At 69.6% G+C, this 57,671-nt stretch carries 47 protein-coding genes, 2 tRNA genes and 1 rRNA gene (1 of these 50 running past the window's edge); 32 read left to right on the forward strand and 18 right to left on the reverse strand.

From position 1 onward, the window contains the following. The first annotated feature begins 138 nt into the window (after window positions 1-138). The 7 genes from rrf to G406_RS0142330 all read left to right on the forward strand — a co-directional run bounded on the left by rrf (window position 139) and on the right by G406_RS0142330 (window position 11,969). Window positions 139-255 (forward strand): 5S ribosomal RNA (rrf, locus tag G406_RS0142300). Window positions 256-416: 161 nt separating this feature from the next. After that, window positions 417-1,004, forward strand: coding sequence for a single-stranded DNA-binding protein (gene ssb / locus G406_RS53210; RefSeq protein ID WP_156935459.1), 588 nt, complete (start codon window positions 417-419; stop codon window positions 1,002-1,004). Window positions 1,005-1,064: 60 nt separating this feature from the next. Beyond that, the gene (ettA, locus tag G406_RS0142310; protein ID WP_028938582.1) at window positions 1,065-2,741 is read left to right on the forward strand and encodes an energy-dependent translational throttle protein EttA; all 1,677 of its coding nucleotides are present in this window, start codon (window positions 1,065-1,067) and stop codon (window positions 2,739-2,741) included. 134 nt (window positions 2,742-2,875) lie between these two features. Beyond that, window positions 2,876-5,842 (forward strand): hypothetical protein, encoded by a 2,967-nt coding sequence (locus tag G406_RS0142315; protein ID WP_028938583.1) that lies wholly within the window; start codon window positions 2,876-2,878, stop codon window positions 5,840-5,842. Window positions 5,843-5,950: 108 nt separating this feature from the next. Further along, on the forward strand, window positions 5,951-10,858 hold the full coding sequence (locus G406_RS0142320; RefSeq protein ID WP_028938584.1) for an NAD-glutamate dehydrogenase: 4,908 nt from the start codon (window positions 5,951-5,953) through the stop codon (window positions 10,856-10,858). Then, complete coding sequence (locus G406_RS0142325; RefSeq protein ID WP_028938585.1) at window positions 10,855-11,298, forward strand: acyl-CoA thioesterase; 444 nt, start codon at window positions 10,855-10,857, stop codon at window positions 11,296-11,298. The genes G406_RS0142320 and G406_RS0142325 overlap by 4 nt, the downstream gene beginning before the upstream one ends. Next, window positions 11,295-11,969 carry a DUF8010 domain-containing protein gene (locus tag G406_RS0142330; RefSeq protein WP_425414687.1) on the forward strand — a complete coding sequence of 225 codons (675 nt, stop codon included), beginning with the start codon at window positions 11,295-11,297 and terminating at the stop codon, window positions 11,967-11,969. The genes G406_RS0142325 and G406_RS0142330 overlap by 4 nt, the downstream gene beginning before the upstream one ends. Before the next feature lie 46 nt (window positions 11,970-12,015). On the opposite strand, the gene G406_RS0142335 is transcribed toward G406_RS0142330, so the two are convergent. The 4 genes from G406_RS0142335 to G406_RS0142350 form a co-directional block, all read right to left on the reverse strand. Further along, window positions 12,016-13,617 (reverse strand): glycoside hydrolase family 13 protein, encoded by a 1,602-nt coding sequence (locus G406_RS0142335; protein WP_028938587.1) that lies wholly within the window; start codon window positions 13,615-13,617, stop codon window positions 12,016-12,018. A gap of 66 nt (window positions 13,618-13,683) precedes the next feature. After that, window positions 13,684-14,067 (reverse strand): globin, encoded by a 384-nt coding sequence (locus G406_RS0142340; protein ID WP_028938588.1) that lies wholly within the window; start codon window positions 14,065-14,067, stop codon window positions 13,684-13,686. Then, complete coding sequence (locus G406_RS53215) at window positions 14,064-15,080, reverse strand: mechanosensitive ion channel family protein (protein ID WP_156935460.1); 1,017 nt, start codon at window positions 15,078-15,080, stop codon at window positions 14,064-14,066. Before G406_RS53215 ends, G406_RS0142340 begins: the two co-directional genes overlap by 4 nt. Further along, window positions 15,077-17,209 (reverse strand): prolyl oligopeptidase family serine peptidase, encoded by a 2,133-nt coding sequence (locus G406_RS0142350; protein ID WP_028938589.1) that lies wholly within the window; start codon window positions 17,207-17,209, stop codon window positions 15,077-15,079. Before G406_RS0142350 ends, G406_RS53215 begins: the two co-directional genes overlap by 4 nt. Before the next feature lie 462 nt (window positions 17,210-17,671). On the opposite strand from G406_RS0142350, the gene G406_RS53220 reads away from it, so the two are divergent. From G406_RS53220 to G406_RS0142365, 3 genes are all read left to right on the forward strand, one after another. Then, window positions 17,672-18,175, forward strand: a complete 504-nt coding sequence (locus G406_RS53220; protein ID WP_156935461.1) for an HNH endonuclease — start codon at window positions 17,672-17,674, stop codon at window positions 18,173-18,175. A gap of 469 nt (window positions 18,176-18,644) precedes the next feature. Beyond that, a complete protein-coding gene (locus G406_RS0142360) occupies window positions 18,645-19,784 on the forward strand; it encodes a sensor histidine kinase (protein WP_028938590.1) in 1,140 nt (379 codons plus the stop codon). After that, window positions 19,781-20,485, forward strand: coding sequence for a LuxR C-terminal-related transcriptional regulator (locus G406_RS0142365; RefSeq protein WP_051343427.1), 705 nt, complete (start codon window positions 19,781-19,783; stop codon window positions 20,483-20,485). The genes G406_RS0142360 and G406_RS0142365 overlap by 4 nt, the downstream gene beginning before the upstream one ends. 53 nt (window positions 20,486-20,538) lie before the next feature. On the opposite strand, the gene G406_RS53225 is transcribed toward G406_RS0142365, so the two are convergent. Then, window positions 20,539-22,962 (reverse strand): polysaccharide lyase 8 family protein, encoded by a 2,424-nt coding sequence (locus G406_RS53225; RefSeq protein ID WP_051343428.1) that lies wholly within the window; start codon window positions 22,960-22,962, stop codon window positions 20,539-20,541. A 108-nt stretch (window positions 22,963-23,070) separates the two neighbouring features. On the opposite strand from G406_RS53225, the gene ctaJ reads away from it, so the two are divergent. Next, window positions 23,071-23,307: an aa3-type cytochrome oxidase subunit CtaJ gene (gene ctaJ, locus G406_RS0142375; RefSeq protein WP_028938592.1), complete on the forward strand. Its 237-nt coding sequence runs from the start codon at window positions 23,071-23,073 to the stop codon at window positions 23,305-23,307. After that, a complete protein-coding gene (locus G406_RS0142380) occupies window positions 23,294-23,785 on the forward strand; it encodes a DUF5130 family protein (RefSeq protein ID WP_028938593.1) in 492 nt (163 codons plus the stop codon). Before ctaJ ends, G406_RS0142380 begins: the two co-directional genes overlap by 14 nt. 154 nt (window positions 23,786-23,939) lie before the next feature. Here the strand turns inward: G406_RS0142380 and pepN are convergent, their stop codons facing one another. Continuing rightward, a complete protein-coding gene (gene pepN / locus G406_RS0142385) occupies window positions 23,940-26,495 on the reverse strand; it encodes an aminopeptidase N (protein WP_028938594.1) in 2,556 nt (851 codons plus the stop codon). 204 nt (window positions 26,496-26,699) lie between these two features. On the opposite strand from pepN, the gene G406_RS0142390 reads away from it, so the two are divergent. Then, window positions 26,700-27,317, forward strand: coding sequence for a mycothiol-dependent nitroreductase Rv2466c family protein (locus G406_RS0142390; protein ID WP_028938595.1), 618 nt, complete (start codon window positions 26,700-26,702; stop codon window positions 27,315-27,317). 192 nt (window positions 27,318-27,509) lie between these two features. Further along, complete coding sequence (locus G406_RS53230; RefSeq protein WP_245607433.1) at window positions 27,510-29,048, forward strand: serine/threonine-protein kinase; 1,539 nt, start codon at window positions 27,510-27,512, stop codon at window positions 29,046-29,048. A gap of 157 nt (window positions 29,049-29,205) precedes the next feature. Here G406_RS53230 and G406_RS53235 read toward each other — a convergent pair whose 3' ends face one another. The 3 genes from G406_RS53235 to G406_RS0142410 form a co-directional block, all read right to left on the reverse strand. Further along, entirely contained in the window at window positions 29,206-30,891 is a 1,686-nt protein-coding gene (locus G406_RS53235) for a S9 family peptidase (protein WP_051343430.1), read from the reverse strand. Between the two features lie 218 nt (window positions 30,892-31,109). Then, window positions 31,110-33,671, reverse strand: coding sequence for a carboxylate--amine ligase/circularly permuted type 2 ATP-grasp protein (locus G406_RS0142405; RefSeq protein ID WP_028938596.1), 2,562 nt, complete (start codon window positions 33,669-33,671; stop codon window positions 31,110-31,112). 77 nt (window positions 33,672-33,748) lie between these two features. Beyond that, window positions 33,749-34,549 carry an MBL fold metallo-hydrolase gene (locus tag G406_RS0142410; RefSeq protein ID WP_028938597.1) on the reverse strand — a complete coding sequence of 267 codons (801 nt, stop codon included), beginning with the start codon at window positions 34,547-34,549 and terminating at the stop codon, window positions 33,749-33,751. A 36-nt stretch (window positions 34,550-34,585) separates the two neighbouring features. On the opposite strand from G406_RS0142410, the gene G406_RS0142415 reads away from it, so the two are divergent. Together G406_RS0142415 and G406_RS0142420 are read left to right on the forward strand one after the other, a co-directional pair. Further along, window positions 34,586-35,059 carry a ribose-5-phosphate isomerase gene (locus G406_RS0142415; RefSeq protein ID WP_028938598.1) on the forward strand — a complete coding sequence of 158 codons (474 nt, stop codon included), beginning with the start codon at window positions 34,586-34,588 and terminating at the stop codon, window positions 35,057-35,059. After that, on the forward strand, window positions 35,060-35,872 hold the full coding sequence (locus G406_RS0142420) for an Fpg/Nei family DNA glycosylase (protein ID WP_028938599.1): 813 nt from the start codon (window positions 35,060-35,062) through the stop codon (window positions 35,870-35,872). It begins immediately after the preceding gene. Window positions 35,873-35,885: 13 nt separating this feature from the next. On the opposite strand, the gene G406_RS0142425 is transcribed toward G406_RS0142420, so the two are convergent. The 3 genes from G406_RS0142425 to G406_RS0142435 are packed head-to-tail and all read right to left on the reverse strand — an operon-like array spanning window position 35,886 to window position 38,124. Continuing rightward, window positions 35,886-36,653, reverse strand: a complete 768-nt coding sequence (locus G406_RS0142425; RefSeq protein ID WP_028938600.1) for a hypothetical protein — start codon at window positions 36,651-36,653, stop codon at window positions 35,886-35,888. 53 nt (window positions 36,654-36,706) lie between these two features. After that, window positions 36,707-37,483, reverse strand: coding sequence for a molybdenum cofactor guanylyltransferase (mobA, locus tag G406_RS55110; RefSeq protein WP_051343431.1), 777 nt, complete (start codon window positions 37,481-37,483; stop codon window positions 36,707-36,709). Continuing rightward, window positions 37,483-38,124, reverse strand: a complete 642-nt coding sequence (locus G406_RS0142435; protein ID WP_028938601.1) for a TetR/AcrR family transcriptional regulator — start codon at window positions 38,122-38,124, stop codon at window positions 37,483-37,485. Before G406_RS0142435 ends, mobA begins: the two co-directional genes overlap by 1 nt. A 126-nt stretch (window positions 38,125-38,250) precedes the next feature. Here G406_RS0142435 and G406_RS0142440 point away from each other — a divergent pair, with 126 nt between their 5' ends. From G406_RS0142440 to G406_RS0142450, 3 genes are all read left to right on the forward strand, one after another. Beyond that, on the forward strand, window positions 38,251-38,994 hold the full coding sequence (locus tag G406_RS0142440; protein ID WP_028938602.1) for a DUF899 domain-containing protein: 744 nt from the start codon (window positions 38,251-38,253) through the stop codon (window positions 38,992-38,994). 726 nt (window positions 38,995-39,720) lie between these two features. Continuing rightward, window positions 39,721-41,112 (forward strand): tyrosine--tRNA ligase, encoded by a 1,392-nt coding sequence (tyrS, locus tag G406_RS0142445; RefSeq protein ID WP_028938603.1) that lies wholly within the window; start codon window positions 39,721-39,723, stop codon window positions 41,110-41,112. A gap of 3 nt (window positions 41,113-41,115) precedes the next feature. Next, a complete protein-coding gene (locus tag G406_RS0142450; protein ID WP_028938604.1) occupies window positions 41,116-41,949 on the forward strand; it encodes an aminoglycoside phosphotransferase family protein in 834 nt (277 codons plus the stop codon). 52 nt (window positions 41,950-42,001) lie between these two features. Here G406_RS0142450 and G406_RS0142455 read toward each other — a convergent pair. Together G406_RS0142455 and G406_RS53245 are read right to left on the reverse strand one after the other, a co-directional pair. After that, window positions 42,002-42,078, reverse strand: a tRNA-Pro gene (locus G406_RS0142455). A gap of 44 nt (window positions 42,079-42,122) precedes the next feature. Beyond that, window positions 42,123-42,653, reverse strand: coding sequence for a carboxymuconolactone decarboxylase family protein (locus G406_RS53245; protein ID WP_084216864.1), 531 nt, complete (start codon window positions 42,651-42,653; stop codon window positions 42,123-42,125). Window positions 42,654-42,713: 60 nt separating this feature from the next. On the opposite strand from G406_RS53245, the gene G406_RS0142465 reads away from it, so the two are divergent. Further along, a tRNA-Gly gene (locus G406_RS0142465) sits at window positions 42,714-42,784 on the forward strand. 101 nt (window positions 42,785-42,885) lie between these two features. On the opposite strand, the gene G406_RS0142470 is transcribed toward G406_RS0142465, so the two are convergent. Both G406_RS0142470 and G406_RS0142475 read right to left on the reverse strand, forming a co-directional pair. Further along, window positions 42,886-43,455: an isochorismatase family protein gene (locus tag G406_RS0142470; protein ID WP_028938605.1), complete on the reverse strand. Its 570-nt coding sequence runs from the start codon at window positions 43,453-43,455 to the stop codon at window positions 42,886-42,888. A gap of 22 nt (window positions 43,456-43,477) precedes the next feature. Continuing rightward, a complete protein-coding gene (locus G406_RS0142475; protein ID WP_028938606.1) occupies window positions 43,478-44,170 on the reverse strand; it encodes a GntR family transcriptional regulator in 693 nt (230 codons plus the stop codon). A gap of 266 nt (window positions 44,171-44,436) precedes the next feature. Between G406_RS0142475 and G406_RS0142480 the strand changes: the two genes are divergently transcribed. Beyond that, window positions 44,437-44,763: a putative quinol monooxygenase gene (locus G406_RS0142480; protein WP_028938607.1), complete on the forward strand. Its 327-nt coding sequence runs from the start codon at window positions 44,437-44,439 to the stop codon at window positions 44,761-44,763. A gap of 10 nt (window positions 44,764-44,773) precedes the next feature. On the opposite strand, the gene G406_RS0142485 is transcribed toward G406_RS0142480, so the two are convergent. Next, window positions 44,774-44,989 (reverse strand): hypothetical protein, encoded by a 216-nt coding sequence (locus tag G406_RS0142485; RefSeq protein WP_028938608.1) that lies wholly within the window; start codon window positions 44,987-44,989, stop codon window positions 44,774-44,776. Window positions 44,990-45,113: 124 nt separating this feature from the next. On the opposite strand from G406_RS0142485, the gene G406_RS0142490 reads away from it, so the two are divergent. The 7 genes from G406_RS0142490 (at window position 45,114) to argJ (ending at window position 52,929) form a co-directional block, all read left to right on the forward strand. After that, the gene (locus tag G406_RS0142490) at window positions 45,114-46,226 is read left to right on the forward strand and encodes a copper resistance D family protein (RefSeq protein WP_028938609.1); all 1,113 of its coding nucleotides are present in this window, start codon (window positions 45,114-45,116) and stop codon (window positions 46,224-46,226) included. A gap of 94 nt (window positions 46,227-46,320) precedes the next feature. Next, complete coding sequence (locus tag G406_RS0142495; RefSeq protein WP_084216868.1) at window positions 46,321-47,064, forward strand: (2Fe-2S)-binding protein; 744 nt, start codon at window positions 46,321-46,323, stop codon at window positions 47,062-47,064. A 227-nt stretch (window positions 47,065-47,291) separates the two neighbouring features. Continuing rightward, window positions 47,292-48,701: a trigger factor gene (tig, locus tag G406_RS0142500; protein WP_028938611.1), complete on the forward strand. Its 1,410-nt coding sequence runs from the start codon at window positions 47,292-47,294 to the stop codon at window positions 48,699-48,701. A gap of 128 nt (window positions 48,702-48,829) precedes the next feature. Continuing rightward, the gene (locus G406_RS0142505; RefSeq protein ID WP_084216870.1) at window positions 48,830-49,450 is read left to right on the forward strand and encodes a ClpP family protease; all 621 of its coding nucleotides are present in this window, start codon (window positions 48,830-48,832) and stop codon (window positions 49,448-49,450) included. Between the two features lie 12 nt (window positions 49,451-49,462). Continuing rightward, complete coding sequence (locus G406_RS0142510) at window positions 49,463-50,095, forward strand: ATP-dependent Clp protease proteolytic subunit (protein ID WP_028938613.1); 633 nt, start codon at window positions 49,463-49,465, stop codon at window positions 50,093-50,095. A 181-nt stretch (window positions 50,096-50,276) separates the two neighbouring features. After that, window positions 50,277-51,554: an ATP-dependent Clp protease ATP-binding subunit ClpX gene (clpX, locus tag G406_RS0142515; protein ID WP_028938614.1), complete on the forward strand. Its 1,278-nt coding sequence runs from the start codon at window positions 50,277-50,279 to the stop codon at window positions 51,552-51,554. Between the two features lie 220 nt (window positions 51,555-51,774). Beyond that, complete coding sequence (gene argJ, locus G406_RS0142520; RefSeq protein WP_028938615.1) at window positions 51,775-52,929, forward strand: bifunctional glutamate N-acetyltransferase/amino-acid acetyltransferase ArgJ; 1,155 nt, start codon at window positions 51,775-51,777, stop codon at window positions 52,927-52,929. Window positions 52,930-52,971: 42 nt separating this feature from the next. Here argJ and fdhD read toward each other — a convergent pair whose 3' ends face one another. Further along, complete coding sequence (fdhD, locus tag G406_RS0142525) at window positions 52,972-53,799, reverse strand: formate dehydrogenase accessory sulfurtransferase FdhD (protein ID WP_028938616.1); 828 nt, start codon at window positions 53,797-53,799, stop codon at window positions 52,972-52,974. Between the two features lie 132 nt (window positions 53,800-53,931). On the opposite strand from fdhD, the gene G406_RS0142530 reads away from it, so the two are divergent. From G406_RS0142530 to G406_RS0142545, 4 genes are all read left to right on the forward strand, one after another. Then, on the forward strand, window positions 53,932-55,323 hold the full coding sequence (locus G406_RS0142530; protein WP_028938617.1) for an OFA family MFS transporter: 1,392 nt from the start codon (window positions 53,932-53,934) through the stop codon (window positions 55,321-55,323). 2 nt (window positions 55,324-55,325) lie between these two features. Continuing rightward, on the forward strand, window positions 55,326-55,463 hold the full coding sequence (locus G406_RS57670; RefSeq protein WP_156935463.1) for an MFS transporter small subunit: 138 nt from the start codon (window positions 55,326-55,328) through the stop codon (window positions 55,461-55,463). Between the two features lie 194 nt (window positions 55,464-55,657). Next, window positions 55,658-55,912, forward strand: coding sequence for a DUF6457 domain-containing protein (locus G406_RS0142540; protein WP_028938618.1), 255 nt, complete (start codon window positions 55,658-55,660; stop codon window positions 55,910-55,912). A gap of 31 nt (window positions 55,913-55,943) precedes the next feature. Then, window positions 55,944-57,671, forward strand: the 5' portion of a protein-coding gene (locus G406_RS0142545) for a valine--tRNA ligase (RefSeq protein WP_028938619.1). The gene runs 930 nt beyond the window's last position; the window shows 1,728 of its 2,658 coding nt (coding positions 1-1,728); its start codon is at window positions 55,944-55,946; its stop codon lies beyond the right edge, outside the window.

Below are 57,671 nucleotides of genomic sequence, written 5' to 3' on the forward strand. Positions count from 1 at the left end.
CCTGTGAGGGGTGGAGTTGACTGGTACTAATAGGCCGAGGGCTTCACCTCAACATTTTGTTCGCATCCACTGTGTGACCCTGAGCAAACAACCCGTGTGGTTGGGTGTTCAAGTAGGGTTTTATATTTGAATATTGTTGTCGGTGGTTTTAGCGTTGGGGAAACGCCCGGTCCCATTCCGAACCCGGAAGCTAAGCCCTTCAGCGCCGATGGTACTGCACTCGGTAGGGTGTGGGAGAGTAGGACACCGCCGACATACAAACCCCATAGAAGGCGGGCCCGGTTTCCGGGCCCGCCTTTTTGCGTGCGCTGCGCCCCCGGTGCGAATTATCCGGTATGGGGCCGACAAAGCCGTGGTTCCTGGCCGTCTGAGGGCCTTGTTGTCCACAGGGGGCTTGGTTGTCCACAGCTGACGACATGCCGGTGGAAATCGAGGTCGAACCCCGCCAAGCTCGAGTTGTCCGGCAAACGTCGGAAGCTACGGCGAGAGGCAGCGAGATGAACGAGACCTGGACGACCATCGTCGGCACGGTGATGACCGATGTGCAGCACAAGCAGACGAGCACAGGCCTGGATGTGGCGAACTTCCGGCTGGTCTGCAACGAGCGGCGCTTTCACAAGGCGACCGGGGAATGGGTCGACGGCGACCGTTTGTACGTGCATGTGACGTGTTGGCGAAGGCTGGCGACCAACGTCGCGGTGAGCCTGAACAAGGGCGATCCGGTGATCGTCCGAGGCAGGTTGTACTCGAGGCAGTACGAGCATGACGGTCAGCGGCGCTCGGACACCGAGCTGGATGCCATAGCCATCGGTCCGGACCTGAATCGCTGTTCGGTTCAGATGCTGGGTGCTCGCGGCGCGGGGCCGGTTCCCGTGTCCGGTGCGCCGGCGGCCGAAGTCCCGGCGGGGCGAGTGATCCCACGACAGTCCGTCGGCACGAGGATGGAGGAGCTGAACGAGACCGCGCGGCCGGTGTTGCAGGCGACGGGCACCACCTCGGACTGAGAACCGGTCCTAACGGGTGCGCCGGTCGGTCAGTAGGTTGACGCCTCTACGATCGTAGGTGTGGCTGAGTTCATCTACACCATGCGTAAGGTCCGGAAGGCCCACGGCGACAAGGTCATCCTCGATGACGTGAGTCTGTCGTTCCTCCCAGGGGCGAAGATCGGAGTCGTCGGTCCCAACGGTGCCGGTAAGTCCACGGTGCTGCGGATCATGGCGGGTCTGGAGCACTCCAACAACGGAGACGCCTTCCTTGCGCCGGGCGCGAGCGTGGGGATGCTTCAGCAGGAGCCTCCGCTCAACGAGTCCAAGACGGTCCTCGGCAACGTCGAGGAGGGTGTCGGTCCCATCAAGCAGAAGTTGGACCGGTTCAACGAGGTCGCCGAGAAGATGGCGACCGACTACACCGACGAGCTGATGGAAGAGATGGGGCAGCTCCAGGAGGAGCTGGACCACGCCGACGCCTGGGACCTCGACTCGCAGCTGGAACAGGCCATGGACGCACTTCGCTGCCCCCCACCGGACGCTGAGGTCACTCAGCTGTCCGGTGGGGAACGCAGGCGGGTCGCGCTGTGCAAGCTGCTGCTGAGCAAGCCCGATCTGCTGCTCCTGGACGAGCCGACCAACCACCTGGACGCGGAGAGCGTGCTGTGGCTGGAGCAGTACCTTGCCGGGTACCCCGGTGCCGTACTCGCCGTCACCCACGACCGGTACTTCCTGGACAACGTCGCCGAGTGGATCCTCGAGCTCGACCGGGGACGCGCCTACCCGTACGAGGGCAACTACTCGACCTACCTGGAGAAGAAGGCCGAGCGTCTGGCCGTCCAGGGCAAGAAGGACCAGAAGCTGCAGAAGCGGCTCACCGAGGAACTGGCGTGGGTTCGCTCCGGCGCCAAGGCGCGCCAGGCGAAGAGCCGGTCGCGGCTGCAGCGCTACGAGGAGATGGCCGCCGAGGCGGAGAAGACCCGCAAGCTCGACTTCGAGGAGATCCAGATTCCGCCGGGCCCGCGTCTGGGCAACGTCGTGGTCGAGGTCGCCAACCTGGACAAGGGCTTCGACGGCCGGGTCCTGATCAAGGACCTGTCCTTCACCCTGCCGCGCAACGGCATCGTCGGCGTGATCGGACCGAACGGTGTCGGTAAGACGACCCTGTTCAAGACCATCGTCGGGTTGGAGAACCCGGACTCGGGTTCGGTGAAGGTCGGCGAGACCGTCCAGCTGTCCTACGTCGACCAGGGCCGTGGCGGTATCGACCCCAAGAAGACCGTCTGGCAGGTCGTCTCGGACGAGCTGGACTACATCAAGGTCGGCCAGGTCGAGATGCCGTCCAGGGCGTACGTCGCGGCGTTCGGTTTCAAGGGCCCGGAGCAGCAGAAGCCCGCCGGTGTGTTGTCCGGTGGTGAGCGCAACCGGCTGAACCTGGCACTGACGCTCAAGGAGGGCGGCAACCTCATCCTGCTGGACGAGCCGACGAACGACCTGGACGTCGAGACCCTCTCGTCGCTGGAGAACGCGCTGCAGCAGTTCCCCGGCTGCGCCGTGGTGATCTCCCACGACCGGTGGTTCCTGGACCGGGTCGTCACGCACATCCTCGCCTGGGAAGGCGATGACGATCAGCCGGCATCGTGGTTCTGGTTCGAGGGCAACTTCGAGGCGTACGAGAAGAACAAGGTAGAGCGGCTGGGGGCAGAGGCAGCACGACCGCACCGGGTGACACACCGTAAGCTGACACGCGACTGAGTGTCGTGCCGGGCCCCGAGCCCGGGTCGAACCACCAGCCGGCTGTTCTCAGCCTCCATATAGACGCCGAAACACTGGGAGGAGCTGTGCAGCCGACGGGGTCGAGCACCACTCCCGTATCAGGCACTGCCGCTGTGGTCGGGGACGCGAAGGCGATCCTCGATCTGGCGGAGTCCTTCCGGTGGCGGGCGCCGGACGTCACGGCGGCGCTCGCAGAGCATGCCTCGCGAGTGGCCGGATCGGTAGGCGACGCGCCGAGTGCGCGTCGGGCCGAGGCGTGGTTGGCCCACGGACTGGTGATCATCGGGCACGGTGTGAGCGCGGTGCCGCGTGCGGTCGAGGCGCTCGCCGAGGCCGTCAGGGCCGGCGACCTGGCGGCCGAGGCCCGGTTACGGGTGGAGCTGGCTTCCGTCGCCCGCGAGCTGGGCGACCTGACGACCGCCTCGGCCCTGCTCGCTCCGGTCCGCGACAGGCTGGAGGTCGACCCGGCTCTTCGCGCGGACGTGTGCATCGAGGCGCTCCTGCAGGTGCCCGAACCGGGTGGCCAGGCCCAGGAACTGACCGACGCCGCCGCAAACGCTCTGCAGGGCATCGGCGGCGAGGCCGCCGCGCTGGGCCTCGGCAGGCTGGACACCGTGCTCGCCCGCCAGCTGCGTCAACGCGGCCAGCCGCAGGCCTCGCTCGAGCGAGCGAGGGAAGGGCTGCGCAAGGTACTGGGGGATCGGCTGGCGGGCGGCGCGTTGGAGCCCGTGTCACCGCACCTGGCGCTGGAACTGTGTCTCGAGCTGTGCCTGGCACTCGCCGATGCGGGTCACGCCGACCCGATCCGTGAGATCTCGCGCCCGATGCTGCGCTGGCAGACCCGGCCCGCCTCGCTCGTGCCCGCCGCTCGGCTTCGGCTCGCGCTGGCCACGCTGGTCCACCTCCCGGTGGGCGAACGAGACGCCGCCTTGTCCGAGGCGATCTGGGTCGCCGAGGCGGTCGAGTCGCAGGAGCTGCCCGGACTCGAGAGCGACGGTCAGGGGATCCTCGCGGAGCTCCGGGAGAGCAACGGCGAGCTGTCCGCCGCTCTCGCCGCGAGCAAGAAGGCACGCGCCGCAGAGCGGCGACACGCGGCGGCCGTCGAGCAGGCCCTCACCCTGCTGGCTCGCGCCTCCGGGGCCGCGATGTCCCGCTCGGGGGCCGGCGAGGCGGCAGCGCGGTCGACGCTCGGGTCCGGCACGGGCTCGTTCCCGGCCGGGGCGTCATCCCAGGCTTCGGGCTCCCGATCGATCAGGCACGCCTCCGGACCCAACGGGACAGGGGCGTTCGACCTCGCCTCGATCGGTGGCGGGAGTACCGAGCACACCAGCTTGTTGCGTCCGGTGTTCGCCAAGCCGGGTGAGCCGGAGCAGAGCGACCCGCTGAACGGCCACGCGCGCACCAACGGGACATCGGTGAAGCCCCGGTGGATCGAACCGTTGCCGGGACCCTCGGATCAGGTCGCCTCGACGGACAACGGCCCCCGGACGGGACGGCGTCGCGCGCCGGACATCGATGCCGGCACTCAGCGCATCGACCTCGGCTCGGTCATGGACGGTGATGCCGACCCGGCGAGCAGTCCGCTGGGCGGCCACAACCCGATCGCGGACACCTCGGTCGTCTGGCTGCCGGCGGGCGCCGAGCCCAGCGTGGAACCGCTCGGGCCGGGCGGCTCGGCGGACCGACGGCACGGCGCCCCGGACAGCCCGCCCGAGCCGGTGCGGCAGCGCCCGTCGTGGCTCCGCCACCGCGATCCCACACCGAGTGCCGACGCCACCTACAACGGTGCGTCGAGCGCGGGATCCGGCTGGTTGAGCGTGCCCGAGCTCGCCGCGCGACTCACCGGGCTGGCCTCCACCGGTACGTCCCGGCCGTCGCACCTGGTCGTGGTCGACGTGGCGACGCCCGACGGCCTCGGCGGAGGGGCGAGTTCCACCGAACTGGCCCTGCGCATCGCCGACCGGCTGCGCGACCAGATGACGGGTGAGGCGCGGCTGTTCCTGCTGAAGCCCGACGCCGTCACGATCGCGGTCTCCGAGCCCGACGCCCAGGGTGTCACGCGGTGGGTTCGCTCGGTGTCGAGCGGGCTCTCGCAACGGTGGTCGGAACTGTCCTCCGCCCTGCCGGGGGCGACGTTCCGCATCGCGGTGCGTCCGTTGGATCCGCAATGGTCGATGGAACAGCACGTCGAGGCTGTGCACTCGAGGCTGCACAGCGCCGGCAGCCGGCCGGACACCGTGTCCCCCGAACCCCCCGTGGCCGATTCCGCACCGACCTCCGCCGACACCGGTCCGGACTGGCTGCAGGCACGACCCGGCAGCGGAGGCCGCCGCCGGCGTCCGGAGGCGGAGACCGCCGAAGCCGCCCGCAACGGCCTGGACAGCGGATTCGGCGCCTCGGACCCGCTGGGTACGCCGCTGTCCGGAAACTCGCCGAGCTGGCTGGACCCGGCTCCGGCCACGACCGATCCGTTGACCGCGCAGACCTCGTGGCCGAATCCGCTCGCGGGGCCCGAACCAGGTACCTCGTCGCACCGGTCCGGAGAAGGCTCGGCGTCGCCCGAGTTCGGCGCGGCGGGTACCGATCTGGGCGCACTGCGGCACAAGGTGGAGCAGTTGCGTGCCCAGCTGGAACGGGAGGCCCCGCCTGCCGCCGAGGTGGCGGCGCCGTCATTCGGTACGGGTGGGCTCGACCAGGGCACGGTGGGCATCGCCCAGGTGGGTGGCAGCTCGTGGCGCCACTCGGCGGATGACGAGGCGGAGTCGCGGCCGCGTGCCGGCTCGCACCGGGCCGGCGGTGACAGCCCCGATACGGGCAGACACGGCGCGTCCGGGCAGGGGCGACACACCCCGCCCTCGGAATCGTCGAACGGTAGCCATGCCGAGGCCTCTCGCACCAACGGCGCCCGCACCAACGGCAGCCGGACCAACGGCGCCACGCCCCGCGACGAACGGCCCGACGAACGGCCGGCCGAGCAGGAGAAGCCCCAGCCGCGTCCCAGCTCCTGGGACAAACCTGTGTCGGAGCTGAGCTTCGCGGAGCTCATCGACGGTGCGCTCGCCGCTTACCGAGAAGCCTGATGCGGATCTGCTCAAGATCTGCTCAAGTGAGGATGACCTCAGCGGCGTAATCGATAGGGTTGCCTCGGGCCGGGTCTTGCGTACGGACTCGCTCGGAGGGAAGCAGGAATGAGCTCGACCGGCACTCGGGCGGCACAGCCCGGGCAGCACCACGACGGTGACCAGGGCGGGGGCCGGCGTCGATCGGACGCGCCCGCCACGCGAGGCGAGCAGGTGCTTGCCGAGGCGCGAGCCGCCGACCCGGGACTCGCCGACCTGTGTGAGCTCTACTTCCGGCACACACCGCCCGAGGACCTGGAAGCCGCCGAACCGGAGCAGCTGCTCGACTCGGTGCGTTCGCACCGGCTCCTGGCCGGACAGCGCACTCCCGGGCGTCCGGTGCTCCGGCTGCGCGACGCCACCGGTGACCACGGACGGCAGCACACCGTCGTCGAGATCGTCACCGACGACATGCCGTTCCTCGTGGAGTCCGTGCTGGCCGGGATCGGTCGCGCCGGCGCCTTCGTGCAGGGCATGGTGCACCCGATCGTCGTGGTGCGCAGGGGACCCACCGGCGAACTGCTCGAGGTGCTCGCCGAAGCCGATCCGGACGCCCCGCCGAAGGGCGCCCAGGTCGAGTCGTGGATGAACATCAAGATCGACCTCCTCGGCGAGGACTCGGCGAAGGAACGGCTCGCCGACGAGGTCACCCAGGTGCTCGACGACGTGCGCGAGGTCGTCGAGGACAGCGACCGCATGCAGCGCGCCGCGCTCGAGCTGGCCGCCCGGCTGCGCTCGGACCCCCCGCCGTTGGACGGCACCGAGGTCGAGGACGGTGCCCGGCTGCTCGAATGGCTCGGCGACAACCATTTCACCTTCCTCGGCTACCGCCGCTACGAGCTGGACACCTCGACCGAACAGCCCGTGCTCAGCGCGGTGCTCGCCTCCGGGCTCGGAGTGCTGCGCGGCGACCAGGTGTCGAGCACCTCGTTCGCCCCCGGCTCCGACGCCGTCGAGCGGGCCACCGCGCGTGAGCTGCTGCTGTTCAGCCAGGCGAGCTCGGTCAGCAGGGTCTCCCGGCCGGTCTACCCGAGCTACCTGAGCGTCAAGACGTTCGACGTCGACGGCCACGTGTCGGGCGAGCACCGGTTCCTCGGCATGCTCACCGTGCCCGCCCTGTACGAGAGCGTGCTCGACATCCCGGTGGTGGAACGGCGGGTGCGTGCCGCGATCCACCGGGCCGGATTCCCGCTGCGTTCCTACTCCGGTCAGCGGATGCTCGAGGTCATCTCCGGATACCCGCGTGACGAGCTGTTCCGGGCCAGCGCCGACGAGCTCTACAACATCGCGCTCGGAGTGCTGTCGCTCGCGGAGCGGCGCCAGCTGCGGCTGTTCCTGCGCCGCGACCCGTACCGGCGCTTCTTCACCTGCCTCATCTACCTGCCCCGCGACCGCTACACGACGAAGGCCCGGCTGGCGGTCCAGGAGTCGCTGCGCCGCGAGCTGGGCGGGCACCGCGTCGACTACACGGCGCGAGTGACCGAGTCCAGCGTCGCGTTGTTGCACGTCACCGTGCACACCGACCCCGAGCAGCCGATCGAGCCGGACACCGAGCGGCTGCAGGACCAGCTCGCCGAGGCGGTGCAGACCTGGGAGGACCGGGTCATGGCGCGCTGCGCCGGCAGCCCCGCGCTCACCGAGTCGGTGCGCGCCTACCTTCCTCTGGTCCCGGCCGCCTACCAGGAGGACTTCGACGCCGAGGACGCCGTGCGCGATCTCGCCCGGCTGGACGCGTTGACCGACCAGCCGGACATGACGTTCTACACCCCGCCCAACGGCCGTCCCGGTGAGCGACGCTTCAAGCTCTACCTGGCCGGCGAGGAGGTCGCGCTGACCCAGCTGCTGCCCGTGCTGCAGCAGATGGGCGTCGAGGTCGTCGAGGAACGGCCCTACCAGTTCACCCGCCCCGACGGCAGGCGCTGCTGGATCTACGACTTCGGTCTGCGTGTGGACGAGTCGGTCCTGGAGATCACCGGCGCCCGAGGCGCGGAGAACGTGCGGGTCGCGTTCTGCTCGGCGTTCGCGGCGGCGTGGCGCGGGGACATCGACGTCGACCGGTTCAACGCGCTGGTGCTGCGCGCGGGCCTGAACTGGCAGCAGGCGGCGCTGCTGCGCGCCTACGCGCGTTACCTGCGCCAGATCGGCACCCCGTACGGCCAGTACTACCTCGCGGACACCCTGATCGCACAGGCCCCGGTCGCCGCCGCGCTCGTGCGGCTGTTCGAGGCCCGGTTCGACCCGGCGCTCGGCGAGGCCGACGACCCTCGGCGCGTCGAGCAGATCGAGCGGCGGCTCACCGAGGTCACCGCGATGATCGACGAGGTCACCGGTCTCGACGCGGACCGGATTCTGCGCGGCTACCTCAACCTGATCACCTCGACGTTGCGGACCAACTACTTCACCGACCGGTCCTACCTGGCCCTGAAGTTCGATCCCAGCAAGATTCGTGAGCTGCCGGCGCCCGCGCCCCGGTTCGAGATCTTCGTGTACTCGCCCCGGGTGGAGGGCGTGCACCTGCGGTTCGGGCCGGTCGCCCGAGGCGGGCTGCGCTGGTCGGACCGGCCCGCCGACTTCCGGACCGAGGTGCTCGGGCTGGTCAAGGCACAGGCCGTCAAGAACGCCGTGATCGTGCCGGTCGGCGCCAAGGGCGGGTTCGTGGTGAAGAACCCGCCGGCGCCCACCGGAGACCCGACAGCGGACCGCGAGGCCACCCAGGCCGAAGGCATCGCCTGCTACAAGATGCTCATCTCCGGGCTGCTGGACCTGACCGACAACCGCGTCGACGGTCAGTCGGTCCCGCCCGAGGACGTGGTCCGCCACGACAGCGAGGACAGCTACCTGGTGGTCGCCGCGGACAAGGGCACCGCCACCTTCTCCGACATCGCGAACTCGCTCGCGGTGAAGCGTGGGTTCTGGCTGGGCGATGCGTTCGCCTCGGGTGGATCCGCCGGGTACGACCACAAGGCCATGGGCATCACCGCCAAGGGCGCCTGGGAGAGCGTGAAGCGCTCGTTCCGGGAGCTGGGCGTCGACACCCAGAGCCAGGAGTTCACCGTGGTCGGCGTCGGGGACATGTCGGGTGACGTGTTCGGCAACGGGATGCTGCTGTCCGAGCACATCCGGCTGCTCGCCGCGTTCGACCACCGGCACGTCTTCGTCGACCCGAACCCGGACTCGGCGACGTCCTTCGCCGAGCGCACCCGGATGTTCGCGCTGCCCCGATCGTCATGGGCCGACTACGACCGGTCGAAGATCAGCACCGGCGGTGGCGTGTGGTCGCGGACCGCGAAGGCGATCCCGGTGTCCTCCGAGATGCGCGCCGCGCTCGGCCTCGAGGAGACGGTGCGCAGCCTGACCCCGCCGGAGCTGATCCACGCGATCCTGCTCGCGCCAGCCGACCTGCTGTGGAACGGCGGTGTCGGCACCTACGTCAAGGCCTCGACCGAGGCGAACAGCGAGGTCGGTGACAAGGCCAACGACCCGGTCCGGGTCAACGGCTCGCAGCTGCGGGTCAAGGTCGTCGGCGAGGGCGGCAACCTCGGGCTGACCCAGCGCGGCCGGATCGAGTTCGCCCGCGCCGGTGGCCGGATCAACACGGACGCGTTGGACAACTCCGCCGGAGTGGACTGCTCCGACCACGAGGTCAACATCAAGATCCCGCTGCAGCGGGTCATCGCGGCCGGAGGGCTCACCGAGTCCGACCGCAACGAGCTGCTGCTGGAGATGACCGACGACGTGTCCCGGCTGGTGCTCGCGGACAACTTCAGCCAGAACGCGGTGCTGGGGGTGTCCCGCTCGCACTCCCGAGGCATGGCGTCGCTGCACGGCAGGCTCGTCAGCGATCTGGAGTCGCGCGCGGGGCTGGACCGGACGCTGGACGTGCTGCCGGAACCGGCGGGCTTCACCGCACTGGTCCGCAACCAGCAGGGCCTGACCTCACCGGAGCTGGCGACCCTGCTGGCGCACGTCAAACTGGACCTCAAGGCGCAGCTGCTGGACTCGGACCTGCCCGATGCCGCGGTGTTCGCCGACCGGTTGCGTGACTACTTCCCGCTCGCGCTGCGGGAACGTTTCCCCGAGGCCGTGGCGGCGCACCCGCTGCGCAGGGAGATCGTGACGACCCAGCTGGTCAACGAGATGGTCGACGGCGGCGGGATCACCTTCGCGTTCCGGCTCGCCGAGGAGCTGTCCACCGGCGCGGCCGACGCGGTCCGTGCCTACGCGATCACCACCGAGGTGTTCGGCCTGAAGAAGATGTGGGCCGAGATCGAGGACCTGGACACCGGCGGCGGGCGCGGGCTCAACACCGAGCTGGCCGACGAGCTGGTCCTGGAGTCGCGCCGGCTGCTGGACCGGGCCGCGCGGTGGTTCCTCACCAACCGGCCGCAGCCGCTCGCCGTCGGCGCGGAGATCGCGCGGTTCGGCCCGACCGTGCTGGCGTTGCGTGACCAGGTCACCGGGATGCTGATCGGCGAGGAAGCCGACGCGATCCACACGAAGGTCGACGACCTGGTCAAGCGTGGTGTGCCGCTCGAGATGGCCGAACGATTCGCGTCGCTGCTCAACGCCTACGGGCTGCTGGACATCGTCGAGGTGACCGAGCTGGGCGAGCGCGAGCACGAGGAACGTGACCCGCGCGAGGTCGCCCTGCTCTACTTCGCGCTGTCCCAGCACCTCAGCATCGACACCGCGCTGAACTCGGTCAGCAGCCTCGAACGCGGAAACCGTTGGCACTCGCTGGCCCGCCAGGCGCTGCGTGACGACCTGTACGGCTCGCTGCGGTCGGTCACCCTGGATGCGCTGCGGGAAAGCTCTCCCGGCGACACGGTCGAGGAGAAGATCGTGCAGTGGGAGCGGCTGTACTCGCACAAGCTGGGCAGGGCCAGGGCCGCGCTGCAGGCGGTCGGCCAGACCGGCAAGCTCGACCTGGCCACGCTCTCGGTGGTGTCACGACAGCTGCGCGGGCTGTCCCGGTGAGTCGGTTCCACGTCGAGATTCCGCTGCGCTGGGCGGACCTCGACGCGTTCCGGCACGTCAACCACGCGCGCACGGTGACGCTGCTGGAAGAGGCCCGGGTGGAGCTGGTCTTCCACCGGGCCAAGGCGCAGGGCGGCGGCGAATGGTCCGCCGGGCTGCTCGTCGCGAGCCTGCAGGTGGACTACAAGCAGCAGATTTCCTACAACGGCCAGGCGGTCCGGGTCAGCATGTGGGTCCACCAGGTGCGGGCCGCCTCGTTCCTGATCGACTACGAGCTGCGCACCGGGCCGAAGGAATCCGACCCGATCGCGGTCACCGCGCAGACCAAGATGGTGCCGTTCGACCTGTCGGCCGGCCGGCCGAGGCGGCTCACCGACCCTGAGCGTGAGTTCCTGGCGAGCTGGGCCGACACCGAATCCGATCCTCGGGGCGCGGCGTGAGCCGGCCGGTGCACGGCGGAGCGGTCGAGGGGGCGGTCCGACGGCTCCTGGTGGCCGATCGGGACGAGCGCGATGGTCTCGGTGACTTCGTCGCCAGGGTGGTCCGGCTCGACCAGGCCGCGTCCGTCCGGTTGCGTGCGAGCGGGGACCGGGTGGTGGCCTGGGCTTCGACCCCGTTCGAGGTGCTGGTCAGCCGGTCCGTGCCCGGTGAGGTCCAGCCCCGGGACGTCGTGGTGCCGGCCAACGGGTTGCTCGCGGCGCTCGCGGTGGTCCGGGATGCCGAGATCGATCCGGGCGGACCCGTTGATCAGCAGTGGCTGATCGAGGTTCCGTTGGACGACTCGGCGTGGCCGCTCGTTCAGGAGATACCCGCCGCCGAGGTGGAGGCGTTGGCGGACAAGGGGATCGCGCAGGCTCGCGAGCTGGCCGGACCGCACGGCACCGCACCCGACGAGCTTCTCGATCGGACCGTGCTCACCGCGGTCGGCGGGGACGCTCGGGTCGCTGTGCCGCTGCGGTGCCTGTTCGCGTTGTCGGGGATGGGTTTCATCGGGGGGAGCCTGGCAGGGGAGGCCGTGCGGGTCTCGGCCACGCCGTCGTGGTTGCGGATCGATACGTCGCACGGGGCTGTGGTCCGGCGGCGGCACGCTTTGCTGCCTCTGTTGGTGTGAGTTCGGGTTGTGGCTGGGGCCACGGCATCTCGGCTTCGCCGTCCACTCACGAGAGCCAGACTGCTGTGTCTGGGGGGAGTAGGCCCTCTTCCGTCAGGGGGGTGCTGTAGATCAGGGGGTCTCCCGGGGGGAGGGGCACGTCCACCGGGGACGTGTTCAGGACGCAGACCAGGGTTCCGCCAGGGCGGCGGAAGGCGAAGCAGCCCTCCGGGGCGCCGTACCACTCCAGCTCGTCGCCCTCGAAGCCCGGATGCGCTCTGCGGATCTCCAGCGCGTGCCGGTACAGCGACAGCACGGAGTCGGCGTCCTCCAGCTGGGCCTCGACCGTGAGCTCGTCCCAGCCCTCCGGCATCGGCAGCCAGCTGCTCTCACCCTCGGTGAAGCCGTAGCACGGCGAGGTGCCCTGCCAGGGCACCGGAATGCGGTGCGCGTCCCGGCCTCGCCGGGTGTGACCGGAGCGCTCCCACACCGGGTCCCGCAACGCCGAGTCGGGCAGCTCGACGCTGGGCAGGCCGAGCTCCTCACCGTTGTAGAGGAACACCGCGCCCGGCAACGCCAGCTCGACCAGCGCGAGCGCCCTGGCCCGGCGCAACCCCAGCTTCCCGCCGCCGAGCCTGGTCACCGTCCTGGGCACGTCGTGGTTGCACAGCGTCCAGGTCGGTGTCGCGTTGACCGCGGCCACCGCGCTCATCGAATGCTCGATCGCCGTCCGCAGCTCGGCCGCGTCGAAATCGGTCGTGGTCAGCCGGAAGTTGAATCCCAGGTGCAGCTCGTCGGGCCGCAGGTACCGGCCGAAACGTTCGTCGTCGGACACCCAGATCTCGCCGACCAGCACGCGGTCCGGGTACTCGTCGACGACCGAGCGGATCATCCGATGGACCTCGTGCACACCGTCGTGGTCGAACCGGGCGTCCGGTCCCGTCCCGTTGTCGATCAAGCCGAACCCGGCGGGGTCGGCATCGGGTAGGCCGTGCGGCTTGGCCATGCCGTGCGCCACGTCGATGCGGAACCCGTCCACCCCGCGATCCAGCCAGAACCGCAACGTGGTCTCCAGGTCGGCCCACACGTCCGGGTTCGACCAGTTCAGGTCCGGCTGCTCGGGTGCGAACAGGTGCAGATACCACTGGCCCTTCCGGCCGTGGGTCTCGGTGATCCGGGTCCAGGCCGGCCCGCCGAACTGGCTCGGCCAGTTGTTCGGCGGCATCGTCCCGTCACCGCCCCTGCCGTAGCGGAACAGGTACCGGTCCCGCTCGGGGCTGCCCGGCGGCGAGCTGAGCGCAAGCTTGAACCATTCGTGCTGGTCGGAGGTGTGATTGGGCACCAGATCGATGATCACCCGGATGCCGTGCTCGTGGCTGGCCGCGATCAGCGCGTCGAATGCGGCCAGGTCACCGAACAGCGGGTCGATGTCGCGGGGATCGGCGACGTCGTAGCCGTGGTCCGCCATCGGCGAGCGGTAGCACGGCGTCAGCCACAGCGCGTCGACACCCAGTAACTCCAGGTAGCCCAGCCTGCTGCGCACACCGTCCAGGTCTCCGACGCCGTCAGCGTTCGAGTCGGCGAAGGACCGTAAATAGACCTGATAACAGACAGTGTTGCGCCACCACGGTGTGACCGTTCCGCCGTCCGAGCCGCTGCTGGCTTGCACGAAGGATCATCCTGCCAAGAAACCGCACGACTCGCCCGGGTCTTCGGCCGATTCGAATGATCCGGTTCAGAAACCGCTGTTGACCATGCTGGCGGCGGCCATCTCCAGGTAGCGCCACAACATGGCGCGGTGCGGCTCGTCCAGCTTGACCTCATCGACCGCGATCCGCATGCAGCGCAGCCACGCGTCGTGTTCGATCGGGCCGACCTTGAACGGTGCGTGACGCATCCGCAGACGGGGGTGCCCGCGCTGGTCGGAATAGGTGCGGGGGCCGCCCCAGTACTGTTCGAGGAACATCCGCAGCCGGTCCTCGGCCGGGCCGAGGTCCTCCTCGGGGTACAGCGGGCGGAGCACCGGATCCTCGGCGACCTCCTCGTAGAACCGCGCGACGAGTGCCTTGAAGGTGGCCGCGCCACCGACCTCGTCGTAGAACTTCTCGGGACTGCTCACGTCTGACTCCGGCTGTTGCTCGGTGACTTGTTCGGGGAACTGGTCGGGTTGGTGACCGGCCGGGGCAGCCCGGCCTTGTCGAACGCCGTGTTGATCGCCGCGTTGAGCGCCCGCTGCACCGCGAACTGCTCACCCGGCTGCACCTTCGCGGTGAGCCGCAGCGTGACCCCTTCGATCGACACGGCCTCCACTCCCAGAACCTGCGGCGGCTCCAGCATGACCGGAGCCACGTCGTCGCGCGCGGCCACCTCGTCGGCCACCCGGCCGGCGATCTCGCTGGCCTCGGTGATGTTCGCCTGGTAACCCAGCGGTACGTCCACCACCGCGACCGCGTAGCCCTGGCTCTTGTTGCCGACCCGCTGGATCGCGCCGTTGCGCACGTGCCACACCGTTCCGCGCACGTCACGAAGTGTGGTGATGCGCAGACCGACGGCCTCCACGGTACCGCTCGCCTCGCCAAGGTCGACGACGTCGCCGACGCCGTACTGGTCCTCCAGCATCATGAACATGCCGGACAGGAAGTCGCGCACCAGGTTCTGCGCGCCGAAGCCGATCGCCACGCCGACGATGCCCGCCGACGCGAGTACCGGCGCCAGGTTCAGCCCGAACTCGGCCATCACCATGATCGACGCGACGACCAGGACGACCGCCGAGGTCAGCGAGCGCAGGACCGAGCCGACCGTGTTGGCGCGCTGCACCCGCCGCTCGGACACCAGCGGCGCCGCGATGTCCTTCAGACCGGACGGTGCCCGTCGGCGCAGCGCGGACGGGATACGGACCTGTCCGTTCGTCGCGCCGCGCACCACCCTGCGGATCGCCCGGTGCAGCAGTGCGCGCGCCACCAGCGCGAGCACCACGATGAGCAGGATGTCCAGCGCCCGGTCGACCAGCACGTCCGCCGACCGCGACAACACGTCGTTATGGGTCCAGCCGTAGACCCGCGCGCACCAGGAACCCTGGTCCCGCACACAGGCCGGGGTGGTGCTGAAGATGTCCGACGCCCACTCGGTCACGGCAGCTCCAGCCCGGTGTGCGCGGCGAGGAACGCGAGCTGGTCGACGGCGAGCGACCGGGCGCGTGACACCGAGCGGGTGCTGTGGCCGACGTCGGTCTCCCTGCGCAGCAGGATCGGCCGGGTGACCGGGTCACCGCTGGTGGCGTGCTGCAACGCCGCGCACATCTTCCTGGCGTGCGCCGGGTCCACCCTGCTGTCCGAGTCGAACACGGTGAACAGGACCGCCGGGTACTCGGTCTCGTCGTGAACGTGGTGGTAGGGCGAGTAGGACAACAGCCAGTCCAGTTCTTCCGGCAGCTCGGCTGTGCCGTACTCGTCGTTCCAGGTCGGGCCGAGCGAGAACTTCTCGTAGCGCACCATGTCGAGCAGCGGCGCGGAACAGACCACCGCCCGATAGGTGTGCGGACGTTGCGTGAGCGCGGCGCCGACCAGCAGACCGCCGTTCGACCCACCCATGATCGCGAGCTGGTCGTGGCTCGTGGTCCCCGACGTGACCAGGGCGTCGGCGGCGGCGTGAAAGTCGTCGAAGACCCGCTGTTTGCTCTCCCGCATACCGGCCCGGTGCCAGGCCTCGCCCTCCTCACCGCCACCGCGCAACGACGCCAGCGCATACACCCCACCGGCGGCGACCCAGGTCAACGCCGTGGCCGTGTAGGTCGGCTCACGCGTGAGCCCGAAACCGCCGTAGCCGGTCAGCAGCGCCGGGCGGGGGCCTTCGGCGTGGTCGGCGGGGGAGACGACGAACATGCGCACCGTCGTGCCGTCGGCCGAACGGAACTCGCGCTGTTCGGTGAGCACGGAGGGGACGGTCGCCCGTCCGGGGGCGGACCGCTCCAGCGTCGTGGACTCCGTCGCCAGCTCGAAGCGGTGCACCTCGGGAGGAGTGACCAGGTCGGTCCAGCCGATCCAGAGCCTGCCGAACTGCTCCGGGGTGCTCAGATCGGACACCGACAGTCCGGTGAGCGAGCCCGTCCCGGGCAGCGCAACGATGCCGGACGGCGCACCGTCGGTCGCCCGGTGCAGCGCCAGCTCGGCCACCGCGTGCCGTGAACGAGCCAGCACCAGCACACCCTCGCCAGGGTCCGACGTCCCGGAGGGCTGCAGCCACCGCACGGCGTTCAGGACCGAGCCGGGATCCTCGGCGACCAGCTCGCGCCAGTGTTCGCGTTCCGGCGAGGTCGGTTCGGTCACCATCAGACGCCAGCGCGGTGCGCCGTCGCTGGTGAGGACGTACAGCCTGCCGTCGCGCTCCACCCACGGGTGGGCCCGGATGTCGTCGGACTGGTCGATGACCGGCCGCAGTCGCGGGATCGCGGCGTCGGCGCTCAGCTCCGCGATCCAGATGCTGTCCCTCGGCGCGGTGCCCACGCTGCCGGACACGATCAACCAGCGACCGTCTCTGGAGACCTGCACGCTGTAGTAGTTGTGGTCCTGGTAGAGCCCCGGCCCGTCGATGAGCTGGTCCGCGGCCGGGTCGTCGCCGACCTGGTGCAACCACACTCGCCGGTGGAAGGCCCGTTCGCCGGGCGGCGCCTCGTCCGGATCGAGCAGCCGGACGTAACAGAACCGCTTGCCACCGGGCAGCCAGGCGAGCGACGAATGCCGGCACCGGTCGATCGGCGCCTCGACCAGCTCGAGGGTCGTCACATCGAGTACGTGCAGCACCGACTCCTCGTCGCCACCGCGCGACACCCGGTAGGCGAGCCGTCGTCCCTCCAGGTCCGGAAGCCAGGAGTCGAGCGTCGTCAGGCCGCTCGGATCCAGCGCCGACGGATCGAGCAGTACCCGTTCCGTGCCGTCGGGTTCGGTCACGTAGAGCACCGTGTGTTCCTGGCCCGGTTCGCGGCGCGTGTGGAACCGGCGCCCGGCACGCCACAACGGCGCGGACACCGACCCGGCGCCGAGCAGCTCACCGAGCTGCTCCGACAGCCAGTCCCTGCCGGGCAGCTCGCCCAGCGAGGACCGGGTCAACCGGTCCTGAGCGGAAGACCACTCGACGGTGGCATCGTCGTCGGCGTCCTCCAGCCACCGGTACGGATCGGTGACGGGACGGCCGTGCAGGTGTTCGACGATCTCGCCGCGCTGTGCGGGCGGGTACTTCTTCGGTGTGTCCGGGCGGTAGACCACGACCACCGAGATTACGGGGTGTGCGGAACCGGGGGAGCGGTCGGGCGCAACACGAGGGGTTTCGCAGGTGCCGTGTGGTGCTGGGTGCAGGAGCTCGACTGTGGGCTTGGGGGCTTGGGTGCAACACGAGGGGTTTCGCAGGTGCTGTTTGGTGCTGGGTGCAGGAGCTCGACTGTGGGCTTGGGGGCTTGGGTGCAACACGAGGGGTTTCGCAGGTGCTGTTTGGCGCTGGGTGCAGGAGCTCGACTGTGGGCTTGGGGGCTTGGGCGCAACACGAGGAGTTTCACAGATGCCATTTGGCGCCGAATGTGGTCGACTATGGCCGTGGTGGCCTGACGTGGCCACAGCTGGAGGTGGTCGCGTGCCGGAACGACAACCTGGTTGCTGTGGTGCCGCTCTGTTCGCCGGGGCGGCATCTCGGTTCTTAGTGCGCGCCGGCGCCGTCCGCTAAGGGGGGCCACGGTGACTTCCCGAGTGCTCCTGCTCAATGCCACATTTGAGCCGCTCGCGGTCGTCACCGCGAAGCGCGCCGTACTGCTGATGCTCAGTGGCAAGGCCGAGCTGGTCCAGGCGGCGCTGGAAGGTGGCGCCTTCCACTCCGAGAACCTGACGATCACCGCGCCGTCGGTGATGCGGCTGTCGCGCTACGTGCGCGTGCCGTACCGGCCGAGTGTGCCCATGACCCGCGCCGGTGTCCTGCGCCGCGACAGCCGCACGTGTGCCTACTGCGGCAAACGGGCCGACACGATCGACCATGTGGTGCCCCGCAGCCGAGGCGGCGCGCACAGCTGGGAGAACTGTGTGGCGGCGTGCCGGGCCTGCAACTCACGCAAGGCCGACAAGCTGCTGTCCGAGCTCGGCTGGGTGATGCAGGTGATCCCCGGCCCGCCTCGCAGGGGCCAGGGCGGGGTCCTGGTCCTGACGGTCGAACCCCACCCCACCTGGCAGCCCTGGCTCGCCGCCTGAGCTCGTTCTTTTGGGCCTGTTTCGCGCGCGCTGTTTTTCTGTGACCACCCCGGCTCGCGTAAACGCTCGGTGGGGTACTCCCAGAAAAAAAGGCTCCGGGACTCGCCCGGGCGCGCGCTTGTGGGCACCGTGGGAGCCGCCCTGGCAGCTGGGCGATGTGGTCGCTGACATTCACTGCCCGGCCTTCGCCGGAACTCCTTCGGAGACTCGCGGAGCCAACTTGGCCCTTGCCGGGTTGACGCGGCCGGACTAGGGCAGACACTGGTCGGCCAGCGCGGGCACTGGGCTTCTGCCTGCGGAAACGCGCCGAAGAGTTAACCGCCGTGAACAGTATGACCACAATCGACGACCCGTCAGCGGTGTTGTTATAGCGTTGCTATAGTTGCTATAGCACCAAGGCCGTGCGGGTGGCACGTGGTGGAGCGTCATCGCCCGCGCGACCGGTCCTTTCGAGAGTGGGAGCGTCGGTATGGGCACGGTTCAGACCGCGATGTCCGGCGGGGCACAGTGCTCGTGGGCGATCCTGACCGCCGCCGCCGTGTCGATGACAGTCGCGTTCGCCTATCTGGTCGGACGGTTGGGCGACGACCGGCGATGGAGCTGGATCAGTGCGGTCGCGGCGCTCCACGGTGTGCTCATGCTGGCCTGCGAGGTGCCTGCCGTGACCGGTGTCTCCGCACTGATCAGTGGTGTCGTCCTGTTGCGCACCGGATGGTGGAGCTCCGCGCTTCGGTCCGCCGCGGTGGGCGCGATGGTGGTGGGGCTCGCGCACGGTGTCGAGGCATTGTCGACCGGTGCCGGCCACAACGTTCCCGCCTGTGCGTCGCTGGGCGGCGTCCTGCTGGTGCTGTCGGGCGTACTTCAGCGGATGCGAAGCTCGATGAGAGCGGTCGACACGGAGCGCGAAGAACTCGAGCTCGCCCGGCTGACCGCACGACGCACAGCGGAACGCGATCACGAGGTGCGCAACGCCGTCGCCGGTCTGGCCGGAGCCGCGCACGTGCTCGGTGGCAGGCGCGGCGCCGACGACCGCGCCGAGGCCGCTCTGCTGGCCAGCGCGATGACGTCCGAGCTGGCGCGGGTCACGACCCTGCTCGAAGGGACGCTTCGCCACCGTGTTCCGGGTGGGGCACCGCTGGCCTACCGGGTCCGGCCGGTGTTGCGGCGCCAGATCGCCCTGCGGCGATCGGCCGGCATGGACATCAAACTCAAGACCGACCTCGGGCTCGGTGCGTTCGGCCGGCCGGCCGTGCTCACCCAGGTGCTCGCCAACCTGCTGGCCAACTGCGCGACACACGCTCCGGGCAGCCCGGTGCTGATCGAGGCCCGCCGCAAGGGTGACGTCGTGTGCATCAAGGTCTCCGATGACGGCCCGGGAGTTGCGGTACTGCCTGGCCAGGACGTGTTCGGCTCCGGCGTACGCGGCGAAGGCTCAGCGGGGCAGGGACTCGGACTGCACATCAGCCGGCAGCTGATCGAGACCGACGGTGGCGGCATCTCGATCCGGCCCAGATCCGTGTCCCGTCCCGGGTGCACCGTCGAGATTCAACTGTCCGCTTCCAGCCACCAGGAACTGCCCGTCCCGGCTCCCGTGAGGAGAGCATCATGAAGCACTACCTCGGTACCACCCTGGCCGCCCCGAAGGTCGAGCTCTCGGACTACCCCGTGGTCATCGTCGACGACCACCAGCTGTTCAGCACCTCGCTGCGGCTCGCGCTCGGCGGGCGAGGCTTCGCGGCTAGCGAGCTCCCGGTCGCCGAACTGCCCGAGCTGCTCGGCCGCCCGTGCCCGACGACGTCCGGTCTGGTGGTACTCGATCTCGACCTCGGCAGGGACGAACGCGGTGGCCGGATCGGCGGCGCCGACCAGGTGGCGCGACTGCGCGAACAGGGCTGGCTGGTGCTCATCGTGAGCGGCAGCACCGATGAGCTGGAGCTGGCGAAAGCCATCGCGGCCGGAGCGACCGGTTGGCTTCCCAAGTCGGGCTCGTTCGAGGCACTGCTCGACGCGGTCGCCACGGCGGCTCAGGGTTCCCCGCTGATGACCGAGACGGAGCGGAGCCGCTGGGCGGCGACGCACCGGGATCATCAGGAACAGGTCCGTGAGGTGTCGCGCAGGCTGGCGAGGCTCAGCCGCCGCGAACAGGAAGTACTCAAGCTGCTCAGCGAAGGCCAGCGGGCCTCCGCGATCGCGGCGCGGTTCGTCGTGTCCATGCCCACCATCCGGACCCAGATCCGGTCGCTGCTGGCGAAGCTCGAGGTCACCTCACAGCTCGAGGCGGTCGCGCTGGTGCGCGGGAGCAGCCTCTGACCGGGTGTGCCGACAAGCCCGACTCGGTGTGCGCAGAGCCCCGACTCGCGGGTTCACCGGGCGAGCAGGGCGGTGTGGGTGGCGCCCCGGGAGTTCGTGACGTCGACGTCCAGGGTGAGTGCGGCGCCGGTGGAGACCTGGGTGACCCCGGGGTCCGAACCGGACGCCAGACGTCGGCCGGGTGCTCTCAGCGTGATCCGGAGGGTGCGCTGCTGCTGGGTCGGGTCCGACACGGTGAGCGAGTCGCGGCCCGCGATGACAGCGCACGGCCCCGACGTGGTGAGCGGGCCCGCTGTCGCGGCGGCAAAGAACAGAGCCGCGGTGGTGTCCTCGTCGAGCGCGACGGCCTGGACCTCCGGGGTGTTGCTCAGTACTCGCCACCGCGCCCACGCGTCGCGGGCCTGGTCGGGTGACGCACCCGGCAGCACGGCGTACGCGTAGCTCGCATTCACCGGCCGGACGCCGTGGTCCAGCCAGATCTGCTGGTAGCGGCGCGTGTACGGGATATCGGTGCCGTGGGTGTTCGCCCCGGTGTCGACGTCGCGCCAGGTGCCGGTGCGGTCCTCGACCCGCGCCGCGACCGGTGGTGCGCCGGCATGGTCGAGCAGGCTGTATCCCGCGACCCCCTCCAGGTGCAGCCAGCTCTGCCGGCCGGGAAGCATCGACGCTCGGCCCGGTGTCTGGTTCAACGGCTGCCCGCTCACCGTGAGCGCCGCCGTCCCGCCTTCACCCAGATTGCGGCTCTCGAGCGTCGTGCGCACCCGCGCGCCGGACGTGTCGGTGATGCCCGCGCCCAGGCACAGGACGGCGTCCGGGGTGAAGAACCAGGCCTTTCTGGCCGACAGGGTGCCGTCCTGGCTGACGAAGTCCAGCCCGTGTGCTCCGTGACCGTCGTCGAAACGCACACCGCCGGCGAACGTCCGGCCCGTCCCCGGTGGCGGGTTGCCGACCAACGGGGGAGGCGCGCTGTCCTTCTCCGTCGTCCCCGGGACGAGAGTGGCGTCCATCGTGGGCCAGTAGGCGTCGCTGTAGTGACTCTGCTGGCCGGGCAGGAACAGGTAGAGCGCGCCGTCACCGACATACCAGCCGTGCAGGTTCTGGCCGTTGATCGACTCGTACCGGCAGATGCGGGTCGAGCTCAGCCCCAGTGACGCGGACCACCCGGTCTGCCGGTGCACCATCCGGTCCATCTGCGGAAAGACGCGGTGCTCGGCCGGTGCACCCGCTGGTGGTGGCGCATCCGCCAGCAGCTGCTCGGCGTACTCGACGTCGGCGACCCCGACCGGCGCCAGGCCTCCGGAGAACCTGCCGAGGTCGGTCACCGCGAGGTACGGGGCCCAGCTGCCCTCGGTGATCCATCGAGCGGCGAGCCCGGCGAGCCGGGAGCGATGCGGCTCCGGCGCGGAGCGGGCCAGCAGCACCGTGGCGGCGGTCAGCTGGTGGCCGGCGTCGTGCCCGGTCTCGCCCTGACGGGACAGCATCCGCCCACGCACCGGCTCCATGATCGAACCGGCGACCACGAACGGGGCGAACACGTCGGGCACCGCCTGGTAGAACCGTGCCCGCAGCGCGGCGGGCAGCGCGGCCGAGGTGTTCTCGGTGACCGCGATCAGCCCGGCGACGGCGCTGAGCAGGACCAGCCCGTAGTGGCCCGAGTAGGGCACGACGTCGTGTTGGAGGAACGAGCCGTCGGTGCGGAACCCGTCGCCGCTCGTGACCCGCGCCGAGAGGTCGGCCGCGCCACGCCCCACGACATCGGTCACCGCGTCCACGCCCGCCGCGACGCGCGCGGGGTCGCCGATCAACGCACCGGAGACCACGGTGATCAGCGCCTTGTCGGCACGGTTGGCCCCGGTCTCGATCACCCCGTTGCCCACCGTGCGACGGTTCGGGTCGGCGACGAAGCGCAGGACCGGGCGCAGCAGCCGACGGCGATCCTCGACCGGCAGCCGGTCGCCGAGTGCGGCGACGGACTGCAGCAACCAGTACGGCACGCCGATCTCGTAGACGTACCAGTTGCCCAGCTCCTGAGTGTTCTCGTTGTACTGGGTGCGGTAGAGCGTCTCCAGCGCCGTGCGGATGCGCCGTGCCTGGTCCGGACGTCGGGACAGCGCCGATCCGGGTGTCGCCCAGCTGACCGCGATGGTGCGCAGCCGGTAGTACATGAGCGGGAAGTGGGTGCTGCCCGGGCCGCTCGGCAGGTCGGGCCACAGCTGATCGGCTGTGAGGTTCATCGCGGCGTCGTACTCGACGGCGACGGCGTCGAGGGACGCAACCGCGCGATCCCGATCCGGCGACCGCCGATCGAGCCCGATCTGCAACTCGCGGTAGGCCGCCACGATCCGGTCGAAGTCGTCGGCCGTGGCCGGTCCGCTCCTGCCCCCAGCATCTGGCGAACCGCAGGCGACCAGGCCTGATGCCCCGATCACCCCGAGAACCGCACCGAGTCGCAACGTGTCACGCCGGCTGATCAACACCGGCCAGACAGTAGCGGCTCCGTGACGCAACTCATAGGTGTACTTCTGTCCGTGATTTGCCAGGCCGGTGTGCCCGTAAGTGGGTCGCAGCTACTACTGTGCGTGGCTGTGAGCATCCTGCAGACCGTGCTGCTCTATGTCGGCGTGCCGCTGGCGATCTACCTGGTGATCGCCCTGCTGTCGGCCCGTAAGGGGCTGACCCGCAAAACGCGCTACCGGCCTGGTGAGCAGTGGAACTACCCACCGGTGTGGTGGACGGCCAACCCGACCGGCGCCGCCCTCCCCGAGACCGCCGAGCACGTTCAGGTGGGAACCGAACGAGGAGGCGCACATGGCGACTGGTGAGCTCGCGCATTCCCGGCACGACGGTGCCCAGGAGAAAGACCTGCCGCCCGGCTCGGTCGTGACGCCCTCCGGCCGGGTCTCCGGTGCCGCCGACGTCGGCCTGGAACCGGCACCGGGTGGACCGTTCAGTCCCGCGCAGCTGTCCCGGCTGGACGAGGCGCTCACGATCGTCAGCCGGCACACGAAGCTGCGCTTCTCGATCTACCTCGGCGAGCTGGGCAACGACTCGCACGCCGGCGCACAGGCACTGCACGACCAGCTCGGCAAGGCCGCGACCGACTCGGTGCTGATCGCCGTGGACCCCGGGCAGCGCAAGGTCGACATCGTGACCGGGCCCGACGCCCGCGTCCGGCTGCCCGATCGTGGCTGCAAGCTCGCGGTCATGAACATGGTCGCCTCCTTCAAGGAGGGTGACCTGCTCGGCGGGCTGCTCTCCGGTCTGCGCATGCTGTCCGACCAGGCGGGTGGCCCGCAGTAACCGCGTCCTGACCGCACAGCGACCGAGCCGGCCCTGATCCTTCATCGGGCCGGCTTCGTCGTGTCCGGAGCGGCGCGCGGTTCGATCAGCTCAGGCAGGTGAGCCGTGAGTGTTGTGGGCTGCCATGGCAGCCCACAACACTCACGGCTCGTGGTCAGGACTGGTCGAACTCGCGGGCGGTCAGTGCGCGCACCACGCCCGCCTTGCCCTCCGTCACCAGACGGCGCAGCGCCGGCGGGTGCGACTCGTCGGCCAGCCACGCGTCCGCGGCATCGACCGTCGCCTTGTCGACGGCCCAGGACGGGAACAGGCCGAGCACGACAGGCTGTGCCCGCTCGCTGGTGCGGCGCTCCCACACCCCTGCCACCTCGGCGAAGTACCTGTCCACATAAGGCGTCAGCAAGTGCCGCTGACCGGGGTGCGCGAACCCGGAGATGATCGCGTCGCTCACCGCGTTCGGCAGTGAGTCGTCGTGCACCGCGCGCTGCCAGGCCCGTTCCTTCGCCTCGGCGCTCGGCACCAGCGCGCGGCCCCGCTCGGCCTGCCGCTCACCGGCCGAGGTCCGGTCCCGCTCGTGCTCGGCGGCGATTTCCGCCTCGCCCGCCCTGCCGTGCGCCACGAGCGCGAGCAACAGCCGCCACCGCAGATCCGTATCGACCACCAGGCCGGGCAGCGAGTCGGTGCCCGCCAACCAGCCGGCCAGTACGTCGAGCGTCGCTGCGTCCAGTACCCCACTGGTCAGCGCGTTGACCGCAACGAGCTGAGCGTCCGAACCGGCCTCTGCGCCACGAGCGATGTCCAGCAGCGCGGAGGAGAACTGTGGCCAGCCGGTTTCAGCGGCCCAACTCTGCTCGGCGTAGGACGCCAGCGCGGTCTGGGCCTGCAACAGCAGCCGCTGCACGACGGTCGACTCGCTGTCCCGACCGGCACCCCGCGCCACCAGCGCCGTGAAGTCGCGCGCCTTCAGCTCGGCGTCCCTGGTCATCTCCCAGGCCGCCGACCAGCACAGCGTGCGAGGCAGTGGCTCGGTGATGTCGGCGATCCGGTCCACCAGGACGGCCAGCGAGTCGGGGTCGAGCCGTACCGCCCCGTACGTCAGGTCGTCGTCGTTGACCAGCACCAGCTTGCCGCGCGGCACACCGACCAGCTCCGGCACGTCGGTGCGCGCGCCCGTCACGTCGACCTCGGCGCGGTGCGTGCGGACCAGGTTGCCGGTGCCGTCGTCGTCGTACACACCGACCGCGAGCCGGTGGGTCCGCAGCTCACCGGCTCCGGGCCGGGCGCCGCCCTGAAGGACCGCGAACGTGGTGAACGTGCCGTCCGGACCGACCGTGAAGTCGGGGCGCAGCAGGTTCAGACCCGTCGTGCGCAGCCACTGCGCACCCCAGTCCGACAGGTCCCGGCCCGAGGACTTCTCCAGCGCGCCGAGCAGGTCGTCGAACGTCGCGTTGCCCCATTTGTGGGCCTCGAAGTACGCGCGCAGCCCGGCCAGGAACGGTTCGAGGCCGACATAGGCGACCAGCTGCTTGAGCACCGAGGCGCCCTTGGCGTAGGTGATGCCGTCGAAGTTGACCTCGACCGCGGCGAGGTCGGGGATGTCGGCGGCCACCGGGTGCGTCGAGGGCAGCTGGTCCTGCCGGTACGCCCAGGACTTCTCGACGTTGGCGAACGTCACCCAGGAACCGGTGTACTGCGTCGCGGCGGCTTGGCACAGCACCGAGGCCCAGGTCGCGAACGACTCGTTGAGCCACAGGTCGTCCCACCAGCGCATCGTCACCAGGTCGCCGAACCACATGTGTGCCATCTCGTGCAGCACGGTCTCCGCGCGCCGCTCGTACAGGTAGTTCGTCACCCGGGACCGGAAGACGTAGTCCTCCAGGAAGGTCACCGCGCCCGCGTTCTCCATCGCGCCCGCGTTGAACTCCGGCACGAACAGCTGGTCGTACTTGCCGAACGGGTAACGCACCCCGAAGTTCGCGTGGTAGAAGTCGAAACCCTGCTTGGTCTCGGTGAACAGCCGGTCGGCGTCCATGTGCCCGGCCAGCGACGAACGGCAGTAGATGCCCAGCGGGATCCCGTCGTGCTCGTCGTGCCAGTCCGCGTAGGGCCCGGCGATGAGCGCAACCAGATAGGTGCTCATGATCTCGCTCGTGGCGTACCGGTGCACGACGGCGCCGGAGCCGGCCGGTGTGCTCTCCTCGACGCTCGCGTTGGTGATCACCTTCCAGTCCGGCGCGGCGGTCACCGTCAGCTGGTAGCGCGCCTTCAGATCGGGCTGGTCGAAGCAGGTGAACATGCGCTTCGCATCGGCGGTCTCGAACTGCGAGTACAGGTACACGGCGTCGTCCACCGGGTCGACGAATCGGTGCAGGCCCTCACCGGTGTTCATGTAGCGACAGTCGGCCTTGACCGTCAGCTCGTTGTGCTCGGCGAGGTTCGGCAGCGCGATGCCGTCGTCCTCGCGGTAGCCGGAGATGTCCAGCTCGGTGCCGTTGAGTACAGCTGAATGCACTCCCGAGGCGACCAGGTCGATCCAGGTCGACTCGCCGGGTTGCGCACAGTCGAAACGCACCGTCGTTGTGCTGGCGAACGTCGTGGTGCCGGGCTTGCCTGCGCCGTCGGTCAGGTCGAGCTCGACGGTGTAGTCGGCGACGGTCACCAGCGCGGCGCGCTGCTCGGCCGCGGTGCGGGTCAGGTTCGGGGCGGCCACAGGTCTCCTGTCGGGTTGAGCTGAATGGACATGGCGCGGCATCGTGCCACGTCGGCGTGTCGTGCACGCGATCAAACCACGAAGGCCGTGACATGGCAGACGAGTTCTCACCCGTGGGCGAGTTGGGTGGACTCGGAACATTCGGGTGCCGAGGCGTGTTGGCCTGGTTGAGGCCTCATCCGTCCGAGAAGGAGAACTAACGCGATGACCAGCACCGCATCGACCACCGCAAAGGTCGACTTCTGGTTCGACCCGCTGTGCCCGTGGGCCTGGTTGACCTCACGGTGGATCCTGGAGGTCGAGAAGGTCCGCGACATCGACCTGAACTTCCACGTCATGAGCCTGTCCGTGCTCAACTCGGGCCGCGACATCCCGCAGCAGTACAAGGACCTCCTGGACAAGGGCTGGGGACCGGTACGAGTGTGCATCGCGGCCGCCAAGGAACACGGGGACGAGGTGCTCGCGCCGCTGTACACCGCGCTCGGCACCCGCATCCACAACGGCGGCAACAAGGACTTCGACGTCGTCATCAAGGAGGCGCTGGCCGAGCTGAACCTGCCGGCCTCACTGGCCGACGCCGCGCACACCACCGACCACGACGAGGAGCTGAAGGCCAGCCACCACGCGGGCATGGACCCGGTGGGCCTGGACGTGGGCACCCCGACCATCCACGTGGACGGTGTGGCGTTCTTCGGCCCGGTGATCTCCCGCGCCCCGTCGGGCGAGCAGGCGGGCGAGATCTTCGACGCCGCGCGCACCCTGGCGAACTACCCGCACTTCTTCGAGCTCAAGCGGACCCGCACCGAGGACCCCACCTTCTGAGCCACCCGTCGCCTATGGCGTGAAGCAGACGACTGTGCACACCTACGTGTTGCCTCGCACATGTCCGGACATGTGCGAGACAACACCAAGGTGTGCATAGTCGCGATCGTGGGGAGGGCGCTCCCAACGGTTGACGGGTGCGACCTCAGGCGGCTATGAGGTGATCATCGGCTAGGTAATAGGCTATGAAGCGTGACACTGACCGGTGACGCGAGCCCGCTTGTGCTCGCACAGCGCTACCGCGTGGGCGAGCGCATTGGCGCCGGTTCCATGGGTGCGGTTTGGCAGGCTACCGACGAGCTGCTGGGGCGGACCGTCGCGGTGAAGCAGCTGCTCCTGCAGCCAGGGGTGCCGGGTTTCGACGACCGCGGCTACCAGGAGGCCAAGCAGCGCATACTGCGCGAAGGGCGCCTGGCCGCGAGGCTGCAGCACGCGCACACGATCGCGGTGTTCGACGTGGTGCTGCACGAGGACTCTCCATGGCTGGTCATGGAGTACATGCCGTCCCGTACCTTCGGTGCGCTGCTGGACGAGGAAGGCCCGATCGACCCGCGCCGCGCGGCGAGCATCGGCAGCCAGATCGCCGACGGGCTCGCCGCCGCACACGGCGCGGGCATCGTGCACCGGGACATCAAGCCGGGCAACGTGCTGATCGGCCCCGACGGCAACGTCAAGATCACCGACTTCGGCGTGTCCAGGGCAGCCGACGACGTGCAGATCACCCGCACCGGGATGATCGCCGGCACTCCCGCCTTCCTCGCGCCGGAGATCGCCAGGGGCCGTACCCCCACGTCCGCCTCCGACGTGTTCGCACTGGGCTCCACGCTGTACGCGGCGGTCGAGGGCACCCCGCCCTTCGGCCTGGACGAAAACGCCTACGCCCTGCTGTACACAGTGGGGGAGGGCAAGGTGAAGCCGCCGGACAAGGCCGGTGAGCTCACCGAGCCACTGATGCGGATGCTGAGCAAGGACCCGGCGGACCGGCCGTCCGCCGCGACCGTGCGCGACGAGCTGGCCGCCCTCGCGGCGGGCAGGACGATCGGTACCCCGGGCACCATGCCGTCGGGACTTCCGCTCCCGCTCGTGAGCAGGCCGGCGGCCCAGACCGAACCTTCCTCGACGCCGGCCCACTCCGCGACGAAGGTCGACACCTCACCGCTGCCCATCCAGCGTCCGAGGGCTGCGCAGCAGGTCTCCGCCGCTCCGCCGGCCATGCCGTCCGGCGCGGCTGCTGCCCGGCCGGGTCGTCGGCAGCGTCCCTCCACCGTGGGCATCGTCCTGCTGATCGTGGTCCTCGTCATCGCCGGTGGTATCGCTCTGCTGGCGTACGGGATCGGATCGAGCGGGGGCTCGTCGGACGAGGCGTCGTCACGGCCGGGCGTCTCGGTGGCGCCGACCACGCCGGGTGCCGAGGCGGTCACCACCACCGATCCCGCGACGTTCATCAAGGCCTACTACCAGCTCGCGCCGGCCAACCCGACCGAAGCGTGGAAGCTGCTCAGCCCCCAGGCGCAGGCCCAGTCGAAGAGCTTCGCCGACTACCAGAGCTTCTACACCAGTCTCAAGACCGTGACGGTGGTGGAACCGCCGACGGTGACCGGCACCAACGTTCGTGCCAGGCTCCGGTTCGACAAGAAGGATCTTTCCTGGAGCCGGGAGCTGTACGACTTCGTGCTGGCACGCAATCCGGACGGGACGTTCACGATGACGTCCTTCCAGCGGATCGCCTAGTGTCCTGAGTCGCAAGTTCGTGTGCTGAGTCCGGTGATCCAGATGTCGTCTGGCAAGGCGCCGGAGGCAGCTCGTACCGGGGTACTTGCAACGACGGCGCCGCCGCCAGGCGGCATCTGGGCGCCGGAATCAGCGCGCGGACTTCCGACTCGGGACACTAGGCGCCCTCGGCCAGCAGGTGGTCGGTGAGGAAATCGACCACCGTGCGGACGAAGAGCGCGCGGTTCGCCAGACCGTGAATCTCGTGGCCCTCGTCGGGAAACAGCAGCGAGCCGGCCGGGGTGCCGAGCTTGCGCAGAGCGGCCAGCACCTGCTCGGCCTCGGTCAGCGGCACGTTCGTGTCGTGGCGGCCGTGGACGACCAGCAACGGCGCGGTCAGCTGGTCGATCCGGCGCAGTGGCGACAGTTCGCGCAGCAGCTGGCGGTCTGCGTGCGGATCGCCGTACTTGCTGGTCGCCGCGTCGGCGATCCAGGGCTCGGTGTCACGGAAGAACGTCTCCAGGTCGGCCATGCCGCACACGTCGACGCCCGCCCGGAACAGCCGCGGGTAGCGCACCAGCGCGGCCAGGGTCAGGTAGCCGCCGTAGGAGCGTCCACTCACCGCGATCCGGTCGGGCGCGGCCAGGCCGGATGCGCCCAGGAAACGTGCCGCCGCCGCGACGTCGGCGATCGCGGCGAACCGACGTTCGCCGTTGTCCGCGTTGACGAACGATTTCCCGTAGCCGGACGAACCCCGGACGTTGGGTGCGAAGACGCCGATCCCGGCCGCCGCCAACGACTGGCACAACGGCGCGAAGGTGGGCCGTTCCTGCGCCTCGGGCCCGCCGTGCAACCAGATGACCGCCGCGCCGGTCGCGTTCGGCGGCGAGTACCACCAGCCGGACAACTCGAGGCCGTCGTCGGCGGTGAACCTGTGCGGTGCCGGCTCGACCAGGTCCGGACGGGGCTCGGCCGGGAACAGGGGCCTCGGGGTCGTCGTTCGGCCGCGCAGCGGGAAGCGCATCAGGTGCGAAGGCTGGGCCGGACCTTCGGCACGCACCAGCAGCCAGCTGAGGTCACCGGCGAACGACACATTGTTGATCACCGGGCAGGGCGGTCGGAGCGTCCGTCGCGTGCCGGAGACGGTGTCGAACAGCTCCAGCTCGCTGCGGCCCTCGACGTTCCACACCACCGCGAGGGCGCCTCCGCACACCGCGAAGACGTCCAGGTCGGCGTCGGGACGGGACGCCAGCACGGCATGCCGGGCGTAGGCGTCACGACGCAGCCCGGCCCGGCCGAACGGCAACGTCAGCAGCGCCGGCCGGTCCCTCCCGCAGTCGGTGTGCACGTACAGCCGTGACCCGTCCACGCTGAACCGGGCGTCGGCGACGGTGGCGTCGGCTCCCGGGAGCACCGGAGTCGCGCGGCCGGTACCGACGTGCACGAGCATCAGCTCGCGCACACCCCGCCTGCCGACCCTGACGACCGCGAACCGGCCGTCCGGGCTGAACGAGCACACCACCGCGGCGGGCCCGCCGATCAGCCGGGTGCGCCGGCCACTCGTCGGATCGACGAGGAACGCCGTCGGTCCGGCGCCGCTCCGGTCCGCTTCGCTGATCCCCAGCCCGCTCGCGTCCATGAGCCACGAGCCGAGCACGCCGCAGCGATCGGGACCGCCCGCCAGCTCGCGCGGGTCGCTCCCGTCGGGGCGCAGGACGAGCACCCGGGTGTCCTCGCCCCCGTACGGCGCGACCAGACACGCCAGCCAGGCTCCGTCCGGCGACCAGCTGACCTGCCGGACATGGCCTGTCCCGGTGTCCAGCCGGACCGCGCCCACCTCGACGTCCTCGGTCGAGTCCGACATCGGGGCGATCCAGAGCGCGGGAAGCCCGTCGCGGTCCGAGATGTAGGCGAGCAGCCCACCGTCGGGAGACAGGCCGGCGCCGTGGCAGCCGGCGGCGGTCAGCCACCCGGGTCCGGCGCCGAGCCGCTCGGTGACAGTGCCCTCGATCGTCTTCTCCCGCTTCGCCGTCTCCCGCAGTCCTACCTGTCACAACGCGGTGGACCCTCATCTGGTGTGGGTCAGCGCAGGATCCAGGTGTCCTTGGCGCCGCCACCCCTGGACGAGTTGACGATCATGCTGCCGGACGGCGCGACCCTGGTCAGCGCCGCGGGAGCCACTTCGGGGCTCTTACCGTTGAACACGAAGACACGCAGGTCGACCGCGCGCGGCTCGATCCGGTCGCCCGCGTACGTCGGATGGGTGGACAGGCGCACCAGCTCCTGCGCGACCCACCGGTCCGGCTCGGCCCTGATGCGCTCCGACACCTCCGCCAACGTCCGAGGATCGGCGTGCGGACCGATGACGATGCCCGCGCCGCCGTAACCGTCCACCGGCTTCAGCACCAGCTCGTCGACCCTGGCCAGGACCTCGGCGCGCTGTTCCGGGTCCGCGCAGTGATAGGTCGGGACGCTCGCCAGCAGCGGACGCTCGCCCAGGTAGTAGGTGATCATCGCGGGCAGGTAGGCGTACACGGCCTTGTCGTCGCCGATCCCGTTACCGAGCGCGTTGACCACGCTGACCGTGCCGCCCGCGATCGCGGCCTTGATGTCCTCGCCGAGAGGCTGTCCGTCCGCGCCCTTCGCGGCGAGGAGGTTCTTCTCGTCCATCCGCCGATACAGCACATCAAGGCGCTGCGCCGGACGATCCCGTTCACAACGCCAGACGACACCGTCACGGACGACGATCTGCTGAGGTGTCACCAGCGCCGCCGCCATGCTCTCGGCGAGCAGCTGGTGCTCGTAGTAGGCGGAGTCGATCGGCCCCGCGGACAGCAGCGCAACGGTTCCGTCCGGCCCAGCGCACGGGGGCATGGCGTCGAGCAGCATCTTGTGCAGCAGCTCGGGTACGCCCTCGACCGGGACGACACCGGCCGGCGGTTCCAGCTCGGGAAGCACACTGCGAACCAGGCGCCTGCTGGTGATGGCGTACCCGATCCCGGACGGAACCCGCAGGTTGTCCTCGAGCACCAGCCACTTCTCGGCGTGGTCGCGCACCAGGTCGATACCGCTCACCGCGGCCCTGGCCAGCCCCGGCCGGGCGAGCTTGCCGTGCTCGCTCCAGCCGTGCTCGGGAGTCGCCAGTGACGCGGGAAGCACTCCGTCGGCGATCGCCGCCTGCTCGCCGTAGATGTCCGCGAGGAAGGCCTCCAACGCACGCACCCGCTGGGTGAGGCCCGCCTGCAGTGTCGTCCAGTCGTGGGCGGTGACGATGCGCGGGATGAGATCGAGCGGGAACAGCCGGTCCTCGCCGTGGTCGCTGACCCGGAACGTCACCTTCCGTGCACGCTGCTCGGTGTCCCGTTCGACCTCGCGCAGGCCGATGCCGTCCAGACCGATCCGGTCCAGCGCCCGGAACAGCCAGCCGTAGTGCGGCAGCACCCGCCCGCCCAGCGCGACGACCTCGTCGAAACCGGTGGGCTCGTAGCCGCCGAGCACCGAGGGCAACCGGGGTGGCGCGGACGGCGGCGGCGTGCGTGGCTGCGGCTCGCCCAGTGTCTCGGCGAGCAGGGAGTCGACCACGTCCCGGTACTCGCCCCGGCGCCCGAACGACCGGCGCTGACGTGCCGCGGCGCTGCCCCTGGCGAGTGCGGCACCGGCCAGCTCGTGCACCTGTGCCCAGTCACCCGCCTCCTCCAGCGGTTCGCGCAGCGTCATGAGCAGGGTGTCCACCATGGACGACACGGGGACCAGCGCGGGTCCGCCCTCGTGGTTCAGGTCGACGAGGTCGCTCTCCAGGCCGGAGCGGGCAGCGCGCCAGGTGGCCGCGCGCAGCAGCTCGTGCCGGATACCGGGCATCGGCGCGCCCGCCTCGTGCTCGTCGCGGGCCCTGCTGACCAGCGCCCGGAACAGCCCGGCCAGCACCACGACGGTGTCGACCGACGGACAGGCATCGCAGACCCGCAGCTCCACGGTCGGCACGTGCGCCGACGGACGGACGTCGAAATAGACCATCCCGGGGTCGCTGATCGTGCCGGACGCGACCAGCGCCTTGATCAGCGCGTCGTACTCGGCGGCACTCGACATCGGGGCCGGCGGGCCCGCTGTGGGCCAGCGCTGCCAGACCAGCGTGCGCGAGCTGGCGTAGCCGCTGTCCGCGCCCTGCCAGTACGGCGAGCTGGCGGACAGTGCGAGGAACACCGGCAGCCACGGCGCGATGCGTTGCACGACGGAGATCGCCAGGTCGCGGTCCGGCATGTCGACGTGGAACTGGACACCGCAGATGTGCTGCTCGCGCACCAGCATCTGGTATTCGCGCTGCATGTGGGCGTACCGGTCGCCGTGGGACACGTCGTTGTCGGCCGGATTGGTCAGCGGGACCGAGCCGGCCGCCACGATGCCCAGCCCGAGCGGGTCGGCCGCCGACGCGAGCTCGGCGCGCAACCGCACGAGGTCGGTCCGCAGCTCGTCCAACGTGCGGCAGGGCGAGGTGTTGGTCTCCACGAGGGAGCGTTGCAGCTCGGCGGAGAACCCCTCTCCGTCGAGCCTGCCGAGCAGCGCATCGACCTCGGGCGCGGCCTGGCGCGTCGCCAGATCGACGACGTGGAACTCCTCTTCGACCCCGATGCGCGCGACCACACTCATGGGTGAAACCTAAGAGGGTGTTATCTCAGTGGGGTTACTGCCGTGTTACCCGCGTAGTCAAGTGCGGGCCACTGAATTCATCGGACGCGCAGGGCCGTGCGGGTCGTGTCCTCGGGGTACGGGCTCGCCGCCACGGCGGCTTCGACGTCGAGATCGCCGGTGGCCACCGACCGGTACAGCTCGGCGATCGCGGTCAGCTCCCGGTGCTGTTCCGACGCCTCGGCGCGGGACATCGGGTCACCATGGCCGGGCACCAGCGTCGTGACGTCCAGAGCGAGCAATGCCTCGACCGCGGCGGGCCACTCGAGGGGCAGCGCATCCCCGAAGTCCGGTGGCGCGCCGTGCTCGACCAGGTCGCCGGCGAACACGACCCGCGCATCCGGCACGTGGACCGCCAGGTCGTGATCGGTGTGACCGAGGCCGGGATGCAGCAGGGTCACCCGGCGGCCGCCCAGCTCGACGCCGAGCGGCGCGGTCACCTCGGTGTCCGGTGACACGATCTCGGCGGTGCCCAGTGCCTCCGCGACGGCCGGCTCGCCACGGGCCCGGTAGTACTCCGACCACTCCGCGCGTTGCGCCTCGGCCGTGGCGCGCAGCGTGTCACGGCATCCCTGGTACGCGTAGATCGGTGTCGTCGGGCTGACGAACGCCGACGTACCGAAGCAGTGGTCGAAATGAGCGTGGGTGATCGCCACCGCGAGCGGCAGTGACGTCAGCTCCCGCACCGCGGCCGCCAGCTCGGCGCCCTGGACCGCGTCGCCCCGGGTGTCGATCACCAGCGCCCGGTCGGTGCCGCACACGAGCCCCACGGTCAGGTCGAGCTCCTGGTAGCGGCGCGCGAAGACGCCGTCGGCGAGTTCCAGCCACTGACCCGTCACGCTCATGACGGTAGGCGACTGGTTGGATGTGCATCTGTGCGCGTCTATCTCGGATCTGACCATGCCGGTTTCGAGCTGAAGTCACAGCTCATCGAGCACCTGAACGCCACGGGCGTCGAGACGGTGGACGTGGGTGCCACCAGCTACGACCCCGACGACGACTACCCGCCGTTCTGCCTGGAGACCGCTCGCCGGGTCGTGGCCGAACCGGGCAGTCTCGGCATCGTGCTCGGCGGCTCCGGCAACGGCGAGCAGATCGCGGCGAACAAGGTCCCCGGCTGTCGCGCGGCGCTGGCCTGGAGCACCGAGACCGCGACGCTGGCCCGGGAACACAACAACGCCCAGGTCATCGGCGTCGGCGCCCGCATGCACAGCGAGGAAGAGGCCATCGCGATCGTCGAGGCCTTCCTGGCCACCCCGTTCTCCGAGGGCGCCCGGCACGCACGACGGATCGCGCTGCTCGCCGACTACGAGGCGACCGGGAAGATCACCGGTCTGCCGGGGAACTAGATGCCGGAAGGTCACACCCTGCACCGGCTGGCCCGGCTGCACCAGCGCCGATTCGGCAAGGCGCCGGTCGAGGTGTCGAGCCCGCAGGGCCGGTTCGCGGCGTCCGCCGGTCTGCTGGACGGCCGCGTGCTGACCCGCGCGGAGGCACACGGCAAGCACCTGTTCCACCGCTACGGGCCGGACCTGGTGGTGCACGTGCACCTCGGGCTGTACGGCACGTTCACCGAGACCCCGGTGCCCGCCGAGGAGCCGAGAGGACTCGTGCGCATGCGTCTGGTCGGCGCGACGCACGTGGCGGACCTGCGCGGGCCGACGGCGTGTGAGCTGCTGACCGACGAGGAGGTCGCGTCCGTTCGTGCCCGGCTGGGCCAGGACCCGTTGCGCCGCGACGCCGACCCGGACCGGGCCTGGGACCGCATCTCCCGGTCCCGCACCTCGCTGGCCGCTCAGCTGATGGACCAGAAGATCATCGCCGGGGTCGGCAACGTGTACCGCGCCGAGCTGCTGTTCCGGCACCGTCTCGACCCGATGCTGCCCGGCCGCGCGTTGGACCGCGAGCTGTGGGACGACATGTGGACCGACCTGACCGCGTTGATGCGCGACGGCGTCCGCAAGGGCCGCATCGACACGGTGCGACCCGAACACGAGCCCAAGGCCACCGGCAGGGCACCGAGGGTCGACCGGCACGGCGGCGAGGTGTACGTCTACCGGCGTGCCGGGCAGCCCTGCCTGGTGTGCGACACCGAGGTACGCCGCGCGGACCTGGCCGGCCGCAACCTGTACTGGTGCCCCACCTGTCAGCCCGCCGCCTGAGCCGGCCGGCGGGTCAGAAGAAGCCGCCGCCGTTGTCACCGCCGGTCCAGTCGCCTCCGGCGTCACCGAAACCGCCGAAGTCGCCGAACCCGCCGACGTCACCGACCTGGTCGGCTCCGAACGCGTCCGCCGCCCCGAGTGCCTGGGCGTCCTGGAAGCCGTCCGCGTACGCGGCGCCGTCCATGCCGCTGAACAGCGCGTCGAACAGCACGAACGAGCCGACACCCCACGCGCCGGCTACCAGCGCCGTCTTCCACCACGGCTCGGAGTACCAGCCCGCCGGCACCTGCCGGCCGGCCACCGTGCCGCCCGGGTAATAGTGCGAGTTGCCGACCGACGGGCTGGGGGACGCGCTGTAGCGGTGCCCCTCGACCTCGACGTCCCGAGCCTCGGTGACCGAGCCTGCCCGCCGCTGACCGGGCAGCGGAGGCAGCTCTGGCCCGGGGTCCAGTCCCATCGCGGTGCGGGCCGCGCGAACGTAGTAGAGCCCCTCGTACGCGGTCTCGGTCACCTGGCGGCACTGGACGACCGTGCGCGCCTGGTCCAGCTGGGAACCGGCGGCGGTGTAGCGCTCGGACGCATCGGCCATGGCCTGCCGCGATGCGTCGTCGGTGCCCTGCAGGTTGAGTACCGACCCGCCCAGTCGCTCGACCCAGCGTCTCGCCTCGGACCGTGCGTCCTCGAGATCACGGGTCCGGGTCTCGGCGCGTTGCCGGGACAGGAACACCCCGCCGGCGACCAGCGCGACCACCAGAAGCAGAACCACGAGTGTGCCACCCACGACGGCCACCTCCTGCCCTGTCGAACGGCTGAGGCCCCGGCCCGGTTCCCGCGCTAGTCCAGCTCGACGCGGTCTCCGCTCACCAGCGGGCGTTCGCCCTCGCGAGGGACCGGGGCGGGAGCGCCGACGGCGGTCGCGGCCTCGGCCAGGGTCGCCGCCTCGACTCGATGGGCGCGGCCGAGATGAAGCACGGTCACCACCGGCCCCGGGCGGGCTCTCGCCGCACGGTAGTCGTCGGGGGAGTTGACGTTCACCACGGAGTCCAGACCCGGATCCAGCTCCGCGAGGTCGCTTCCGGCGAGCAGCGCCGCGCCGTCCAGCTCGCGGACCCTGCAGCGGTCGAACAGCGCCCGCAGCCGCCACTGCTGGGCCGACGCCATGTCGGTCAGCACGCCGGCGAGGCTCGTCCGATACGCCGCGGCCAGCGGCTGCGGGAAACCCCCGAGATGCGGGAGCGCCACCTCGTGGTCGTCGTCGAGCAGACCGAGCAGCCTCCGGACGTAGGCGGGGTGCAGGAACGGAAGGTCGGTCGCACAGACGAAGGCGGTCGTGGCACCCGCCGCCGACGCCGCGGTGAGCCCGGTGGCCAGCCCGAGCACCGGGCCGCGCCCGGGCTCCGGATCGTCGACCACGGTCACGGCATGGTCGAGCCGGGGCAACGGCTGACCGGCGGCGCGAACCACGACGACCGGCCCCGAGACGCTCCTGGCCAGCACATCCGTGGTCCGCCGCAGCAGCGTCGAGCCGTGCCATTCCAGGTCGGCCTTCGGCGTGCCCATGCGTGAGGACCGGCCGCCGACCAGGACGACACCCGCCGCCGTCGCGTTCACTACAACCCCAGTTCGATGATCTCCAGCAACCGCTCCGCAGTGTCGGGAGCGATCGACGGGTCCAGCTCACGAAGTGGTCCGTCGAGCAGCAGAATGGCCAGGCCGTGCACCGCCGACCAGGCGATGAACTCAGCGCCCTTCCGGCGAGCCGGGCTCAGCGAACCCGCCGCGACCAGCTCGTCGAGCAGCGCGTTGAGCAGGCTGAACGCGGTGTGCTCCGCGCCCTCGGTCGGCGGGTCGAGTGAGCGTCGCAGCTCCTGCGGCACCGAGTACGCGGTGCGGAACAGGCCGGACTCCTCGACGGCGAAGCTCAGGTAGGCGTACCCCGCCGCGCGCATCCGCGCCCGCACCGTGGCCACCGGGTCCGCCAAGGTGGGCAGATCGATCAGGGAGCGCCGCATGGCGCCGGCGAGCTCCGACTGCGCGTGGGTGCAGACCGCGGCGAGGAGCGCCTGACGGTCGGCGAAATGGCGGTACGCCGCGTTCGGCGCGACGCCGACCCTGCGCGTCGCCTCGCGGAGCACGACCGCATCGGGCCCGCCGTCACGCGCGAGCTCCACACCCGCCTCGACCAGCGCCCTACGTAGGTCGCCGTGCCGGTACGTGGCGCGTGCCGCGGGGGTGGTCCGAGCGTCGGTCATCCGGTCCTTCCAGTGGTGTCCGCAACTGGCGGACAGCGCTTGGGTGCTGTACGCGGGTCATGCCATTGTGAACACCGTACACAAGCATTCGAGCCCAAGTGTCGCGCCGCGGAAGGGGGAGAGACGATGCTGCCACGCGTCTCAACCAGAGAGGAATGGCTGGCGGCCCGCAAGGAGCTGCTGGCGAAGGAGAAGGAACTGACCCGGCAGCGGGACGCCCTGAACGCAGAGCGGCGCAACCTGCCGATGGTTCGGGTCGAGAAGGACTACCGCTTCTGGTCCCTCGACGGCGCGGCAAACATGCTTGACCTGTTCGAGGACCGTCGCCAGTTAATCGTTTACCACTTCATGTTCGCCCCGGAGTGGGACGAAGGCTGCCCCAGCTGCTCGGCCAGCGCCGACGAGGTGTCCGACGGTCTGCTCGACCACCTCAACAGCCGCGACACCACGCTCGCCTTCGTGTCGCGGGCGCCGCTGGCGAAGATCGAGCGGTTCCGGGCGCGCAAGGGCTGGACCTTCCCCTGGTACTCCTCCTACGGCAGCGACTTCAACTACGACTTCCACGTCACGTTGGACGACTCCGTCACGCCCGTGGAATACAACTTCCGCACCCCGGCAGAGCACGCCAGAGCCGGTTCCGCGTACTACCTGTCCGGCCGGCATCCGATCGAGGAACACGGCCACAGCTGCTTCCTGCGCGACGGTGACGAGGTGTTCCACACGTACTCGATGTACGCGCGGGCCACCGAAACCCTCGGCGGTTCCTACTACTACCTCGACCTGACGGCACTGGGCCGCCAGGAGGAGTGGGAAGAACCGAAGGGCCGCGCGGTCGACCCACGGGTGGCGAGCCCGGACTTCGCGAGCTAACCGGCGGGCCCTCGCGCGTCGAAAGTCGAGGGTGGTTGGCCCGTGCAGGTCGGGCTGTGGGGTTTTAGCGCTGGGTGAAGGTGCAGGCTGTGTTGCTTGGGCCTGTTTCGCGCGCGATGTTTTTCTGTGACCACCCCGGCTCGCGTAAACGCTCGCTGGGGTACTCCCAGAAAAAAAGGCTCGGGGACTCGCCCGGGCGCGCGCTTGTGGCCGACTGGGGAGCCGCCGACGGAGTTGGCGACGTTGGTTGCGGACATTCACTGCCCGGCCTTCGCCGGAACTCCTTCGGAGACTCGCGGAGCCAACTTGACAGACGCATGAGCACCCGCAGCGGGATAAGGGCCCGTGAGTGTTTTGGGTTGCCCTGGCAGCCCAAAACACTCACGGGTCCTTGTTGCCTGCGCGGGTGCGTCGTGGGTTGCGCATCGCGCCTGCAGCCCCTCAGCTTGCACCGGGAGTGTGGTGAGGCACGGTGCATGGGTGGCCCCGCAGAGGTGCCCGGAGGGGTTCCGCCGCAGGCGGGTAGTGCATGAGTGGCGGCTTCCAAGCCGGGGCACCAAGCGCGCGCGTCGCCGAAGGCGACATTTTCCGAGTGGGCCCCCGAAGGGGGTCCGCGAGGAAAAACCCCAGGCAGCGGGCCCGTTAGGGCCCGCCGCCTGGATCGTTCCCGGTTGGCCCGGAGGGCCCTCCGGGAACGATGGCGCGCGAAACAGGCAAGATAGACGCGTGTCCCGTCTGAGCCAGTCTGTTGATCATGCCACCGCACTGTTGGAAGGTGCGGATCTCGCGGCTGACGTCGCGGTGCGGGAGCTGTTGGAGATCACCGCGCCGCGTCGCTCGATGGATCTGTCCGATCTATCGCCGGTCGAGCAGGCGACGCTGATCGCCGACCGCTGCCAGCAGCTTCAGCCCTCTGCCGAGGCGCTGGCGAAGCGCATCACGTCGGCGGCGGAGAAGGGCCGGCCGTTCATCGCGAAGCTCGGCATCGATCCGACCGGTCACGAGGTCCATCTCGGGCACGCGGTGCCGATGCAGATCCTCAGCCGCTTCCAGCGCATGGGGCACCAGGTGGTGCTCATCGTGGGTGACGTGACCGCCAAGATCGGCGATCCGAGTGGCCGATCCGACGAGCGTCCGCCGCTGACCGACGAGGACATCGCCAGGAACCTGGCGACCTACCGGCAGCAGGTCGGTCCGTTCTTCGACTTCACCCGGGCGCAGTTCCGGCACAACGGTGACTGGCTGCGCGAGGTCACCCTGCCCCGGTTGATCGAGATCTCCGCGCACATCCCGGTGTCCATGTCGCTGCAGCGGGAGGACTTCCGTAAGCGCCTGGACGCGGGTGAGGGACTGTCGCTGGCCGAGCTGCTCTACTCGGTCGCCATGGCCCTGGACTCGGTGGAGATCAACTGTGACATCGAGCTGGGTGGCATCGACCAGTTCCTGAACATGCAGATGTGCCGCAAGGTCATGGAGATCTGTGGCCAGATCCCCGAGCTGGTCGCGGCGACGGCGCTGATCGAGGGCACCGACGGCACCGGCGCGAAGATGAGCAAGTCCAAGGGCAACTACGTCCCGTTGACCGCTCCGGCGAACGAGATCTTCGGCAAGATCATGTCGGTGCCGGACCGGCTCGTGGAGCCGTACCTGCGTGCGCTGACCGAGTGGCGTGACAGCGAGATCGCCGTGGTCGACGCGCGGGTGGGCGACGGTTCGGTGCACCCGATGGACCTCAAGAAGGTGCTGGCCGGTGAGGTGACCGCCGCGATCCACGGCGTCGACGCCGCGATGAAGGCGCGTGAGGAGTTCGTTGCGCGATTCTCCAAGCGGACCTTCGGTGAGGTCGAGGACCTGCCCGAGGTGGCTGACCTCGACCAGCCGCTGACCGAGGTCGTCAAGTCGCTCGGGTTCGCGAAGAGCAACGGTGACGTGCGCCGGGTCGCGCAGCAGAACGGTCTGCGGCTCGTCGTCGAGTCCGCCGACGGCCAGCGGCAGGTGCCGCTGAGCGCGGACGACCTGCGCACCTCGCTGGCCGACGTGCTGAAGGACAAGCTCGACGGCCAGTCCGGTGACCGGTACCTCAAGGTCGGGCGCAAGCTCGCCCGCATCACCGGGTAGCCCTTGACCGATCGGCGGAACGACGTGTTGCGGCGGGAGCTTGCCGGGGAGGACCCGGCGACGTTCGTGACCCACGAGGGGCAGTTCCACCAGGTGGTCGTGGGCGCGCGTCGGGTGGTGTGTTTCGCGCGTACCGACTCGGCCGCCGCCCGGTTGCCGGAGCGGGTCGAGGTCCTTCGGGTCGTCGACGGTCTCGGTCTCGGTGTGGCGGTCCCGCAACCGGTGTCTGCGGCGGGCAGCGGGTATGCCGTGTTCACCAGGGTGCCCGGTGAGCCGATCGACGTCGAGCGGGTCGGGGATCCGTCTGTGGCCGACGCGATGGCCGCCGACCTGGCTCCGCTGTTGCACGCGCTCGCCGCCGCGGGTGCCACGTCGAAGGCCTCCGCGTTGCCCGGTGCGCCGGCCGGCCGCTGGTCGGGTTTCGCGCGGGACGTCCGGCGCGCGCTGTACCCGCTGATGTCCGAGGCAGGGCGGGCGAGGGCCGACGCGGAGCTGGCCCAGGTCGTCGGGGTGTCCTTCGCCGCGACGTCGGTCGTACACGGTGACCTGGGTGGGGAGAACCTGCTCTGGGAATGGAACGACGGTGCGCCGCACCTGGTCGGCGTCGTCGACTGGGACGGCGTGGCGAGGGGGGACCAGGCAGAGGATCTGGCCGCGCTGGCCGCCGGGTACGGCGACGGGCTGCTCGACCGGCTGCTCCAGCGGCTCGAGGCCCCCGACGACGTCCGAGGCCGGATAGCGGCGATTCGCGGGACGTTCGCACTGCAGCAGGCCCTGTCAGCGGCGCAGGACGGTGACCAGGAAGAACTCGACGACGGACTCGCCGGCTACTGCTGAGCGGAACCGGGCTCGGATTCCGTCGGCGGAATCCGAGCGCGTCCGACCTGTGTGGTCGGGGTGGCGGGATTTGAACCCACGGCCCCTCGCTCCCAAAGCGAGTGCGCTACCAAGCTGCGCTACACCCCGTGTACCGGGTTGAGCCTAGCGTGTCACTCCAAGTGAGTTGTCAGCTATCCACGTAGCAGCTTGTCGGGACCCGCCGCCGCGTCCGGGTCGATCCGGAGTGTGGTCATCATCCGGGCCAGCATCAGGTAGTGCGCGGCCACCAGCGACAGCTCGACGACCTCGCGTTCGCTCAGTCGCGACGCGACCGCCTGGTAGCGGGCGTCGTCCACGTCGTCGGTGACGACGCCGGTCACGAACTCCAGTACCGCGCGGGGCAACGGGTCCAGCCGGTCCAGCTCGTCGCGGTCGACCGCGTCGATCTGTTCCTGGGTGACGCCGACGGCAAGCGCGATGGGAACATGCTGGTCCCACTCGTAGCGCGCGGCCAGCTGGCCGACCCGCAGGATCGCCAGCTCGCGCAGTGCCGGGTCGAGCGCCAGATCGTTGAGCAGCGCGCCACCGAACCGCAACCACGGCCGGAACGCCGTCTCCGCGTGCGCCATCAGACCGAAGACGTGCAGCGGAGCGAGCTTGTCCAATGTGCCCGCGACCGTTTCCGGGGCGGTGGACGGTGTCAGATAGGGAACGCGAGCCATGCCGGGAACGCTACTGCGCGCGCGTGAGCTAGGCTGTACGAGTCGCCGCACCGGCGATACGCGGGCGTAGCTCAATGGTAGAGCCCCAGTCTTCCAAACTGGCTACGCGGGTTCGATTCCCGTCGCCCGCTCAGATGGTTCTACCAGTGGAGTCGGCCTCCTCTCCCACTCGGGAGAGGAGGCCGAACGCTGAGGTGTGTCAGGTGCGACGCGGGCCTCTGTGCAGCGATCGTCAGGGCCGAATACCAGGGGCGAAGGTGACCTCGGCGGACGTCGCGACCACCTCGACGCCGTCACCGAGGGCCCATTCGGCCACCCGGGCCGCCTGAGCCGCGGGTACCCCCTCGGTGCCGCCGGGTGGCGCGGGCACGTCGTAGGTGGCGTGGGCGTCGTGCGGGAGGACCACGCCGTAGCCGCGATCCAATGCCGTCCGTGCGGTCGCGCCGACGCACATCTCCGACTGGACACCGCAGATCGCCAGTCGTCGGATTCCGTGTGCGACCAGGATCGCTCCGAGCTCGGTGCGATCGAACCCGTCGTCGACCGACTTGCTGATCACCGGTTCGCCGGCTTCGGCGGGCAGGTGGAGTCGCCAGGTGCCGGTACCCGGTTCGTCGGGGGTCCCGGGGGCGCCGTCGTTCTGGAGGTGGACGACGAGGGAGCCGGCGGCGCGGGCGCGTTCGAGCAGGCGCCGGACGACCGGGACCAGTTTCTCGGCCGAGGGGACGGCATGGTCGCCGGAGACGAACCCGGTCTGCATGTCGACCACGACCAAGGCCTGGACCGGCGGGGAGGAAGGCACCTCGTCACTGTGCCAGAGATGATCAGTCTGGCGGCGGGACCGCACCCAGCGCGACCTGTTCCACCTCGCCGAGATGACGCTCCATGATCTCCCTGGCCCGCTCGGACTGACCGGTGCGCAGGGTGTCCACCAGCTCGCGGTGGGCCTCGACGTGCTCGGAGCACCGGCGTTGCGTCACCTGGGTCACGTCGTCGACCACGGTGATCCCGAGCCGCAGGTAGCGCGAGGTGGCCCGCAGCAGCGTCTCGACGAGCCGACGGTCCCAGGCGGTCATCGCGGGCCGCACCAGGTCCATGTGCGCCTGATGGTGGAGCTCGTGGTGCTGCTCCGCGGTCACCGACGGGTTGTCGCACACCGCCAGCGCCCGCTCGATGTCGTCGAGGCCGCCGGGGGTGTGCATGACGGCGGCCTGCGCGGCGAGCTCCGGCTCGACCTGACGACGCAGCCGGAAGATCGCTTCCACCTCGTCGCTGGTCATCGGCGCGACGCTGGCGCTGCGTCCGCGGTGGGTGAGCAGGAGGCCCTCGGCCTCCAGACTGCGCAGCGCCTCGCGCACCGGGATGAAGCTCACCCCGAGCTCACCCGCGATCTGACGGAGGGAGAACTCCTGGCCCGGCTTCAGCCGTCCGGAGAGGATCGCACTGCGTAGTTCGTTGATGACCCGATCAGCGACCGACACGGTATCGACGGGTCGGACGAAAGCGAGCTCGCTCATCGAGTTCTCCAGGTTGGCTACAGCCCTGTCGCGAGCCACGTTATAGCAATATTGTCGCAAGGGCCCAGGCTTTCACCAAGTTGATATATAGGTCCAGTCTTTTCCGGCCGCACCGGTCGGTCCTGCCTGGGACGGTCGCCTCGAAAACGTCCGGCGGCCTCTCAGGGGCGACGTCTCAAGTCGAGACGATCAAGTGGCGAATCCCGCGCCAGCTCATATCATGCTCGCGGTTGCGCTTACATCGCTCACGGCCCGAAGGGACGGTCATGATTTTCATCGTCGTCAAGTTCACCGCTCGCCCGGAATACAGTGATCAGTGGCTGTCCGAGGTCGACGAGTTCACCAAGGCGACCCGCGCCGAACCGGGCAACATCTTCTTCGAGTGGTCGAAGAGTGTGGACACCCCGCACCAGTACGTGCTGGTCGAGGCGTTCCAGGACGATGCGGCCGAGGCGCACGTGACGTCCGATCACTTCAAGAAGGCCGTCAGCCGGATGTCGGAACTCGTCGCGACCACCCCGGAGATCATCAACGTCCAGGGTGTGCCCGCTTCCGGATGGTCGGAGATGGGCGAGATCCAGCCTCAGGGCTGAGCGAGGCCGCCTAGATCACGCAGTCCCAGGGATTGAGGGACTGCATGCTGGCGCGCAGCGACGGCAGATCGAGCGCCTGGTCGAGGAGCACGAGGAAGCGAGTGCTCAGCTGATGGGCCTCCGCGGCCGTCAACATTCCGCGTTGGGTACCGCTCAACAGCTCACTTGTCACCATCGAGCAGACGCCAGCGGACCACTCTTCCCTGGTCTCAACCTCGTCGCGCATTGGAGATCATTATCATCGTTGACGCGGCGCATCAAAAGTGGGATGGGTTTCTCACTCGACCGGGAGCGGAAAATTACCGTTCCGTCGAGTTTCTGGCCCATTCGAGGTAATGGATCCCGCACGAATGACAACGACTGATCCGGGATCGCGATCGAGGGCTCGGGCCGCCGAGTCCCGGGTCGTCCGGTGGACGCTCGTCGCGCTGGTCGTCGTCGGTGCACTCGGATCGGTCCTGTGGGGAACGTGGCTCGGCGGCCGGGCCCCGGTCGAGGCGAACCTGCCGGGTTCGGGCTCGCTGGGGTTCGCCGTCGCGGCCGTGCGGTTGCTGGTGGACGGACTCGGCGCGCTGGTGATCGGCGCCGGTGCGCTGCCGCTGTTGCTGCCCGGAGGCGGTCTCGCCCCGCGGAGCGGACGGCGGCTGCCCGGCGGGGTCGTCGAGCGCGCCCGCCGGGCGGCCGGACGCGGCTCCGGGCGCCTCGCGCTGGCGGCCGGCGCGTGCTGGGCGATCGCGGCGGCGGTGGAGCTCTGGCTGCAGGCGAGTGACGCGGTCGGCGGCTCGCCGTTCGCGCTGCGCCCTTCGACCCTGCTGCGGTACGGGACCGAGGTCGCCGCGGGACGAGGTCTGCTGCTCACCGGTGTGTGCGCCGTGCTGGTGATGGCGGTCCAGGTCGTCCGGCACAGGTTCGGGGACTCCGGTGCCGGGCGTCGCTGTCCCGAGTTCTCCGTGGGGGCCGCCGTGCTCGGGATACTGCCGGGTGCGGTCACCGGGCACGCGGGTGCGCACGCGAGCCAGGATCCGGCGGTACTGGCGATCACGTTGCATGTGGTCGCGGCGTCTTGCTGGGTCGGCGGGCTGTTCGCGGTGGCGATCGTCGCGCGGAACCGGCCGGTGCTGTTCGGTCTGGTCCTGCCCCGCTTCTCCGGCGTCGCGGGGTACTGCGCCGTGCTCGTGCTGGTGTCCGGTGTGCTCAGCGCGGCGTTCCGCCTGCCGAGTCTCGCCGACCTGACCGGCACCGGTTACGGCAGGCTGATCCTGATGAAGACCGCCGTGCTGAGCGTCTTGCTCGGGCTGGGCTGGCGCGCTCGTCGCGTCCTGTTGCCCAGGGCCGCCGCGCTCGCCGGCCGGGCAGGGTCCGGGAAGTCCACCGTGCCCGTCGCGCGGTGGCTCGGTGGTGAGATGACGCTGATGGCCGTCGTACTCGGACTGGCGGCGGCGCTCGCCGGCTCCGCGCCCTGAACCGACGCCGCGTCGTCCCGGGCAGCGGGAATTCGCGCTGTGTCGGCCTCGACGGAGAGCGGCACCGTGCGAGATACGCCACCATGAACGGGACATGACTTCCGAATCGAGCTCCGCACCCACCACCGGTCTCGACATCCGCGGCGCGTTGGACGACGTCGCCGGTATCGGGCCGTTCTTCGCCGTGACCGCGAACCCCGCCGAGGCGGTCGACGACAGCTGGCGTCCGATGAGCGAGCTCTACTCGGATCCCGAGCCGCTGGCCGCCCGGATTCGCAAGGTGGCGGACGCGCTCGGTGTGACGGACTCCGATGCGGACCGCCGGGTCGCGGCCTCCATCACCTACCAGGGGCTGGTGGCCCGGCTCGTGTCGCCGCTGATCGCGGTCGCCGCCGTGCACCGGCTGGTACCCCCGTGGTCGCCGGATTCGCTGCACTGGCGGGTGTCGGTGGTCGGGCCGTGGCCGCTGTGGGAAGCCGACCAGCGCGCGTGCCGGCCCGCCGACGGCGATCTGGCGGACGCTGTCGCGGACGTCCTGCTCGCACCACACCTGGACGCGCTGGCCGAGGCGATCCGACGACAGGCGTCGGTCCCGCAGCGGTCGCTCCGGGGCAATGCCGCCTCGGCGGTCGTCGCGGCCGGGCGGCTGGTCGCCAGGACCCGGCCCTCGGCGGCGGCGACGTCGGGACGGCTGGTCCGGCTGTTGCTCGACCGTGCACCGCTGTCCGGCGCCGGGACGCTGGCGGACAGCTGGGCGTTCCGCAGGCATTCCTGCTGCCTCTACTACCGCGTGCCCGGCGGCGGAATCTGTGGTGACTGTGTGTTGGCGGGCAGATAACCGTCGGTGAGGCGCGACTTCGCCCGATTCGTCGGACACGGCCTGGAACAGCCCGGTCACGTGCCTGCACCGGCCGTTCGCCTAGACTCGGCCGGAGGCCCCGCACGGGGCGAGCAGCGGTGCCATGGTCGGCGCGTCCGCCTCGGGTGGTAACGAGAGACGCCCGCGAGGCTGTGGTTCCTGCTCCACCAGCCTGTCTCAGCATGTCATCAGTACGAGGAGATTACGTGAAGAGCACCGTCGAGCAGCTCAGCCCGACGCGCGTCAAGATCAACGTCGAGGTGCCCTTCGACGAGCTCAAGACGAACTTCGACCGCGCCTACCGCAAGCTCGCTCAGCAGGTCCGCATCCCCGGCTTCCGCCCGGGCAAGGCTCCGGCCCGCATCCTGGAGAACCGTCTCGGTCGGGGGGTCGTGCTCGACGAGGTGGTGAACGAGGCCATCCCGGCGAAGTACAGCGAGGCGATCTCGGCCGAGCAGGTCCGTCCGCTCGGCCAGCCGGAGATCGAGGTCACCGAGATCAAGGACGGCGAGCAGCTCGCCTTCACCGCCGAGGTCGACGTCCGGCCCAGCATCGAGCTGCCGGACGCCTCGAAGATCGCCGTGACCGTCGACGACGTCGCGGTCGCCGATGAGGACGTCACCGAGCAGCTGGACGCGCTGCGCGCCCGCTTCGGCACCCTCACCGGTGTCGAGCGCCCCGCGGCCAAGGACGACTTCGTGGTCGTCGACCTGTCCGCCACGGTCAACGGCGAAGCCGTCGAGGAGGCCGCGACGACCGGGCTGTCCTACCAGGTCGGTTCCGGTGGTCTGGTGGACGGCATCGACGAGGCACTCGTCGGCCTGTCCGAGGGCGAGAGCGCCACGTTCTCCAGCACCCTGGTCGCGGGCGAGTACGCCAACCAGGAAGCCGCGATCACCGCGACCGTCACGGCGGTCAAGGAACGCGAGCTGCCCGCCGCCGACGACGAGTTCGCCCAGCTGGCCAGCGAGTTCGACACGCTCGACGAGCTGACCGAGGACCTGCGCACGCGCCTCGGCCAGGCCAAGCGCATGCAGCAGGCCGCCCAGGCGCGGGACAAGGTGCTCGAGGGACTCATCGCCGACACCGAGGTCCCGCTGCCGGAGAGCGTGCTGAAGGCCGAGCTGGACGTGCGTGAGCACGACGCGATCCACGCCTTCGACCACGACGAGGAACGCTTCGCGCAGTGGCTGTCCGAGCAGGGCAAGACCCGCGAGGAGTTCGACACCGAGGCCAAGGCCGACGCCGAGAAGTCGGTGAAGACGCAGCTGATCCTGGACGCGATCGCCGACGCCGAAGAGGTCGGTGTCAGCGACATGGAGCTGACCCAGCAGATCGTCTCGCAGGCCCAGCGCTTCGGGATCAGCCCCGAGGAGTTCCTGCAGCGCACCCAGCAGGCCGGTCAGCTCGGTGCGGTCTACGCGGACGTGCGTCGCGGCAAGGCGCTGGGACACGTCGTCCGTCAGGCGAGCATCACCGACGAGTCCGGTACCGAGGTCGACCTGTCCGAGTTCTTCGGTGGGGACGAGTCGGAGACGGACGCCGAGGTCGAGACCACCGAGCAGGCCGAGGCGACCGAGTCCTCGGAGCAGGAGCCGGCCTCCTCGAAGGCCTGATCCTCTCGACACGGGCCCTGTGCTCTGAGCGAACGAGGGCGTCATATCGGCATGATCGACGGCGAGCTTGGCTAGTGTCGTAGGCACGCGGTCGAGAGCGGCGGATACGGAACAGAAAGCAGGCAGACGTGACGCAGTACCCATCCAGCCCGAGGGTCCCTCAGATGCGGACCGCGACGCCGACGATGACGCTCGGTGACTCGGTCTACGAGCGGCTGCTGCAGCAGCGCATCATCGTGCTCGGCCAGCAGGTGGACGACGAGATCGCGAACCGGATCGTCGCGCAGCTTCTCCTGCTGTCGGCAGAGGACTCCGAGAGCGACATTCGGCTGTACATCAACTCGCCGGGCGGTTCGGTCAACGCCGGCATGGCCATCTACGACACGATGCAGTTCATCGACTGCGACGTGGCCACCTACGCGATGGGCCTCGCCGCGTCGATGGGCCAGTTCCTGCTGTCGGCCGGTGAGAAGGGCAAGCGCTTCTCACTGCCGCACGCCCAGATCCTGATGCACCAGCCGTCGGCGGGCGTCGGCGGAACCGAGTCGGACATCGCCATCCAGGCCGAGCAGTTCCGTAGGCACAAGAAGGTCATGGCGGAGCTGATCGCGGAGCAGACCGGGCAGACGCCGGAGAAGATCACCGCGGACTCGGACCGGGACCGCTGGTTCACCGCGCAGGAGGCCCTGGAGTACGGCTTCATCGACCACGTGGTGTCTCGTGCGCCGCAGGTCGACGGCGCGAAGTAGGAGGAGAAGCACGTGTCCCAGTACCAGGCACCCCAGTCTCGCTACGTGCTGCCCTCGTTCATCGAGCGCACCAGCTACGGGGTCAAGGAATCCAACCCCTACAACAAGCTCTTCGAGGAACGCATCATCTTCCTCGGGGTGCAGATCGACGACGCGTCGGCGAACGACGTCATGGCGCAGCTGTTGGTGCTGGAGTCGACCGACCCGGACCGCGAGATCACCATGTACATCAACTCGCCCGGCGGGTCGTTCACGTCTCTGATGGCGATCTACGACACGATGCAGTACATCCGCCCGGACATCCAGACGGTGTGCCTCGGGCAGGCCGCGTCGGCGGCGGCCGTTCTGCTCGCGGCGGGTACACCCGGTCGGCGGTTGGCTGTGACCAACGCGCGGGTGATGATCCATCAGCCGGCGATGGAGGGCGCCTACGGCCAGGTTTCGGACCTGGAGATCCAGGCCAAGGAGATCTCCCGGATGCGCCGCCTGATGGAGACCACGCTGGCCCATCACACCGGGCAGGCGGAGGAGAAGGTCCGGTCCGACGTCGAGCGGGACAAGATCCTGACCGCTCAGGAGGCCAAGGACTACGGCATCGTCGACGAAATCATCCAGAGTCGGAAGTTGTCCGTCGTAGGGCGCTGACAGTGCGGATTTTGGTGAGATGATGGGCGGTACGGTCCGCGACACGCCAGTCGTAGCGGACCTACCGCCGCACCTCGCTGAATGAGGGCAGTCTTAGCCTCCCCGTGCAGCGGGTTCGACGGGTACGGTCAAAGAGGGTGCGCCGCTCGGGTGCACCGGATGGGACGTTAGGTACGCACTCATGGCGCGCATCGGTGACGGCGGTGACCTGCTCAAGTGCTCTTTTTGCGGGAAGAGTCAGAAGCAGGTCAAAAAACTGATCGCCGGTCCCGGCGTGTACATCTGCGACGAATGCATCGATCTCTGCAACGAGATCATCGAGGAAGAGCTGGCCGAGGCCGGTGAGGTCAAGCTCGACGAGCTGCCCAAGCCCGCCGAGATCCACGACTTCCTCGATCAGTACGTGATCGGTCAGAGCGCCACCAAACGGACGCTCTCGGTAGCGGTCTACAACCACTACAAGCGCATCCAGGCAGGCGACAAGGGTCGGGACGGCAACGACGGCGTCGAGCTGGCGAAGTCGAACATCCTGATGCTCGGCCCGACGGGCTGCGGCAAGACATACCTGGCGCAGACACTGGCCAAGATGCTCAACGTGCCGTTCGCCATCGCCGACGCCACAGCGCTCACCGAGGCCGGATACGTCGGCGAGGATGTCGAGAACATCCTGCTGAAGCTCATCCAGGCCGCCGATTACGACGTCAAACGCGCCGAGACCGGAATCATCTACATCGACGAGGTCGACAAGATCGCGCGCAAGTCGGAGAACCCCTCGATCACGAGGGACGTCTCCGGCGAGGGCGTACAGCAGGCACTGCTGAAAATCCTGGAGGGCACCACGGCCTCGGTGCCGCCCCAGGGCGGGCGTAAGCACCCGCACCAGGAGTTCATCCAGATCGACACGACGAACGTGCTGTTCATCGTGGCCGGTGCGTTCGCCGGGCTGGAGAAGATCATCGGTGACCGCTCGGGCAAGCGGGGCATCGGCTTCGGCTCGGAGATTCGGTCGAAGAAGGACCTGGACGCCAGTGAGAGCTTCGGCGACGTCATGCCGGAGGACCTCATCAAGTTCGGTCTGATCCCGGAGTTCATCGGCCGTCTGCCGATGGTCGCCTCGGTGACCAGCCTGGACAAGGACGCACTGGTCCAGATTCTGACCGAGCCGCGCAATGCGCTGGTCAAGCAGTACCGGAAGCTGTTCGAGATGGACGGCGTCGAGCTCGAGTTCACCGACGACGCGCTGGAGGCGATCGCCGACCAGGCGATCCTGCGCGGCACCGGAGCTCGTGGTCTGCGCGCCATCATGGAAGAAGTCCTGCTGCCGGTGATGTACGACATCCCGAGCCGCGACGACGTGGCCAAGGTCCAGGTGACCGGCAAGACCGTCCGGGAGAACGTCAACCCGACGATCGTGCCCCGCCAGCCGGCCCGCCGCGAACGCCGCGACCGCTCGGCCTAGCCGGGCGAGCACGCTCCGAACCAGCCGCGCACGGGCCTCCCGTGCGCGGCTGTTTCTCGTTCCGGCCGGCTTCCCATGATCACCACCGTCTGACGGCTGTTTTCGGGCCGCAAAACAGCCCTCAGACGGTGGTGATCATGGGACCGCGCATTTGCGCGCTAGCATGGTAATTCAGTAGGTTGCATGAATATGCAGGCTGTTGATTGGGGAGGACGCGCGGATGTCGGGACCATCGCCTCAGGGGTTCGTCGGGTGGACAGCGTCGCTGGGCATCAAGGACCCGTTGCCGGACTTCACGGCGGTTCTGTCGACCGTGCCTGCCACCTCCTCGGCGGTGTTCACCCGTTCCCGGTTCGCGGGCCCCAGCGTGCTGCTGAGCCGGGAGAGCGCGCGGGCCGGTGGTGCGCGCGGCATGGTGGTGGTCGCCCGTAACGCCAACGTCGCCACCGGTGCCGAAGGACTGGCGAACGCGCGGGAGGTCAGGGAGCTGGTCGCCGGCGCGGCGGGTGTCCGGCCCGAGGAGCTGCTGATCGCGTCCACCGGGGTGATCGGGCGCCAGTACCCGATGGATCGGGTGCGCGCCGGGCTCGCCGCACTGCCGACCCCGCCGGAGAACGCGGACCTCGAAGCCTCGGCGGCCGCGATCATGACCACCGACACCGTCGTCAAACATGTGTCCGCGACCTGCGGGGCCGCGACCGTCGTCGGAATCGCCAAGGGCGTCGGCATGATCGAGCCGAACATGGCGACGCTGCTGACGTTCTTCTTCACCGACGCCCAGCTCGACCAGCAGGTACTGGACGACGTCTTCCGCCGGGTGGTGGACCGGACGTTCAACGCGCTGAGCATCGACACCGACACCTCGACCAGCGACAGCGCGGCGATCTTCGCCAACGGTCTCGCCGGACCCGTCGACACCGCCGAGTTCGAGTCGGTGCTCTACGACGTCGCGCTGTCGCTGGTCCGGGCCGTCGCGTCGGACGGTGAGGGCGCCAGCAAGCTCATCGAGGTCCGGGTGCACGGCGCACGGGACGACGCGCAGGCCAAGCGGGTGGGGAAGGCGATCGTCAACTCGCCGCTGGTCAAGACGGCCGTGCACGGTGCCGACCCGAACTGGGGCCGGGTGGCGATGGCCGTCGGCAAGTGCGAGGACGAGCTGGACATCGACCCGGAGCGGGTGGTCATCCGCTTCGGGGACGTCGAGACCTACCCGGCGCCGTCCACCGACGACGTGTTGGAAGCCGCGTCGAAGCACCTGCAGGGCACCGAGGTCCTGATCACGGTCGACCTCGGCATCTCCGACGGGGACTTCACCGTCTACGGCTGCGACCTGACCGACGGCTACATCCGCATCAACGCCGACTACACCACGTAAGTACTCGTGAGTGTTGAGTATGGCTATAGCCATACTCAACACTCACGAGTACTTGATGCGCTCGGCGCCGGTGTAGACGTTCATCGACTGGCCACGCAGGAAGCCGACCAGGGTCATGCCGGACTCGGCCGCGAGGTCCACCGCGAGCGAGGACGGGGCGGACACGGCCGCGAGCATCGGAACGCCCGCCATCACCGCCTTCTGCACGAGCTCGAACGACGTGCGCCCGGACACCATCAGCACGGTGCCCGCCGCCGGGATACGGCCGTTGAGCAGCGCCCAGCCCATGACCTTGTCGACCGCGTTGTGCCTGCCGACGTCCTCCCGGACGACCAGGAGCGAGCCGTCCGCGCTGAACAGGCCGGCGGCGTGCAGCCCGCCCGTGCTGTCGAACACCCGCTGGGCCTCACGCAGCCGGTCGGGAAGCTCGGACAGCAGCGCGGGCGTGACCTCCAGCTGGTCGTCGGCGGGGGAGAACCGGGTACGCAGCTTGACCGCGTCGAGCGAGGCCTTACCGCACACCCCACACGACGACGTGGTGTAGAAGTTCCGCTCGACGCCGGTGTCCGGCGGCGGCACCCCGGGGCCCAGCGCGATGTCGAGCACGTTGTAGGTGTTGCGGCCGGCGTCGTCGACGGAGTCGCAGTACCGCGCCGTCGCCACGTCCGGCACCGCGCCGATCACGCCTTCGGTCAGCAGGAAGCCGTGGGCCAGCTCGACGTCGTGGCCGGGTGTCCGCATGGTCACCGCGAGCGCTTTGCCGTCGACCCGGAGCTCGAGCGGCTCCTCGACCGCGAGTCGGTCCGGAGTGCGGCGCGCCTGCCCGGAGTCGAGCTTCAGCACCGAAGCTCGGGCAATCAGTCGCCCCATGGTGTGCTTCCTTCCGGTCAGCTGTCACGTTCGGCGCGCGGCCGCCCCCTGTATGTTGCAACATCCTGAGGACGGACATCGTTTCCCGATGTCACCATCGGCGCACCGTCGCGCATGAGTGGAGCAACTGATATGGCCGAAGCCGGCTTTCTGGACCGTTCGCGCATCGTCGCACCTCCCGACTGGAGCCGCTGGCTGGTCCCGCCCGCCGCGTTGGCCATCCATCTGTCGATCGGACAGGCCTATGCCTGGAGCGTATTCAAGGATCCGCTCAGCGCCACCATGTTCAAGGGCAGCTCGCACGCGGGCACGCTGAGCGCGCTGCCGTTCCAGCTGGGCATCGTGATGCTGGGCATCTCGGCGGCGCTGTTCGGCACGAAGGTCGACCACAAGGGACCGCGCTGGGCGATGCTCGTGGCCACCTCGTGCTTCTCCGCCGGGTTCCTGATCTCGGCGGCGGGTGTGGCGGTCGGCCAGTACTGGCTCGTCGTGTTCGGCTACGGCTTCGTGGGCGGTATCGGACTGGGCATCGGCTACATCTCGCCGGTGTCCACGCTGATCAAGTGGTTCCCGGACAAGCCGGGCATGGCCACCGGGCTGGCGATCATGGGGTTCGGCGGCGGCGCACTGATCGCGTCACCGTGGTCGAGCTCGATGCTCAAGGCGTTCGGTGCGACCGGCGCGAACGCCCAGGCAGGCGGTATCGCCCAGGCCTTCCTCGTGCACGGCGTCGTGTACGCGGTGTTCATGTCGCTGGGCTGGCTGCTGATCCGGGTACCCGCCGACGACTGGCGGCCGGCCGGCTGGGACCCGGCCTCGGTGCGGTCGCGGCCGTTGGTCACCCTGGCCAACGTCTCCGCCCGCAACGCGATCAAGACTCCTCAGTTCTGGCTGCTCTGGGTCGTGCTGTGCTTCAACGTGACCGCCGGGATCGGCATCCTCGAACGGGCGGCACCCATTTACCAGGACTTCTTCCGGGGTGACACGCCCGCGCAGACCCTCGCCACGGTCGCTGCCGGGTTCGTCGGGATCCTGTCGCTGGCCAACATGCTGGGTCGGTTCGTCTGGTCCTCGGTGTCGGACCTGATCGGGCGCAAGAACATCTACCGGATGTACCTGGGTGTGGGCGCGCTGCTCTACCTAGCGCTGGAACTGGCGGAGAACAGCAGCAAGACCGTGTTTCTGGTCTGCGCGATGCTCATCCTGTCGTTCTACGGCGCCGGGTTCGCCACCGTGCCCGCCTACCTGCGTGACCTGTTCGGCACCTACGAGGTGGGCGCGATCCACGGCCGGCTGTTGACCGCGTGGTCGGTCGCCGGGGTGCTCGGCCCGTTCATCGTCAACGCGATCGCGGACGCGCAGAAGGCGGCCGGGCTGTCCGGGCCCGACCTGTACAGCCTGTCGTTCCGCATCATGATCGGCCTGCTGGTGGTCGGCTTCGTGTGCAACGAGCTGATCAAGCCGGTGGCGGAGAAGTTCCACGAGCCGGTGGCGGGTGCCGCCTCGGCCAGAGAGGTGGCATGACGATGACCGGATCGACAGCGGGGTCGATGACTCCGGCCCGCCTGGTCCTGACCGTGATCGCCTGGCTCTGGGTGCTGGTCCCGTTCGCCTACGGCATCTGGCAGCTCCTGATCAAGGTCGTCCCCCTGTTCGGCGGCTGACCGGTTTTCTTGATCACCTCGGTGTGGCGGCTGATTTTTCGTCTGGAAACAGCCACCAAGCCGTGGTGATCATGGTTCGACGGCTGTGGGGCGCAGCCCGTGTACCCCACCGCCGGCCGGCGACTGGCCTTGGGCTGGGGTCTCTGTGCGGCGTGCGCACGGTCTGTGCGAGTGGTCGGGCTAGGGTCTCGGGCATGAGCACCATGTCGGAGTGGATCGAGTTCGTCTGCGATGAGCTGGAGCTGGACCTCACCGATCCTGGGACCACCACCACCGAGGTACTGGACCTGACCGCCGCCGTGGCGCACAACGTGGCGCGGCCGGCCGCTCCGGTGACCGCGTTCCTGATCGGACTGGCGGCCGGTCGCGCCGAGGACCCCTCGGCGGCGACCGCCGAGCTGGCGACCCGGTTGAGCGAGCGCGCGAAGGCCTGGAAACCCACCGAATAACACCGTCGGGTGTCGCTCGTAGACTTGTGTGGTGACTGAAACACTTCCACCCAAACAGCGTGCGTCCCTCCCCTCGCGGTGGGAGCCGGCTGAGGTAGAGGCTCGCCTCTATCAGCAGTGGGTGGACGCCGGCTATTTCACCGCCGATGCGGCCAGCGACAAGCCTCCGTTCACCATCGTCATCCCGCCGCCGAACGTCACCGGCAGCCTGCACATCGGACACGCCTTCGAGCACACCCTGATCGATGTGCTGGTGCGCCGCCGCCGGATGCAGGGCTACGAGACGCTGTGGCTTCCCGGTATGGACCACGCCTCGATCGCGGTGCACACGCTGGTCGAGAAGGCGCTGGTCGAGGAGGGCACCAGCCGCCGGGAACTGGGCCGGGAGGCGTTCATCGAACGCACCTGGCAGTGGAAGGCCGAGCACGGCGGCAAGATCCTGTCCCAGATGCGGCGCCTCGGTGACAGCGTCGACTGGTCGCGCGAACGGTTCACCATGGACGAGCGGTCCAACCGTGCCGTCCTGACGATGTTCAAGCGGCTGTTCGACGAGGGCCTCATCTACCGCGCCGAGCGCATGGTGAACTGGTCGCCCGAGCTGCGCAGCGTGCTGTCCGACGTCGAGGTGGAACACCGCGAGGTCGAGGGCGAGCTGGTCTCCATCCGCTACGGCGACGGCGACGACGCGCTGGTCGTGGCCACCACCCGGGTCGAGACGATGCTGGGTGACACCGCGGTCGCCGTGCACCCCGACGACGAGCGCTACGCGCACCTGGTCGGGACCGAGATCGAGCTGCCGCTCGTCGGTCGCAAGATCAAGATCGTGGCGGACGCGCACGTCGACCCGGAGTTCGGCACCGGCGCGGTCAAGGTCACCCCCGCGCACGACCCCAACGACTTCGAGATCGGCCGTCGGCACGACCTGCCGATGCCCTCGATCATGGACGAGACCGGCCGAATCGCGAACACCGGCACACAGTTCGACGGCATGGACCGGTTCGAAGCGAGGGTCGCCGTGCGCGAGGCGCTGCGCGAGCAGGGCCGGATCGTCGCGGAGAAGCGCCCCTACCTGCACAGCGTCGGCCACTCCTCGCGCGGCAAGCACGAGCCGATCGAGCCGAGGCTGTCGCTGCAGTGGTTCGTCAACGTCGGGCCGCTGGCCACCGCGGCCGGTGACGCGGTGCGTGACGGGCGGGTCGCGGTCCATCCGAAGTCGCTCGAGCCGCGCTGGTTCGGCTGGGTCGACAACATGCACGACTGGTGCATCTCGCGTCAGCTGTGGTGGGGCCACCGCATCCCGGTCTGGTACGGGCCGAACGGCGAGATCGTGTGCGTCGGTCCCGACGAGCAGCCGCCGACCGGTGAGGGCTGGACGCAGGACGAGGACGTGCTCGACACCTGGTTCTCCTCCGGGCTGTGGCCGTTCTCCACGCTCGGCTGGCCGGAGCGCACGCCCGACCTGGCGAAGTTCTATCCGACGTCCGTGCTGGTCACCGGCTACGACATCCTGTTCTTCTGGGTCGCCCGGATGATGATGTTCGGCTTGTACGCGATGAAGGACGACGGGCCCGCCGAGTCGATCCCGTTCGACACGATCGCGCTGCACGGCATGGTGCGTGACCAGTTCGGCAAGAAGATGTCTAAGTCGGCAGGCAACACGGTCGACCCGACGGTGTGGATGGACTCCTACGGCACCGACGCGCTGCGGTTCGGGCTGGCCAGGGTGGCGAACCCGGGTACGGACGCGCCGATCGGCGAG

Origin of the sequence: Actinospineispora spinosispora DSM 44797 (assembly GCF_000429025.1) — a bacterium.
Lineage (GTDB): Bacteria > Actinomycetota > Actinomycetes > Mycobacteriales > Pseudonocardiaceae > Pseudonocardia > Pseudonocardia spinosispora.

Bases quoted from the DNA above. Each gene is read 5' to 3' on its own strand.
- G406_RS0142490 (WP_028938609.1), top strand. From the start codon at position 45,114: ATGACAACGACTGATCCGGGATCGCGATCGAGGGCTCGGGCCGCCGAG.
- argJ (WP_028938615.1), top strand. From the start codon at position 51,775: ATGTCGGGACCATCGCCTCAGGGGTTCGTCGGGTGGACAGCGTCGCTG.
- G406_RS0142360 (WP_028938590.1), top strand. From the start codon at position 18,645: ATGGGCACGGTTCAGACCGCGATGTCCGGCGGGGCACAGTGCTCGTGG.
- G406_RS0142365 (WP_051343427.1), top strand. From the start codon at position 19,781: ATGAAGCACTACCTCGGTACCACCCTGGCCGCCCCGAAGGTCGAGCTC.
- G406_RS0142320 (WP_028938584.1), top strand. From the start codon at position 5,951: ATGAGCTCGACCGGCACTCGGGCGGCACAGCCCGGGCAGCACCACGAC.
- G406_RS0142530 (WP_028938617.1), top strand. From the start codon at position 53,932: ATGGCCGAAGCCGGCTTTCTGGACCGTTCGCGCATCGTCGCACCTCCC.
- G406_RS53235 (WP_051343430.1), bottom strand. From the start codon at position 30,891: ATGTCGGACTCGACCGAGGACGTCGAGGTGGGCGCGGTCCGGCTGGAC.
- G406_RS0142435 (WP_028938601.1), bottom strand. From the start codon at position 38,124: ATGACCGACGCTCGGACCACCCCCGCGGCACGCGCCACGTACCGGCAC.
- G406_RS0142380 (WP_028938593.1), top strand. From the start codon at position 23,294: ATGGCGACTGGTGAGCTCGCGCATTCCCGGCACGACGGTGCCCAGGAG.
- clpX (WP_028938614.1), top strand. From the start codon at position 50,277: ATGGCGCGCATCGGTGACGGCGGTGACCTGCTCAAGTGCTCTTTTTGC.
- fdhD (WP_028938616.1), bottom strand. From the start codon at position 53,799: ATGGGGCGACTGATTGCCCGAGCTTCGGTGCTGAAGCTCGACTCCGGG.
- G406_RS0142405 (WP_028938596.1), bottom strand. From the start codon at position 33,671: ATGAGTGTGGTCGCGCGCATCGGGGTCGAAGAGGAGTTCCACGTCGTC.
- G406_RS0142440 (WP_028938602.1), top strand. From the start codon at position 38,251: ATGCTGCCACGCGTCTCAACCAGAGAGGAATGGCTGGCGGCCCGCAAG.
- G406_RS0142420 (WP_028938599.1), top strand. From the start codon at position 35,060: ATGCCGGAAGGTCACACCCTGCACCGGCTGGCCCGGCTGCACCAGCGC.
- G406_RS0142475 (WP_028938606.1), bottom strand. From the start codon at position 44,170: ATGAGCGAGCTCGCTTTCGTCCGACCCGTCGATACCGTGTCGGTCGCT.
- G406_RS0142485 (WP_028938608.1), bottom strand. From the start codon at position 44,989: ATGCGCGACGAGGTTGAGACCAGGGAAGAGTGGTCCGCTGGCGTCTGC.
- G406_RS57670 (WP_156935463.1), top strand. From the start codon at position 55,326: ATGACCGGATCGACAGCGGGGTCGATGACTCCGGCCCGCCTGGTCCTG.
- ssb (WP_156935459.1), top strand. From the start codon at position 417: ATGCCGGTGGAAATCGAGGTCGAACCCCGCCAAGCTCGAGTTGTCCGG.
- G406_RS0142540 (WP_028938618.1), top strand. From the start codon at position 55,658: ATGAGCACCATGTCGGAGTGGATCGAGTTCGTCTGCGATGAGCTGGAG.
- G406_RS0142495 (WP_084216868.1), top strand. From the start codon at position 46,321: ATGACTTCCGAATCGAGCTCCGCACCCACCACCGGTCTCGACATCCGC.
- G406_RS0142480 (WP_028938607.1), top strand. From the start codon at position 44,437: ATGATTTTCATCGTCGTCAAGTTCACCGCTCGCCCGGAATACAGTGAT.
- G406_RS53245 (WP_084216864.1), bottom strand. From the start codon at position 42,653: ATGGCTCGCGTTCCCTATCTGACACCGTCCACCGCCCCGGAAACGGTC.
- G406_RS0142390 (WP_028938595.1), top strand. From the start codon at position 26,700: ATGACCAGCACCGCATCGACCACCGCAAAGGTCGACTTCTGGTTCGAC.